Annotated in this window: 43 protein-coding genes, 1 other RNA gene, 4 pseudogenes, 1 riboswitch and 1 other annotated feature (2 of these 50 cut by a window edge); of the genes and pseudogenes, 15 read left to right on the top strand and 33 right to left on the bottom strand. The window is 32.1% G+C overall.

Features of this window, described 5'->3' with window-relative positions:
- A protein-coding gene (locus JJD95_RS00500; protein WP_291639246.1) for an endospore germination permease crosses the window boundary here: on the top strand, positions 1 to 605 show its 3' portion. The gene continues 496 nt to the left of window position 1, outside the view; the window shows 605 of its 1,101 coding nt (coding positions 497–1,101); the start codon falls outside the window, past its left edge; the stop codon is at positions 603 to 605.
- 37 nt (positions 606 to 642) lie between these two features.
- Here the strand turns inward: JJD95_RS00500 and JJD95_RS00495 are convergent, their stop codons facing one another.
- Positions 643 to 1,185: an ECF transporter S component gene (locus JJD95_RS00495; protein ID WP_291639244.1), complete on the bottom strand. Its 543-nt coding sequence runs from the start codon at positions 1,183 to 1,185 to the stop codon at positions 643 to 645.
- Between the two features lie 248 nt (positions 1,186 to 1,433).
- On the opposite strand from JJD95_RS00495, the gene JJD95_RS00490 reads away from it, so the two are divergent.
- Positions 1,434 to 1,589 carry a DUF5670 family protein gene (locus JJD95_RS00490; protein WP_291639242.1) on the top strand — a complete coding sequence of 52 codons (156 nt, stop codon included), beginning with the start codon at positions 1,434 to 1,436 and terminating at the stop codon, positions 1,587 to 1,589.
- Between the two features lie 73 nt (positions 1,590 to 1,662).
- Here the strand turns inward: JJD95_RS00490 and JJD95_RS00485 are convergent, their stop codons facing one another.
- The 3 genes from JJD95_RS00485 to JJD95_RS00475 form a co-directional block, all read right to left on the bottom strand.
- Entirely contained in the window at positions 1,663 to 3,258 is a 1,596-nt protein-coding gene (locus JJD95_RS00485) for a peptide chain release factor 3 (RefSeq protein ID WP_291639240.1), read from the bottom strand.
- Between the two features lie 248 nt (positions 3,259 to 3,506).
- Complete coding sequence (trpS, locus tag JJD95_RS00480; RefSeq protein ID WP_291639239.1) at positions 3,507 to 4,502, bottom strand: tryptophan--tRNA ligase; 996 nt, start codon at positions 4,500 to 4,502, stop codon at positions 3,507 to 3,509.
- A gap of 267 nt (positions 4,503 to 4,769) precedes the next feature.
- Positions 4,770 to 5,008, bottom strand: a binding site (T-box leader).
- A 72-nt stretch (positions 5,009 to 5,080) separates the two neighbouring features.
- Positions 5,081 to 5,455, bottom strand: coding sequence for a desulfoferrodoxin (locus tag JJD95_RS00475; protein ID WP_291639236.1), 375 nt, complete (start codon positions 5,453 to 5,455; stop codon positions 5,081 to 5,083).
- Between the two features lie 278 nt (positions 5,456 to 5,733).
- Here JJD95_RS00475 and JJD95_RS00470 point away from each other — a divergent pair, with 278 nt between their 5' ends.
- Positions 5,734 to 5,946 (top strand): hypothetical protein, encoded by a 213-nt coding sequence (locus tag JJD95_RS00470; RefSeq protein WP_291639234.1) that lies wholly within the window; start codon positions 5,734 to 5,736, stop codon positions 5,944 to 5,946.
- A gap of 91 nt (positions 5,947 to 6,037) precedes the next feature.
- On the opposite strand, the gene JJD95_RS00465 is transcribed toward JJD95_RS00470, so the two are convergent.
- Both JJD95_RS00465 and JJD95_RS00460 read right to left on the bottom strand, forming a co-directional pair.
- Positions 6,038 to 14,668, bottom strand: a complete 8,631-nt coding sequence (locus JJD95_RS00465; RefSeq protein WP_291639232.1) for a glucoamylase family protein — start codon at positions 14,666 to 14,668, stop codon at positions 6,038 to 6,040.
- 149 nt (positions 14,669 to 14,817) lie between these two features.
- Positions 14,818 to 16,119 (bottom strand): M18 family aminopeptidase, encoded by a 1,302-nt coding sequence (locus tag JJD95_RS00460; protein ID WP_291639230.1) that lies wholly within the window; start codon positions 16,117 to 16,119, stop codon positions 14,818 to 14,820.
- A gap of 173 nt (positions 16,120 to 16,292) precedes the next feature.
- Between JJD95_RS00460 and JJD95_RS00455 the strand changes: the two genes are divergently transcribed.
- The 3 genes from JJD95_RS00455 (at position 16,293) to JJD95_RS00445 (ending at position 18,845) form a co-directional block, all read left to right on the top strand.
- The gene (locus tag JJD95_RS00455; protein WP_291639228.1) at positions 16,293 to 17,480 is read left to right on the top strand and encodes a cation diffusion facilitator family transporter; all 1,188 of its coding nucleotides are present in this window, start codon (positions 16,293 to 16,295) and stop codon (positions 17,478 to 17,480) included.
- Between the two features lie 303 nt (positions 17,481 to 17,783).
- Positions 17,784 to 18,290: a YcxB family protein gene (locus JJD95_RS00450; RefSeq protein WP_291639226.1), complete on the top strand. Its 507-nt coding sequence runs from the start codon at positions 17,784 to 17,786 to the stop codon at positions 18,288 to 18,290.
- Between the two features lie 237 nt (positions 18,291 to 18,527).
- Positions 18,528 to 18,845 (top strand): hypothetical protein, encoded by a 318-nt coding sequence (locus tag JJD95_RS00445; RefSeq protein WP_291639224.1) that lies wholly within the window; start codon positions 18,528 to 18,530, stop codon positions 18,843 to 18,845.
- 91 nt (positions 18,846 to 18,936) lie between these two features.
- On the opposite strand, the gene JJD95_RS00440 is transcribed toward JJD95_RS00445, so the two are convergent.
- The 3 genes from JJD95_RS00440 to JJD95_RS00430 form a co-directional block, all read right to left on the bottom strand.
- Positions 18,937 to 19,221, bottom strand: coding sequence for a hypothetical protein (locus JJD95_RS00440; RefSeq protein WP_291639221.1), 285 nt, complete (start codon positions 19,219 to 19,221; stop codon positions 18,937 to 18,939).
- Between the two features lie 317 nt (positions 19,222 to 19,538).
- Positions 19,539 to 20,837: a diaminopimelate decarboxylase gene (lysA, locus tag JJD95_RS00435; RefSeq protein WP_291639219.1), complete on the bottom strand. Its 1,299-nt coding sequence runs from the start codon at positions 20,835 to 20,837 to the stop codon at positions 19,539 to 19,541.
- Positions 20,838 to 20,854: 17 nt separating this feature from the next.
- Complete coding sequence (locus JJD95_RS00430) at positions 20,855 to 22,054, bottom strand: aspartate kinase (RefSeq protein WP_291639217.1); 1,200 nt, start codon at positions 22,052 to 22,054, stop codon at positions 20,855 to 20,857.
- Between the two features lie 187 nt (positions 22,055 to 22,241).
- Positions 22,242 to 22,409: riboswitch (Lysine riboswitch) on the bottom strand.
- Positions 22,410 to 22,593: 184 nt separating this feature from the next.
- Between JJD95_RS00430 and JJD95_RS00425 the strand changes: the two genes are divergently transcribed.
- Positions 22,594 to 23,703, top strand: a complete 1,110-nt coding sequence (locus JJD95_RS00425; RefSeq protein ID WP_367114759.1) for a PRK06851 family protein — start codon at positions 22,594 to 22,596, stop codon at positions 23,701 to 23,703.
- Positions 23,704 to 23,901: 198 nt separating this feature from the next.
- Positions 23,902 to 25,014: a DUF362 domain-containing protein gene (locus JJD95_RS00420; protein WP_291639215.1), complete on the top strand. Its 1,113-nt coding sequence runs from the start codon at positions 23,902 to 23,904 to the stop codon at positions 25,012 to 25,014.
- Positions 25,015 to 25,070: 56 nt separating this feature from the next.
- Here JJD95_RS00420 and truA read toward each other — a convergent pair whose 3' ends face one another.
- The 7 genes from truA to JJD95_RS00385 all read right to left on the bottom strand — a co-directional run bounded on the left by truA (position 25,071) and on the right by JJD95_RS00385 (position 33,298).
- On the bottom strand, positions 25,071 to 25,808 hold the full coding sequence (gene truA / locus JJD95_RS00415; RefSeq protein ID WP_291639213.1) for a tRNA pseudouridine(38-40) synthase TruA: 738 nt from the start codon (positions 25,806 to 25,808) through the stop codon (positions 25,071 to 25,073).
- Positions 25,809 to 26,276: 468 nt separating this feature from the next.
- Positions 26,277 to 27,641, bottom strand: a complete 1,365-nt coding sequence (locus tag JJD95_RS00410; RefSeq protein ID WP_291639211.1) for a VWA-like domain-containing protein — start codon at positions 27,639 to 27,641, stop codon at positions 26,277 to 26,279.
- Between the two features lie 8 nt (positions 27,642 to 27,649).
- A complete protein-coding gene (locus JJD95_RS00405) occupies positions 27,650 to 28,768 on the bottom strand; it encodes an ATP-binding protein (protein WP_291639209.1) in 1,119 nt (372 codons plus the stop codon).
- Between the two features lie 13 nt (positions 28,769 to 28,781).
- Complete coding sequence (locus tag JJD95_RS00400) at positions 28,782 to 29,585, bottom strand: hypothetical protein (RefSeq protein ID WP_291639207.1); 804 nt, start codon at positions 29,583 to 29,585, stop codon at positions 28,782 to 28,784.
- A 98-nt stretch (positions 29,586 to 29,683) separates the two neighbouring features.
- Positions 29,684 to 29,871, bottom strand: a non-coding RNA gene (gene ssrS / locus JJD95_RS00395) — 6S RNA.
- A 210-nt stretch (positions 29,872 to 30,081) separates the two neighbouring features.
- Positions 30,082 to 31,371 carry a serine dehydratase subunit alpha family protein gene (locus JJD95_RS00390; RefSeq protein ID WP_291639205.1) on the bottom strand — a complete coding sequence of 430 codons (1,290 nt, stop codon included), beginning with the start codon at positions 31,369 to 31,371 and terminating at the stop codon, positions 30,082 to 30,084.
- A 139-nt stretch (positions 31,372 to 31,510) separates the two neighbouring features.
- The gene (locus tag JJD95_RS00385; protein WP_291639203.1) at positions 31,511 to 33,298 is read right to left on the bottom strand and encodes a sigma 54-interacting transcriptional regulator; all 1,788 of its coding nucleotides are present in this window, start codon (positions 33,296 to 33,298) and stop codon (positions 31,511 to 31,513) included.
- Positions 33,299 to 33,478: 180 nt separating this feature from the next.
- On the opposite strand from JJD95_RS00385, the gene JJD95_RS00380 reads away from it, so the two are divergent.
- Positions 33,479 to 34,183, top strand: coding sequence for a DUF421 domain-containing protein (locus tag JJD95_RS00380; RefSeq protein WP_291639277.1), 705 nt, complete (start codon positions 33,479 to 33,481; stop codon positions 34,181 to 34,183).
- A gap of 24 nt (positions 34,184 to 34,207) precedes the next feature.
- A complete protein-coding gene (locus JJD95_RS00375; RefSeq protein WP_291639200.1) occupies positions 34,208 to 34,573 on the top strand; it encodes a DUF4363 family protein in 366 nt (121 codons plus the stop codon).
- A gap of 277 nt (positions 34,574 to 34,850) precedes the next feature.
- On the opposite strand, the gene JJD95_RS00370 is transcribed toward JJD95_RS00375, so the two are convergent.
- The 8 genes and pseudogenes from JJD95_RS00370 to JJD95_RS00335 all read right to left on the bottom strand — a co-directional run bounded on the left by JJD95_RS00370 (position 34,851) and on the right by JJD95_RS00335 (position 45,217).
- Positions 34,851 to 37,016 carry a UvrD-helicase domain-containing protein gene (locus JJD95_RS00370; protein ID WP_367114757.1) on the bottom strand — a complete coding sequence of 722 codons (2,166 nt, stop codon included), beginning with the start codon at positions 37,014 to 37,016 and terminating at the stop codon, positions 34,851 to 34,853.
- A 48-nt stretch (positions 37,017 to 37,064) separates the two neighbouring features.
- Positions 37,065 to 38,153: a dipeptide epimerase gene (locus JJD95_RS00365; protein ID WP_291639198.1), complete on the bottom strand. Its 1,089-nt coding sequence runs from the start codon at positions 38,151 to 38,153 to the stop codon at positions 37,065 to 37,067.
- A gap of 172 nt (positions 38,154 to 38,325) precedes the next feature.
- Positions 38,326 to 39,717: pseudogene (gene pepV, locus JJD95_RS00360) on the bottom strand (dipeptidase PepV).
- Positions 39,718 to 39,814: 97 nt separating this feature from the next.
- The gene (locus tag JJD95_RS00355) at positions 39,815 to 40,177 is read right to left on the bottom strand and encodes a PqqD family protein (RefSeq protein WP_291639196.1); all 363 of its coding nucleotides are present in this window, start codon (positions 40,175 to 40,177) and stop codon (positions 39,815 to 39,817) included.
- A gap of 93 nt (positions 40,178 to 40,270) precedes the next feature.
- Complete coding sequence (locus JJD95_RS00350) at positions 40,271 to 42,202, bottom strand: OPT family oligopeptide transporter (RefSeq protein WP_291639195.1); 1,932 nt, start codon at positions 42,200 to 42,202, stop codon at positions 40,271 to 40,273.
- 191 nt (positions 42,203 to 42,393) lie between these two features.
- On the bottom strand, positions 42,394 to 42,927 hold the full coding sequence (gene lepB, locus JJD95_RS00345; protein WP_291639192.1) for a signal peptidase I: 534 nt from the start codon (positions 42,925 to 42,927) through the stop codon (positions 42,394 to 42,396).
- 179 nt (positions 42,928 to 43,106) lie between these two features.
- Positions 43,107 to 44,360, bottom strand: a complete 1,254-nt coding sequence (locus tag JJD95_RS00340) for a hypothetical protein (protein ID WP_291639190.1) — start codon at positions 44,358 to 44,360, stop codon at positions 43,107 to 43,109.
- A 119-nt stretch (positions 44,361 to 44,479) separates the two neighbouring features.
- Positions 44,480 to 45,217, bottom strand: a complete 738-nt coding sequence (locus JJD95_RS00335) for a pseudouridine synthase (protein ID WP_291639188.1) — start codon at positions 45,215 to 45,217, stop codon at positions 44,480 to 44,482.
- Between the two features lie 167 nt (positions 45,218 to 45,384).
- On the opposite strand from JJD95_RS00335, the gene JJD95_RS00330 reads away from it, so the two are divergent.
- From JJD95_RS00330 to JJD95_RS00315, 4 genes and pseudogenes are all read left to right on the top strand, one after another.
- Positions 45,385 to 46,803, top strand: coding sequence for a peptidoglycan binding domain-containing protein (locus JJD95_RS00330; protein WP_291639186.1), 1,419 nt, complete (start codon positions 45,385 to 45,387; stop codon positions 46,801 to 46,803).
- 105 nt (positions 46,804 to 46,908) lie between these two features.
- Positions 46,909 to 47,442, top strand: a pseudogene (locus JJD95_RS00325) (cupin domain-containing protein); the annotation flags it as partial.
- Between the two features lie 63 nt (positions 47,443 to 47,505).
- Positions 47,506 to 47,712: pseudogene (locus JJD95_RS00320) on the top strand (cytochrome b5 domain-containing protein); the annotation flags it as partial.
- A gap of 208 nt (positions 47,713 to 47,920) precedes the next feature.
- Entirely contained in the window at positions 47,921 to 48,280 is a 360-nt protein-coding gene (locus JJD95_RS00315; RefSeq protein ID WP_291639184.1) for a cupin domain-containing protein, read from the top strand.
- A gap of 291 nt (positions 48,281 to 48,571) precedes the next feature.
- Here the strand turns inward: JJD95_RS00315 and JJD95_RS00310 are convergent, their stop codons facing one another.
- From JJD95_RS00310 to JJD95_RS00275, 8 genes and pseudogenes are all read right to left on the bottom strand, one after another.
- On the bottom strand, positions 48,572 to 49,204 hold the full coding sequence (locus JJD95_RS00310) for an HD domain-containing protein (protein ID WP_291639182.1): 633 nt from the start codon (positions 49,202 to 49,204) through the stop codon (positions 48,572 to 48,574).
- Positions 49,205 to 49,213: 9 nt separating this feature from the next.
- A complete protein-coding gene (locus JJD95_RS00305; RefSeq protein WP_291639274.1) occupies positions 49,214 to 49,450 on the bottom strand; it encodes a nitroreductase family protein in 237 nt (78 codons plus the stop codon).
- Between the two features lie 17 nt (positions 49,451 to 49,467).
- A complete protein-coding gene (locus JJD95_RS00300) occupies positions 49,468 to 50,370 on the bottom strand; it encodes a DsbA family protein (RefSeq protein ID WP_291639180.1) in 903 nt (300 codons plus the stop codon).
- Positions 50,371 to 50,423: 53 nt separating this feature from the next.
- A complete protein-coding gene (locus JJD95_RS00295) occupies positions 50,424 to 50,861 on the bottom strand; it encodes a MarR family winged helix-turn-helix transcriptional regulator (protein WP_291639178.1) in 438 nt (145 codons plus the stop codon).
- A 1,020-nt stretch (positions 50,862 to 51,881) separates the two neighbouring features.
- Positions 51,882 to 52,454 (bottom strand): annotated as a pseudogene (locus JJD95_RS00290) (NADPH-dependent FMN reductase).
- The gene (locus tag JJD95_RS00285) at positions 52,454 to 53,305 is read right to left on the bottom strand and encodes a pirin family protein (RefSeq protein WP_291639272.1); all 852 of its coding nucleotides are present in this window, start codon (positions 53,303 to 53,305) and stop codon (positions 52,454 to 52,456) included. The pseudogene JJD95_RS00290 and the gene JJD95_RS00285 overlap by 1 nt, the downstream one beginning before the upstream one ends.
- Before the next feature lie 180 nt (positions 53,306 to 53,485).
- Positions 53,486 to 53,812: a MarR family transcriptional regulator gene (locus JJD95_RS00280; protein WP_291639176.1), complete on the bottom strand. Its 327-nt coding sequence runs from the start codon at positions 53,810 to 53,812 to the stop codon at positions 53,486 to 53,488.
- A 715-nt stretch (positions 53,813 to 54,527) separates the two neighbouring features.
- Entirely contained in the window at positions 54,528 to 55,235 is a 708-nt protein-coding gene (locus JJD95_RS00275; RefSeq protein ID WP_291639174.1) for a helix-turn-helix transcriptional regulator, read from the bottom strand.
- Positions 55,236 to 55,449: 214 nt separating this feature from the next.
- Here JJD95_RS00275 and JJD95_RS00270 point away from each other — a divergent pair, with 214 nt between their 5' ends.
- Positions 55,450 to 56,646 carry a MalY/PatB family protein gene (locus tag JJD95_RS00270; protein ID WP_291639171.1) on the top strand — a complete coding sequence of 399 codons (1,197 nt, stop codon included), beginning with the start codon at positions 55,450 to 55,452 and terminating at the stop codon, positions 56,644 to 56,646.
- A 180-nt stretch (positions 56,647 to 56,826) separates the two neighbouring features.
- On the opposite strand, the gene rlmD is transcribed toward JJD95_RS00270, so the two are convergent.
- Positions 56,827 to 57,671 carry the 3' portion of a 23S rRNA (uracil(1939)-C(5))-methyltransferase RlmD gene (rlmD, locus tag JJD95_RS00265; RefSeq protein WP_291639169.1) on the bottom strand. It continues 583 nt past the right edge of the window, so only the last 845 of its 1,428 coding nucleotides appear in the window; its start codon lies beyond the right edge, outside the window; the stop codon is at positions 56,827 to 56,829.

Here is a 57,671-nt window from a genome sequence, read left to right as displayed (position 1 = left end):
GTTATCTGCTCCCTATAATGGCAAATGGCGTCACTCCCTCTTTTATTTTATCTGTAATAAAAGCGCTGGGATGCTATGGCAGTATAGCCGTTTGCATTCCATTTTTATCTAGAGTAGTTAATAAATCAAAAATTACAAAGCATTGCATAATTGCAATATTAATTGTAATACAAATGGAGATTTTTTCAACTGTTGGTATTATAAGTACCTTCGGCGTGGTTAGAGCCTTAAATATTAACTACCCCAAGCTTATACAAACTCAGTTAGTTAGTTATTTCGATTTTTTAGAGTTTGGCGAGTTTTTTGTAATGCTACAGATGGTAGGTGGTTGGTTTATAAAATATGTATTAACGCTAAATGCTATACTAATTCTATTTAAAAATCTTCGTTTCCTTAATAAATATTGGATTTACTTTATTACATTATTTGTTTTCATAATTTCATATTTCATTTCTGCTAAAGTACTATTATTATATAAGCTTTTAAATCTTTATGTCTATCTGTCTGTTATAAGCTTTATATTAATACCATCGATAATTTTTAGTGTGTTTTATTTAAAAAAACAAAGTAAAGACCGGAATTATCATAAAAATAATTTAAGTTAAAAAAGGCTCAGAATATATTATATTCTAAGCCTTTTCACTATTTTATAAATTCATGTTTTTTATTATTTTTGGCCAAAGCTAGTGATAATGGCAAAGCAAGAGCAATACCTACTATTACTTGACCTATATTTGCAGGTATATCTGCAAAGGCAACTAGTGCATTATTAGAGATTATTTTATATACTAAAAAACCTGACATTAAATACCCAAGGACCATCCATACACCTGCTACTACAAATGCAAATAAATTATTCCAAATATTATCCCCACTGTAGCCTTTTCTGTATGCAATCATAGCTGTTATATATGCCATCCCACCTTTTACAATCAATGTAAAAGGTGCCCAGAAAAAATAGGGAGTTGTCAAATCAAATATAGTCATGCCAAGTGCTGCGGCTATAAATCCCTTTTTCTTTCCTAGTAGTATGGCAGCTAAATATACCATACTATCGCCTATATGAAATACAGCACTTTGTCCCACGGGTAATTTAATTAAATATGTTGCAATATAAATAATCCCTGCCATAATTCCGATTTGTACTATGTCAATTGTTTTAGTTTTTGATACTCTATTTTCCATGTTTGTCCCCCTAGAACTTAATATGTTTTAAATCTTTATCTAATATCATTATATACAATATTATTTTTTTTTCAAATGTATCCATACACTTTTTAAAAAAATAATTCCATTTATATCTTGCATATACATTACTAAAGTAATACATACTATATCTAGTATTTAATCATCAAATATAATTACAAGTCAAAACTAAAACAAACATTTTTCAGTCTCTATCAAATTGTTTTTAAATACCTGGAGGTGATCCTGTGACTTTTTTACGTTGGTTAGGTGGCTTTGTAGTTTTATTTTGGTTAATTGGAATACTCCTAAGCATAGGTGACAATTTAATTAATATTTTACTAATAGTTGCTGCTATTGTATTTATAATTGATGCTATCTCTAGTCGAAATAAAATCATGTAAAAACTTCCAAATAAAAAAAATCTCTTGAAATAATTTCAAGAGATTTTTATTTTATTTTTTAAATTTCAATTTTTTAGTCGTCACTCTTACCCATATCTGATAGAATTAAGCCTTTATTATGATCTAGCGCCCATCTAATACCCCATTCATTTTGGAACAATAGTAGGTCTCTGTCCTTAAAATCTCTAACTATCCTAGTATCACTAGTCAAATTAAGTTTTTCCTTGTCTATGTTACTATTTTCAATCCATCTTATCTGTGTAAATGATAACCTATCCATCTTAATATCCACATTATATTCGTCTTTAAGTCTGAATTCTAATACTTCAAACTGAAGCACTCCTACAACCCCAACTATAATTTGTTCAACTCCAATATGAAGTTCCTTAAATACTTGAATTGCACCTTCTTGAGCTATTTGTGTTACTCCCTTTATAAATTGCTTTCTCTTCATGGTATCAACAGCTCTAACCCTTGCAAAAAATTCTGGTGCAAAAATTGGTATGCCCTCAAACTTAAATTTATTTGAAGAAGGGCATATTGTATCTCCTATGCTAAATATACCTGGATCAAAAACTCCAATAATATCTCCTGCATAAGCCGTATCAACTATCTCTCGATCTTGTGCTAAAAATTGTTGTGGTTGTGCTAATTTTATTTTATTACCACCTTGCATATGATACACATCCATGCCTTTTTCAAATTTTCCAGAACAAATTCTCATAAAAGCCATTCTATCCCTATGAGCTTTATTCATATTAGCCTGTATTTTAAATACAAAGGCAGAAAAATCATCGCTAAAAACATCAATTTTTCCTATGCTTGAATTTCTTGGTAATGGTACCGAGGTCAGTTTTAAAAAATCATTTAAAAAAGGTTCAACCCCGAAATTAGTAACAGCACTTCCAAAAAATACTGGTGTAAGTTCTCCAGCATTAACTTTGGTTAAATCGAAGTCATCTCCTGCTACATCTAAAAGCTCAATATCTTCCATAAGCTTTTCATAAAAATCCTCACCTATAAACTCAATTGCCTTTTCATCATCAATACTAATTCTAGTCTCTTTAGCTTCTACTTGACCATGCTTTCCATCATCAAAAACAATAATTTCCTTTGTCCGTCTATCATAAACACCTTTAAAATCTACCCCGCAACCTATAGGCCAATTTATTGGGTAAGATTTGATTCCAAGCTCATTTTCTATCTCTTCCATAAGTGAAAAGATTTCTTTAGATTCTCTATCCATCTTGTTAACAAATGTGAAAATAGGTATTTCTCTCATACTACATACATTAAACAGTTTTCTTGTTTGTTCCTCTATACCTTTTGCACCATCAATAACCATTACTGCGCTATCTGCTGCCATAAGGGTTCTATAAGTATCTTCACTAAAGTCTTGATGTCCTGGTGTATCAAGTATATTTATACAAAAATCCTTATAATTAAATTGCATAACTGATGACGTAACAGAAATACCTCTTTGTTTTTCTATTTCCATCCAGTCAGAAACTGCATGTTTAGAAGCTTTTCTAGCTTTAACTGAACCTGCAAGCCTTATAGCGCCTCCATATAATAATAATTTTTCTGTAAGTGTAGTTTTACCTGCATCTGGATGGGATATTATAGCAAACGTTCTTCTCTTTTGAATCTCTTTTATGTAATCCAGCAAAGTTATCATTCTCCTTTTTTTAGTATTTTTATTGTACTATGTATATATTCCTAAAATTACTCTCTAAGCTGGAGCAATTTAAAAATTTTTTTCTATATTCTCTACCTATTGATTTTAGCTTTTATGAGCATATATGTCAACTACGCTTGTACTTAACGAAGACAAAACCACGAAAATCTTAACAATTATTAAGATTTTAGTAGCTTTCATTCTTTGTAAATTAATCTTCTATTCCAAAGCTCTTGCCTCTACCTTGGTATGAATCCTATTTTCTTTTGCATTTTCCTTAGTGTCTTACTAGCAACATAGTAAGCCTTTTCAGCACCTTTTTTGTAAATTTCCTCTAAGAAAGCTTTATTAGCTATATATTCCTTGACTTTAATCTGTATAGGTTCAAGTTCTGAAACGATTGCTTCCGCTACATCCCTTTTAAATTGAGCATAACCTAAACCTTCATACTTTGCTTCAATTTCTTCTACAGATATACCAGTTATAGTCATTAGTATTGTCATTAAGTTTTTAACACCTAATTGCTCATCATTATACTTAACTACTCCTATACTATCCGTAACCGCTCTATTAACTTTTTTTCTAATTACTTCTGGTGGATCCATTATTAAAATATATCCATTAACATTTTCTCCTGATTTAGACATTTTATTAGTTGGTTCTTGTAAATCCATTATCTTAGCCCCTAGTTTGGCTATATATGGTTCAGGTATTGCAAATGTATCGCTATATGTTTTATTGAATCTTTCAGCTATATCTCTGGCAATTTCAAGATGTTGAGTTTGATCTTTTCCTACAGGCACTAAATTAGTTTGATACAATAAAATATCAGCTGCCATTAGCACCGGATAAATAAGCAATCCTGCCCCTATACTTTCACTATTTTTAGATTTTTCTTTAAATTGAGTCATTCTGCTTAATTCTCCCATATAAGTAGAACATGTTAAAAGCCAAGCAGCCTCACTATGAGCTGGAACATGTGATTGAATAAACATGGTATTTTTCTCAGGATCGATGCCTGAAGCTAAATAAATAGCTAACACCTCTAATGTTCTTCTTCGCAAATCTTTTGGTTCTTGCTTTACTGTAATAGCATGCAAATCCACCACACAAAAATAGCATTCATATTCTTCTTGTAACCTAACCCAATTTTTTATGGCTCCTAAATAATTCCCCAGGGTTAAATCTCCCGAAGGTTGAATCCCACTAAATATTACCTTTTTATCGCCTTCCAAAATAATCATCTCCTATAATATAAATAATGAATGAAAATCATACATTGATCCGAATGCTAATTCACATCGTTAAGTAATTCTAAAATTCTTATATTTACATCTGCTAAAAAACACAAACTCGCTATCGCTCAAACATGTGTTTTTCTTTACGCATCTATAAATATAAGAATTAAGAATTACTAAAACTTGTTCATATGCCCTCTACTCAATATATGATTTTTTCATTATTTTAAATGTGCTAAATGAAAAAAAGCCCTACGGATAAATCCATAGGGCGTATATACACGGTACCACCTAATACTTAGAAGCTATGCTTCCAGCTTCTACTCAAACAGATACGTTACGATATCCTGCCTTTATAACGTAAGGCTTACGTCAAGGACTACTATACTTCATCCCGAGTCTTAGAGACCCATTCAATTTAAACATAATTATCGTAATTTCAACATCTACGACTCTCTGTAAATCTGTTTTTAAATCTACTTACTTCTCATCAACGACTATACATTATGAACATTTTAAATGTCTTTAAATAATGATATTCCTACCCGCATAAATTGTCAATCAAAATCTCTATTTTATGCTTTCCAAAGACCATGTAAATTACAGTATTCTCGTACGTATAAAACTTCTTCTTCTAATTTAAATTCTGCCACTGGTTTTTCACCTGGTTTTAAGTATTTTCTGTACACCTTATTTTCTGTATGTACTTCAATGAATTCAATATGATGCGCTTCGATCATTGGGTGTTCTACTGCTCCAACCAAAACTCTAATTCCGCCTTCTATTTTTTCAATTACAGGAACGTGTTTTTCAACCGCTGCATCTTGAGTATTTTCTGATTTTAGTGTCATTGGTTTTCCACAACAAACTAAAACCCCTCCAGCATTATGAACCACTTCAACTATATTACCGCATACTTCACATTTGTAAATTTGTCTTAATTGTGTCATTTATTATTCCTCCTTTAAATTTAACTCTATAAATACTGATTATAATTTTTTTAATCTGTAACAGTTATTTATAGATAACAATTATATATATTCTACATTTCTTAATTGTTTCCTCTTTTTTAAATAAAAATTAATTATTTATCTATATATTTTGAGCTAAACTATTACATCCTATTCATCTATAATCTTTTAACTAATATTACCTTCATTTTTTTCTCGATTGTGTGGAACACTATATAATATAAAGTTGTAATATAACTATAAAAGGAGGTATAAACATGTCTAAAAAAGTACTAAATACGTATGCACCTCATGAAAGGGATTTTTATGATATAGAACCCAGAGAAATAAGATCTTATTCAGAAACCAAAGATGATTTTACAACACTACCCGATCCAGTAACTGACCCTATAGTTTCTAATAATATTTCTAATGTTGAGTTTGATTACACCTATAACGGTGGTCAAGAAATTCCAGATATAGAAGATTAATTTTTTTAATTCTAATTTATAATAAAATAATAAAACAAATGACTTTTTTTTAAAAGGTAAGACTTCTACATAGAAGTCTTACCTTTCTTTTTTAAATTATAACCTCTACTTTATGCACTCCATCGATAAATGGTACTAACCCATCATCACATAATTTTCCATCAAGCCAAATACCTTTTTCTCCCTGTCGCTTAACTTCAATCACATATTCAAAATTATCTTTTTTGTAAATAATCTCATACTGTGACCATTCATCTGGAACACAGGGTTCAACGGTAAACCCTTTTCCTTCTTTTAACTTAAAACCTAGGATAGCTCCTATACCCGTTGTATACATCCATCCTGACGTCCCAGTATACCAACTCCATCCGCCTCGTCCTACATGAGGCCTTTTCCCATAAACATCAGCAGCCATTACATACGGCTCAGTTTTATACTCCTCACACTGAAGCAACGTTTTTGTATGATTGATAGGGTTTATCATATTATACAATTTAGCTGCCTTATCCGTCTTTGAAAGTTTTGCAAAGGCAAGAATTACCCACGTTGCAGCATGTGTATATTGGCCACCATTTTCCCTAACTCCAGGTACATAGCCTTTGATATAACCTGGTTCTAAATTAGATTTGCTAAAAGGTGGAGTTAAAAGTAGAATCATGCTCTTATCTTCTTTTATTAAATAACGTTCTAACGACTTCATAGCCGACCCTGCTCTTTCTTTCTTTGCAGCTCCCGCTATAACTGACCAGGATTGAGATAGGGAATCTATCTTGCACTCTTCATTTTTAGATGAACCTAGTGGTGTACCATCATCAAAATATGCTCTCCTATACCAATCGCCGTCCCATGCATTCTCCTCTAGATTTACCCTTATATACTCTTGCATATCACAGTATATCTTAATTCTTTCATCATCTTTTTTATACTTGCAGGCCTCCGTGAAATTTTCTAGTATATTATATAAGAACCATCCTAGCCATACACTTTCACCTTTTCCCTTGTTACCTACGGTGCTCATTCCATCATTCCAATCTCCACTTCCCATTAGAGGAATGTTATGAGTACCAAATTTAAGACTCTTATCTATAGCTTTTATGCAATGTTCATATATGCTCCCTGTAAAATCTGCCTTTCCTGAAATATTATATCTTTCGTCCTCACCTTCGGCTAGTGGCGTATCCATTAAATATCCAGCCTGCTCATCAAGAATAGCAAAATCCCCAGTATTTTTTATATAATCCATAGTGACAAAAGGTAGCCACAATAGGTCATCTGAGAATCTTGTTCTTATCCCACTATCTACCACTGGATGCCACCAATGTTGAACATCACCTTCAACAAATTGTCTTGAAGCACTATACAAAATTTGTTTCTTTGTCATGCTAGGCTCTATTAAACACACTGGCATAACATCTTGAAGCTGATCTCTAAATCCATATGCTCCGCCAGACTGATAAAAGGCTGTTCTTGCCCATAATCTGCATACTATAGTTTGATACATAAGCCACCCATTGAGCATTAAGTCCATACTCTTATCTGGAGTCTTAACCTGGATAGTGTGAAGTAACTTATTCCAATAATTCTTCACCACTTCTAATTCAGAATCTACTTTTTTAACATCTTCAAATTTCATAATAGTAGTAGAAATATTATCTAAATTCTCATCTTCACCTAGCATAGCTACTAGTTCAATCTCCATATTAGGCTCTAAATGAATTTTTGAAGTAACTGCTAGACATGGATCGAGTCCAACTCCAACATTGTTTGAAAGTCTTACTCTTTTTAACGCTGCTGGGCTCTCTACACTTCCTCCTCTACCTAAAAACTCACCCTTATCGCCAGTAAAACTTTGATCTACGCCACCAAATAATTTTAAGAAAGCATTTAATTTTCCAAAATGCTGACTATAAGAATTGGTAGCATATATATATTCCTTTTCCTCATCCAAGTAAGTAACAATATGCTCTGCAGTATGTTGAGGTACAACCCCCATAACAAGTTCTGCATAGTAGGTTATAGAGAGTTCTCTAGCTATATTGCTATTATTTACAAGTTTTATTTTACATAGCTTAAGGTTATGATTCATAGGCACAAACATCGTAACTTCGCCCATAATCCCAAAAGCCTCATGTTTAAAGTCTGAATGTCCAAATCCATGTTCTATTAAGTATTCTCCACCATCTCTTATAGGTTTAGGTGTAATACTCCACACATTCCCAAAAGTATCATCTCTAAGATATATAGCTTCTGAGCATTCATCACTTATCCAGTCATTAGACCAAGTAGTTATTTTATTTTCACGGCTGTTTTTATGCCAAGTATATGCTGATCCAGATTCTGACACATGAAATCCAAAATCACCGTTTGAAATTACATTTATCCATGGTGCTGGGGTATTATTAAAATCTTTAAGCAGAATAGTATAGTTTTCATTTTCTACATTGAAGCCTCCTAAGTCATTAAAGTATTCTAAGTGCTCTATATTAAATATGCGTGGAACAAATGTAAGTGTACTTTCTATCTTTTCTAATATTGGTTGCTTTCTTATTCTTTTACTATTGTTGTGAATTTGGGATACTAACATTCCTTTTGAGGAATCTATAACTATTCGAGATATAGCTATCAAAAGTTCTATATCCTCATCTAAGATAGTAGCCTTATTAAGTATAAATAGTCCACCTGGTTTATTTTCTTTACCTCTTAAGTGACTACTTCCAACCAAATCCACAATATCTGTTTGTAAAGGTTGATCATATGAGACTTTCTGGAGATTTATTATCACCAAATCAATTCTTAACCCTTTAAGGCTAAGGTACTCATGGGCATTCAAAAGTTGGCGAACTAAATCTTTATCTTTACTCTCTCTTGCTATAAGTAGCATTATAGGCAAATCTCCTGAGATACCATATGACCAAAGAGCAAATTGCCCTTTCTTTACATTTTTTATATATCCACTTCTTTCTTTATAAGTAGAATTTAAAAACAAGATCTTAGATGCCATTACTTGATATAAATTTGCTTGGGTAGATTTCAGTCCATAATATTTCATATCCACCTGGGTTTGACTCCAAGCAAGCTCAAATACCCTATTTACATTGTGAAGTTCACTATATTTTTTAGCTAAACTTATTACCTCAGCTTTGCTACTGGCTATTGCTGTAGTGAAAGCTATAACACAGGTTTCTCCAGCTTTTATCTTAACTTTTCTTCTTATACTCACTATAGGATCTAACACCGCTCCTACAGTATTAGATAAAATCGAGTTTTTCTTCATACTTGCCGGATGTATTGTATTTTCACCACGTCCTATGAAATTCACTCTACTAGTCTCATACTGAATAGTTCCTACAGTAGTTCCATCTGTTGCATCGGTTTGCATAAGCCAAGGTTGTTTTTTACCCTTAGCCCTAGGTCTTCTAGTTGCCAATATACAACTAGGATTATCTATATACTCTGTCTTTACAAACAGATTACCAAAAGCTGGGTGAACTATATCTGCATCATAATGAGCTAGCGTTACTTCAAAATAACTGGTTATTTCTAAGATTTTACTGCCGGTGCCATGATTTGTTATTGATAATCGTCTAACTTCTGAATCATCTTCTGTAGACACAGTAATTTCCATTTTAGTTGTGATACTACTGTCACTCCTTGTAAATTCAGCTTTATCCAATGCGAAAGTTACTTCATAACTATCCCCCTCCTTTTTACATGGTTCATAAGTTGCACTAAAGTACTCATTTTCACGCACATCTTTTATATAGATAAACATTCCCGTGTTGTCTTTAGTCACATCTTCCTTCCATCTATAAATCATAGTTCTATTTCTTGAAGCATACCCTGATCCACTATTAGAAATCATTAGTGAATAATTTCCATTAGAAATTAAATGTGTTTCTGGTGACTCTGTTTTTGCTGTTGTATATTTCCTTACTATAATCTTTTGTTTTCCCATATTTTTTTCTGAAACATTAAATTTATGTTCTCTATCATACACTACTCTCTTAGATACTCTTTCCTGAAGTAGTAGCTCCGTAGCTTTAACTTTTGGAATCCTATGAAATCTTTTTTGGAAAACATTATTTTCTAATACATTATCCAAAGCCATTAAGCTCATCCCTTCATGATGAATCATGAAACACTTAATAATTGCCTTTGATTCCTCTTTAGGTATTCTATTTTTAGTATAATCCACAGCTTCATAAAACCCATAAATTCCTTCTAATCCTTCATCCGTAAGCTTTTTAAGATTATCATATGCTCCTACAAAATCAGTTTGCAATGCCATAATTGTTGCATAAGGCGCCACAACCAGTTCATTTGCCAGACCTTGTTTAAGGCCTACTCCCGCTATTCCAAATGCCTTATACTGATAATTTGAATTTACATCAAAATTATAAAATGCCGATTCAGAGATTCCAAAAGGCACCCCTCTCTCAGTGCAATATTTCTTTTGTGCCTCAATCACAGCTTTATAAGTTTCGTCTAGCATTGTGCCTGGATAATTTTTCATTATAAGAAGGGGCATCAAGTATTCGAACATGGTTCCACTCCAAGAAACTAATCCCTTCCCTTTACCCATAAGAGTCATAGATCTTCCGAGCACAAACCAATGTTTTTTAGGAACATCACCCTTTGCTATGGCGATAAAGCTAGCTTGCCTCGACTCAGATGCTAATAAATCATAATAGCTCTTACCTAAACTATCATTTTCAACATCATATCCAATACTAAACAGTTCCCTGTCTTTATCATATAACATTTTAAAATCCGTACCTTCTGCCATAACATTTATTCTTTCTTTTAATTTTTCTACGTCCAAAATAATTACCTTAGATCTTTCTTTTGTATTTTGCAACATAATTTTTAGTTTTGCTATTGATTCATCTTTTTTCGACTTACCACTTAACATATTTAGAACTTTAGTTATTTTATTTGGAATGTTATTTAAAGGTGTTTTTTCAATTATGCTAAGTAAAGAATTACTAAGGTCTAAATCAAGATTTTTTTGACTAATATAATATGACCAAGGAAAAAATTCATTTATTTCCTCTAAAAATCTATTCACATCATCTTTTAGTTTTTTATTCCAATATAATTCTTTTCCTAAATTATTTTTTTCCATTTCCATAATCTTACTTTCTAAATCTATAAGTAATACTTTCCATAAATTAAAATCTATTTTATTAATGTCTATCTTCTCTATAGCTACTTTGTATGATTCTTTTATTCCCAGAGTTGCTTCTATTTCCTCACTAGCCAGCCTCATTGTATCTTGAATACCCTTAACTTGCTGAGGATTAAATATTGGATTTCTCAAATATTCCTCTAGCGTCTCTGTGACTATCCAAAGATAACCAACTAAATTTCCACTATCAACAGTGGAAACATATCTAGGGTACAGCGGTGCCTTGCTTCTAGTATCGTACCAATTATAAAAATGACCTTTGTAGGTAGCCATGTCTTCCATTGAAGTAATATTTTTCTCTGTTCTGCTTACAACATCTATGGTACCTATATATCCTAAATCGTAGGCAACTAAATTTGCAGTTAAACCCATACCCATGTCCGTTGGGGAAGTTCTATATGCTACTCCATTAGGTGGATCTTCTTGGTAATTGTCTGGTCCGAGGAAATTATTCTCCTCATTGATAAAATCCTGAAAATACGCCCAAGTTTTTCTACTTAATTTCCTAAGGAAAATCTTTTCTTCTTCCACCATTTCTAAGCTTTCAATTACTCTATCTTTACTTATAACATAAGCAATTACAGGGCTTAAAAACCAAAGAGTACATGAAGGTATACTAATGAACCCAATACTCACATCTAAATTGAATGCTAAGAATAAAATTAAAAGCGAAACGGCACTAGCTACCCACATTGAAGCTATAAAATTTTTAAGTTTTTTCCCTAGTTTTACTTCAACATCTTCTGCCGTCTGCCATTCCAATAAATTTTTCTTGCTGAAAGTTACCCTATATAAGGTTCTAATTATGGCATCTAGCATAATATATGCTTGATAAGGTATAAAGCAAAAAATTAAAAATACCTGTTCTATAGCCATCTTGCTATTCTGAATTTTACCCACTAAACTTATACCTTTAGCAGGGGAAACTACAGCTTCTGTTACATCAAAAAGTATAGGTGCTAGAATCGCAACAAAAGCTGTAACAAACCACTTATCCGTACCATCAGGCAATACTCCACTTAAAGTAAGTAGGATCAAAATCATAATAGAAGGTGTTATTAAACTTCTCCTTAAATTATCCACTATTTTCCACTTAGATATTTTACTTAAAGGTGAAGATTTTTTAAGCCAAGGAAGTAGCTGCCAATCTCCTCTAGTCCATCTGTGTAATCTCATAGAACTTGAATTGTAATAAGCTGGGTATCCATCTATGAATTCAACATCCGTAACCAATGCAGTTCTAACATATGACCCCTCTAACAAATCGTGACTTAATACAGTGTTTTCAGGTATTTCATCCTTTAACATATAATTAAAAACATCTACATCATAAATTCCTTTTCCAGTAAAAATACCCTCACCAAATAAATCCTGATATACGTCAGAAATCGCAGAAGTATACATATCTATTCCTGTTTCGCCAGAAAAAATCTTTGAAAATAGAGTTTTATTTGCAGCCAGAATAGATACCCCTATTCTTGGTTGCATAAGCCCATAGCCCCTGTCCACGCTCTTTTTACTATGATTTAGCATAGCATTATTTAGTGGATGTGCCATAGCCCCTATTAATTTCTTAGCAGAATCCCTTGGCAGCTTTGTGTCTGCATCTAATGTAATAACATATTTAATCACTCGAAGGCACTCTGCATTACTGCTTATTACATTGTAACTAGTATTTTCTTTTCCCCTCAAAAACTCATTAAATTCCATAAGCTTTCCACGTTTTCTTTCCCACCCAATCCATTTGTTTTCTTTTTTATTGTACTGCCTATATCTATTAAAAAAGAAAAATATCTTTTGCTCATCACTGCAATACTTTTTATTTAATGCTTCTATTGCTAGAAGTCCTTCACTTACTACTTCCTTATCTCTAAGTTCCTCTTTATCCGCACTATCCACAAAATCTCCTAGTAATGCAAAATACATATTGCTTTGTGCATTAGCTAAATAGTAAATTTCTAAATCATGTACCAAACTTCTTACCCTAGACGGATTATTTAATATGGTTGGAATTACTACCACTGTACTATATTTTTCTGGTATTGCTTCTTTATAAGCCATTTTAGGTATAAATGAAGGAGAACCCAAAACATTTACACTCCAGTTAAAAATTGATATTGTTATTTCGCTACATGGCACTAATATAACAATTGTAGCTAAAACATATCTCCATAGTGATATAGACCTATCATTTAATAGGCTAAACACAATAAATAGACATATTATTAGTATTGTAAATACAACAATAGTACCTATATAAAAATTTTCTTTATTCTTCTTTATCCTCTCTTTAATCCCTTCTATGAATGTGTTCTTATATCCTATTTTTTCCTTTAATTCTTTTATTCCTTCATCTATCAAATAAAAACCAACATGCTTATTATAGAAATTCTTTTCTGAGACTTCACATTCATTACAACATTCAATAGCTTTTTTGGCTATATATGACTCAGGAATCTTCGTATGTTTAGATAGTTTTTCTATTATATGTCTATACTTATCTCTTGACTTAAAATCCATTTCTCCATAAGTACAGCTGGGATCTTCCCTTAAAACACTTTCTACAGAACTTAACTTTTCAAAATATTTTTTCCAATTTAAACCTTCAATAATTCTTATGCTATTAATAGAATTTCCTATTGATATTTGAAAACTAGCTTCTATTTGATGTTCTAGGGATATCGTTTTTTCTAAACTTGTTTCCTGTGATTCAAGTTTCTCATCTATATAATGATAAACTTCTTTAGAATCAATACCACTATCCCTTAATAGTTTCAATAACCTTTCTGTAAAATGAGAATTAAACGTAAGCTTTTGACTTTTTAATAATGATATCTCTGTAACAATTTTACCCTCGTTAAAAGCATTAATTAATTTCTCCGCAACCAGTTCTGCTTCTTTTTTGTTATGCTCTGCATTAACAATTTTCTCAGTTATATTACTGATATTTTGGATTAAGGCTATTCTCAGCATTATAGGAATAGCCCAAAGTTCACCAGACGTAAGTGCGGTGCTCTTTTGATAAGCCCTTACAAAATTTGCAATAACACTTTCATCCACCCTACCATCGGTGTGGGATACTATTTCTATAGCAATATGATAAACTCTCGGATAACCCTTCATAACTCCTTTGTATATCACTGGTAGGTCATTATAATATGTTTGTGGCATATTATATTTTATGTTTTTATACTCCTTCTCTATTAAGTATAAATTATCTAAAAGCCATTCTGCAGCAGGCAATACCTCTTTTTTATTTTTTTCTTGTTTATCTATCTTATCATAGCCTTTTAAAATTTTTTCGTAGCTTCTATCCAAATTACTAATAAGCTTTTTCTTACAATTAGTACTCTTGATATCAGAATAATAACGTGCTATTTCAAAGGCATGTTTTTCTAAATCTTCTCGATTCACATTTATGGTTGGAATTTCTTTTAGTAGATTCTCTTCTTTATAATAATTTAAATTCTTTCTTACCACCATGTAAATTAAAATACATATTGCAACTATTGCCCCAACTGTAATATATAGCACTATAATCACCCTTTCAACGTTTTGTTAATAATATCTATGGATTTCAGAACTGACTTTAATTATTATCACCAATTAACCCATTAATTATTAATAAAAATATAAAAAAGAACTCACAATTAAAAATTGTGAGTTCTTTTTTACTCTTTGTGTTAAATTTCGTAGAATTCTTGAAAAGATTTTGTAACATAAGTATGGTCGAGTACTCCACCCAGTTCTCTTATAGAATGCATAGCTAGAGTTGGGCTTCCAATATCCACTGAACGTATATTTAAATGCGTTGAAGATATTGGTCCTATAGTTGAACCTCCACGGGCATCAGAACGATTAACAAATTTTTGTACTGGCACCCCTGCACTCGCGCAAACTAATTCATAAACTGCATCGGAGTTACTATCAGTAGTGTAACTTTGACTTGCACTTATTTTTATAACTGGCCCTTTATTCAAATAAGGTTTATTTGTTGGATCATTTTTTTCTGGACTGTTCGGATGAACTGCATGTGCATTATCTGCAGATATTATAAAAGATTTAGCAATAGCTCTTAAAAAATCTTCACGATTTTTATCTAATGATATTGTAATACGCTCTAATAAGTTCACTAGCATATTTGAATCAGCGCCTTGCTTAGTTGAACTCCCCACTTCTTCGTTGTCAAAACAAACCATTACATTTGTTGCCTCTACTGCTTCTACCCTACATAGTGCTCTTATTCCTGCATGTACCATAGCTAAATCATCTAATCTTGAACTTGAAATAAATTCATTATTAAGACCTATAATTGATCCCTTTTCGTATTCATAAAGGAATAAATCGAAATCTATAATTGCCTTTTGTTCTACAGACAGTTCACTTGCAATTGCACTCATAAGATAATTGTTTTTTTCTAATTCTTCGCTCACCATGGAGAGTAGTGGTAATGTATCCTTTTGTTTATTTAATTCAATTCCCGTATTTATATCTCTATTCATATGTATTGCAACATTTGGAATTATCATTATAGGTTTATTAATATTCACAAGCCTTGTTTCTGGATATAGAATATTCCCACTTCTAAGTGTTACCCTACCAGCTACTGCAAGCGGTCTATCCATCCAAGTATTTAATATAAGACCACCATACACCTCTGTGTTTAATCTTACATATGTATTATCAACTACCATTTCTGGTGCTGGTTTAATTCTAAAGCTAGGTGAATCTGTATGAGCTCCAATAATTTTAAAACCACTTTCTTCAATCGCTCCCTTGCCAACTACAAAAGCAGTTAATGCAGAATCATTTTTAGTTACAAAATACTTTCCGCCTTTTTGAAGATTCCACTTTTCTTCTTCTTTAATTTCAATAAAACCTTCTTCGGATAAATCTTCTTTAACCTTTGCTACAGCATGAAAAGCTGTTGGACTATCATAAATATAATCAATAAGATTTTGTGCAAATTCTAATTCTTTACTCATATATATTCCTCCAATTCATTTCACTTTAAATAAGTGTCTTGCTTATCTTCTTCATTAGTATAACAATTTTTAGATATTATTTCTATAAATTCTAAATTAATGATATAATTAATTGTTAGATACATGTTTAAATTTAGTTGTTTTAATTATACTATATATTTAGAGGTGAAATTATGTTATCAAAATTTTTAATTACAAAATTTATAAAAAATTCCGAAGACACTAATAATAAAAAAGTAAGAGTGGCTTATGGTTACCTAGGTGGTTTAGTTGGAATTATAGTAAACTTAATTCTTTTTATCACAAAAATAACTATAGGTATGCTAGTAAATAGTATAGCCGTTACTGCAGATGCCTTTAACAATTTATCAGATGTAGCCTCTTCAGTTATTACAATTCTAGGTTTTAAGCTAGCTGAAAAACCTGCAGACAAAGAGCATCCTTTTGGTCATGGAAGGCTTGAGTATATTTCTGGACTTATAGTTTCTTTTTTAGTAATACTAGTAGGTTTTGAATTTATTAAAACCTCCTATGGTAGAATAATCCATCCATCAAAAGTAATTTTCAACCTTATACCCTTTATATTAATATTAGTATCCATTGTATTTAAACTTTGGATTAGTGGATTTAATAAGACTATAGGTAAAGCTATAAAATCATCTGCTCTAGAAGCTTCCTCCTTTGATGCACTAAGTGATGTAGTTAGTTCAAGCTGTGTTGCACTATCACTTCTTCTATCTATTTGGATTGACTTTCCCATAGATGGGTACATAGGGGTGTTAGTATCCCTTTTCATAATATACGCTGGATATTCACTTATAAAAGACACAATGAATCCCTTGCTTGGCGAGGCTCCTGATGTGGAGCTAGTTAACGGACTTCAATCAAAATTATTGTTCTATGACTATATTACAGGTGCACATGATTTAGTTATACATAACTATGGACCTGGTAGATGCATGGCCTCCATCCATGCAGAAGTTCCCTGTGATATTTCTATAGTTAAAATCCATGAAATCATCGACAAAGCTGAAAAGGAAATTTCCAAAGAGTTTGAATTATATCTAGTTGTTCATATGGATCCGTTGAATGTAGATGATAAAGAGGTTAATGCTTCTCGATTGAAGCTTTTAAAGGTATTAGAATCTTTTCCTATAATAAAATCCATTCATGATTTTAGAATTGTAGGCGAGGACGATTATAAAAATTTAATATTTGATGCTGTAATTGACTTTAATAAGACTTTTACAGAAAGTGATGAAGTAAAGTTGAAACAAGATATAAATATTGAAATTAAGAAATTACACCCTAATTACAATGCGTTAATGACTCTAGATAGGGATTATCTCGGAGTTCAGTAAAACAACCTAGTTTAACGAAGTTAAGCTAGGTTTTTTCTATATAACGACAGATTAAAGAGTTGCTATTAAATTTACACTAAATCAAAGTAATGGTATAATATACTTATATTTTTTTATTCACTAGGGAGGTTATGGTCCCCAACCACAGTTATAATACACGACACCAACGTCGGGGGTACTAACGTTATGTGAAATTGTTTGCAAAGACTACATTGTCGATATTGCGCTTGAAAAGCCTAGGTTACGGTTTTTATTTACAAAAAATGTTTTACAATAATATATTTTCAATTATAGGGGGATTTTATGAAATTAGAATATGAAATAACTAAGCAAGACTACATCGATTTTAATATTTACCATATGAATCATTCAATAACAATGAAACGTTCCTTATTTATTCAAAGATTTTTCATCCCAATTATATTTTTAATTTTGCCTATATTTCTAGTAAAAATTACCGACATATCTTTATGGTATTGGTTTGGAGTTTTTATAATCTCATCTGTATTATGGATTATTTATTATCCTAAATTTTTTAAAAAATCTGTAGAAAGAAACATTTCAAAGATGCTTGAGGAAGGTAAAACTACTGGTATTCTTGGGAATCACATCTTTTCATATACAGAAGAAGGTGTCGTTGATAAAACTGAATTCAGTGAAACAAGCTATAATTTAATTGAAAAGGTCGTTGAATCTGAAGCACATATATTTATATACGTTAGTGCTATAATGGCTTATATTATTCCAATAAGAATCTTCCGCAGTATTGATGAGAAGGAAAACTTTTTAAATATATTGAATAAACGTTAGAACTAAGATTGAAATAGTGAATTATCGGGGTAGACTTCCATACTTCACTATCCATGCTAGTCATGTTTTACTGGGAAGAGAACTTCACATAACAAAAAACTCCCGTTCGTTTTAGCCTGAGAAGATGGCTAAAACACATTCCTTCACCAAGCCAGGTCTGGCTAAGGTTCAGGAACGTCTTGGATACGAAACGTTAGATGAAATCCTATCTAGGCTTAAGTTGTTATTATAATTTTTTTGTGGGGAAGGGGTATTCGAGCGCTAACGGCAATTCTATTTGATTGGCATGGTGTTTTAGTATTCAACAAAAGATGGATGGAATCTATTACAAATCAAATTTATGAAAAGGTAATAAGCAATAGTGCTACAGAAAGTGAAATAATTCACCTAGTTAATTCATGTGAAAAACTTTCAGTTGAAACTGATGAAGTTATTTTTATGGATGATAATTTTGGGTTTCCAGAAGAAACTATTAATTTAAATATGCAATTTATACATTGTGATACACTCGATAATGGATATCATAAATTCTATGAATACTTGAAATCTTATTAGGGTTATACACAATTGAAAAAATAGGAAAAGATTTTTTATCAAAAAAAAGACCTGCAACCTTTATAAAAAAGTTAACAGGCTAAAAATTTTTCTATTTTACAAGTTTTAGTTGAGCTATATTTTCCATATTTCTAGCAGTAACAACTTCTACAGCAGAAAGATCTTTTCTCATATTCTCTACACTACCAGAAAGGTTAGCAATATCATTAAATAATTTATCATGCTCAGCTTTATTAATATCCGCTTTATGTTCTAATGCTCTTAGAATTGAGATACTTTCCTCTTGTTGAGATTTTATGCTTTTTAAATCGTTTTTTATTGGAGTCAATTTTTCATCTAATAAATCGCTTAATGATTTTATTAATTCTTTGTCCAAAGTATTTCACCCTCTTATAGTTTATATGATAATTATATATGAATTTGATTAAAATTTAAAGTGTTTTATAATATCATTATAGGTAATATATTCCAATAGCATTCATCAATATCATGAATTGACTTCAACTAACAAAAAACTCCCGTTCGTTTTGGCATAAGAAGACTGCCAGGACGGCAGTCTAGCTAACCTGAGGCAGGAAGCCGAATGTTAGCGTCAGAGAATTTTATATTTGCAAAAGGTTAGAATTTCTTAATGTAATTTCCTGTTTTAAGCTCGTTTGCAAGGCACGCAGGAAAAATTTCATACGATATTATTTATAGTCCTACTTCATTACTAATCATATCTTTATAAGTTTGTCTTTTACATATAAGTCTATGGTGACCTTCACTTACTAGAACTACAGCAGCCTTAGGTATTTTATTATAATTATTACTCATTGAATATCCATAAGCACCCGTTGAAAGTACCGCCATAATATCTCCACTATTAACCTTTGGAAGTTTCACGCCTTCTATTAATATATCTCCACTTTCACAGCATTTTCCTGCTATAGTAACTACTTCCATGGAAGGTTCATTTATTTTACTTACGAGTACGCATTGATATTCTGCATTATATAAGGCTGGTCTTATATTATCTGTCATTCCACCATCCACTGCCACATACTTCCTAACTCCAGGTATATCCTTTATAGAGCCTACCGTATACAAGGTAATTCCAGCATTAGCTACAATTGATCTCCCCGGTTCTATTACAAGAATAGGTTGATTTATTCCATACTCTTTGCACTTAATTTCAGCTTCCTCAATTATGACTCTGCAGTATTCCTCTATTTCCTTAGGCTCATCACCTTGATTATAATAAACACCAAACCCTCCGCCTAAATCCAATTCTTCTATATCGTAACTAAACTTATCTTTTATATCTTTAATTAGTGACATCATTATTCCCACTGCATCTCTATAAGGTTCTAACTCGAAAATTTGAGATCCTATATGACAGTGTAGTCCTGCAAGTTTTATATTTGAAAGATTAAAAACATTGGTTATAACCCCTTCTAACTCATTATTCAATATAGTAAATCCAAACTTAGAATCAATTTGTCCTGTCTTTATATAATCATGAGTATGAGCTTCTATTCCTGGAGTAATTCTAAGGATAACCCGTTGTATAATGCCCTTTTTCTTTGCAGCTTCATTTACTAGTTCAATTTCCTTAAAATTATCTACCACAAAAGTTCCTACTCCAAGTTTTACTGCCATATAAATTTCATCAATAGTTTTATTATTACCATGGAAATATACCTTTTCCAGTGGAAAATCAGCCTTATAAGCGGTATATAACTCTCCTCCTGAAACTACATCTAAAAATAAACCTTCTTCTTTTACAATTTCACACATGGCTATAGTTAGAAATGCTTTTCCCGCATATGCTATCTTATTTTGCTCTTGGGAAGCCTTAAAAGCACTATGGAATCTTCTGCAATTACCTCTGATAAGCTGTTCATCCATTACATAAAGAGGGGTACCATATTCCTTGGCTAAAGCGACCGCACTAACCCCTGCAATATTCAATTTATTATTATCATCTTTTATATTACCAAAAAAATTCATAAAATCCCCCCTCTTAATTATAAATTAAATTCCTTTGCAATAAACTGTATAGCCTTTAATTTGTCCTCTGTTTTAATAGCACAAGTAATTCTTATTTCTGAAGTAGTAATCATTTTAATTTCTATATTATTTTCATTAAAAACCCTGAACATTCTAGCAGCTACTCCTGATGTAGTCTTCATTCCAAGTCCCACCATAGAAAATTTAGTTATGTCCTCGTCAACTATAACATTATTATCTACAATCAAACCATCTATAATTTTTAAACTTTCCTTTAAGCTTTCTTTGGGAATTGTAAAGGATACATTCACTTTACCATCCATAGAAGAGGTTTGACTTATCATATCGATATTAATTCTTTTATATCCTATATTTTCAAAAATAGTGGCTAATATATTTACATCTTTAGGTATATTTTGTAGAGTTACCGCCACATCCTCATCACTTGTCGCCATCCCTGTTACTGGTTTCCTTTCCATATTCACGTTTTTTTCCTCCCTAATTAGTGTTCCTATAATATTACTATTACTACGGCCTACATATATAGTTATTCCATATTTTTGAGCAAGCTCTATAGATCTTGAATGCATTACCTGAGCTCCCAAACTTGCGAGTTCTAACATCTCTTCATACTCTATTTCATCTAATTTCTTAGCCGCACTGTATGCTCTAGGGTCCACACTATATATTCCATCAACATCCGTATATATTTCACAGCTACCTTCTAGCTTCACTGCCAATGCTACGGCAGTGGTATCCGAACCACCTCTGCCTAGTGTGGTGACATCACCATCTCCATTTATCCCTTGAAACCCAGCAACTATTATAACCTTGCCTTCTTTCAAGCTTTTTTTAATCTTCTTATCCTGAATGTCTTTAATTAATGCTTTACCATATTGTCCACTAGTTTGAATCCCAATTTGATGTGCAGTGTAACTTATGGCATCATAGCCAAGACTCTTAATTGCCATAGCTAAAAGTGCACTTGAAATTATTTCTCCTGTTGATAATAATGCATCCAATTCCCTCTTATCTGGTTCTTCTGTAATATTTTTTGATAGTAATAATAAATCATCTGTAGTGTCGCCCATAGCAGATACCACTATAACTAAATCTGTATTTTGATTTTTTCTATTCACTATACCTTGCGCAATACTTTTGATTTTTTCCGTAGTTCCTAAAGAAGAACCACCATATTTTTGAACAACTACTGCCATAACATATCCACTCCGATCAATATCTAGTGCGCCTAACTTATACACTGATTAATTTTACTTATTAAATAAACTGCTAATAATTCTAGAATTACTTCTACAAATATTTCCACATTGTTTCCAAAAAAAATAAATACAGCAAAGGAACACCCTTGCTGTATAAAAATACATGTTTTTATACAAACTTCGTGTACCTTGTAGCTCTCCACTAAAAATCAGTGACAAGTATACACATATTATATGCATACCCAGAAAATATCTTTACATATATTTTCTTCGGCCGAATCTCCTTTTCTTATTCATCTTAGCCTGTCAGCTCCAAATAAGTACTCTTAGATACAGCACCTCTACCCTAGGTAGTTTATCTTTTAAATTAATTTTTATTTTATCACAGTATGATTATAAACACAAGTACCTATTATATCCTTTGCTATAATATAATGTTTTTACTAATAATAATTCACTTGCTAGAATAATTTTAATTTAATACTATCCAATTGAACTATGTATGAATATTATATATTGATATAATTATATGGAGTGTGATATTTATTAAAGGTACTATAAAAAATATTTTCCCTGGTGGTAATACTTCAAGAGGCTTCCATTCCTTCTATAGCTATATAATAAGTCAGGATGAAGCACGAAGAATAATATGCATAAAGGGCGGACCCGGTACTGGCAAGTCATCCTTAATGAAAAAAATCGGTGTATACTTTAATGAAAAAGGCTACAACATAGAATACCATCACTGCTCTTCTGATAATAACTCACTAGATGGTCTAGTTATTAAAGGGCTTAACTTTGCAATACTTGATGGGACCTCTCCACATGTAGTTGACCCTAAAAACCCAGGTGCAGTAGATGAAATTCTAAACCTGGGAGATTGTTGGAATGAGGAAGGTTTTAAGATATATAGGCAAAAAATAATCCACATAAATAAAACAGTAGGCAAAACTTTTAAAAGAGCCTATCGGTTTTTCGGTGCTGCCAAATTAGTTTATGATGATTGGTATACCTATAACCATGAAGCCTTAGACATTAATAAATTAAACCTATTAAAAGAAAGTCTAAAACAATCATTATTTACTACCTCACCATCTAATATAGGTTTTGATAGGCATTTATTTGCTACAGCTTTTACCCCTAATGGTATTATCACATACATTGAAAACCTATCCTCAGACTATAAAAACATTTACGTATTAAAAGGTGGTCCAGGTACTGGTAAGACAAATGTATTACAATTCTTATCTGATGAAGCCTTAAAGAGAGGATTCTATGTAGAAATTTTTCATACGCCCCTAATTCCTGAAAAAATTGAGCATGTATTAATTCCTGATTTAAATGTTGCCATTTTAACTTCTAACGAAATAAATAAATTAGATTTACCCGGTACAATAATTGACATGAAGAACTATTTAAACCCTAACACTATTCAAACGAACAAAGTTGAAACTCAGTATGATGAAACTGAATTTTACACTCTATTAAACAAAGGTTTAGCGACAATAAAAGAAGCTAAAGGTCTACATGATGAACTTGAAACTTTTTTTATACCAAATATGGATTTTTCTAAATTAGATAATGTGTACGCAAAAATCATTAAAAAGATTGACGGATACGAAAAAGATTATTTAAATAACAGATAAATTTTTAAGAGCTGTGTTTATTCACAGCTCTTTATGCATACATTATGTTTAAATAGCTATACATTTTATTAACAGACTACATATACACGTATTTTCTTTTATGCTAATTTTGCATTATAAACTAGGAAAAATTTATGCCAATATGTTATAATATTAGAACTAGTTAATAAACAGATAAAAATTATTGGAGGTAAGCTAATGAAAAAATCAAAAGTATATTTTACAAACTTAAGAACAAAGCCAGGTCACAGTCTACTCGATAAGCTTCAAAAACTTGTAGTAGAGGCTGGTATTAAAAACATAGATTTTACTGATCAATTTGTAGCTATAAAAATCCATTTTGGCGAACCAGGAAATCTTTCCTACATAAGACCAAATTATGCTGCTACAATTGTGAAGCTTATAAAAGAGCTTGGTGGCAAACCTTTCCTCACCGATGCAAACACTTTATACTCTGGAAGAAGACATAATGCTGTAGACCATATCGAAGCAGCTATGGAAAATGGTTTTAACCCAATTTCTGTAGGTTGTAATTTAATTATAGCCGATGGTTTAAAGGGTGGAGATTACAGGGAAATTCCAATAAATCAAAAACATTGTAAAACTGCTAAAATAGGTTCAGCAATTGCTGATTCTGATATAGTTATTTCTATGACTCACTTTAAAGGTCATGAAATGACTGGCTTTGGTGGTACCTTAAAGAATTTAGGTATGGGCTCAGGTTCAGTAGGAGGCAAGCTCGAAATGCATTCTGCTTCAAAGCCATTTATGAAACATAATAAATGTGTAAGCTGTGGAGTCTGCATAAAAAATTGCCTACATGAAGCAATTACCTTTGATGAAAATAAAAAAGCAACTATAGATTACGATAAATGTGTAGGCTGTGGTCAATGTGTTGCCGTATGCCGTTTTGGATCAGCAACAATAAAGTGGAATGAATCTGCTGATAGTGCCAATGAAAAGATTGCAGAATATACCTATGCCGTTATCAAAGATAAGCCTAATTTTCATATTAGTTTTATTATGAACGTTTCCCCTAATTGTGATTGTTCACCAGAAAATGACGTGGCAATCATTCCAGATATAGGTATGGCTGCTTCCTTTGACCCAGTAGCCTTAGATAAAGCTTGTGTTGATATGGTTAACAGTGCAACTGCATTAAATTCAACTGAACTTTCAGATAGACATTATCATGAAGGACAAGATAAATTTTCTCATATACATCCAGATACAAATTGGAAAGTAGGACTAGACCATGCAAAAGCTATTGGCATTGGTACTGATGAATATGAATTAGTAATAGTTAACTAAAAAAAATGCTATAAAACTAACAAAAAGAAGAAAGTGATACTGATATCACTTTCTTCTTAATATTCAACGTTCCTTAAAGCTATCCCTTTTGTTTTAGCCATCAAAGTATATTTAGACTCTGTTTTTTCAGTTAGAAGTGTTTCTATATCCTCTACCATAAGCTTTCCTTCACCTATATCTAAAAGGCTTGCTATAACAATTCTTACCATATTCCATAAAAAATCATTTGCATTAATTTCTATTTCAATCACACCATTCTTTTCTACTATATTTATATAATTAATAGTTTCCGTAGTGGATTTAGTATTATCTGTTACAGTAGCAAATCCTTGAAAGTCATGACATCCAACTAAAGCCTCTGCTGCAATTCTCATTTCATCGATATTAAGTTTGTCCTCACTGTGATAAACATATTTTCTATTGAATGGATTTCTTAGTTCATTGTTATTTATTTTGTACACATAAGTTTTTGATTTTATGTTATATGCTGCATGAAATTTCTCACTTGCTTCTTCCATAGATTTTGCCACTATATCCCGTGGTAAAAATTCATGTAAGAAGTCTAGCATAGCTTCTATACTTAAATCACAATTAGTATGAAAGTTTGCCATGTAATTTTCAGCATGAACTCCTACATCAGTTCTTTCACAACCTGAGACCTGAACTGTTTCTCCTACCATTTTAGACAAAACACTTTCTATTTTGCCTTCCACAGTTAGCTCGTTATCCGCTTGCTTTTGGTACCCTTTATATCTACTTCCATCATATTCTAATATCATCTTTATATTTCTCATATATATATCCGCCTCTTACTCATTTGATTATTCATAGTGTAATTATACCCAATGAACACTTTAATTATATCTTTCCTAGTTAAATATAGCTATTATATTTAACTATTAATTTAAAAATCATAAAATGTTTTTTTTAATATATAAGTGCCTACATTCAACACCTAAAAAGATGATACTTTATAATCAATCATAAAGTATCATCTTTAATAAACTATCGAATTTCTAGTTCGTTTTTTTCTTATACTGTTATTAAGTATGAATTTCTACGAAGTGACTTGCAATAAGAAACGATAACACTATTAAATTTGATTTAGTAATTCTTGTTTTGCGAATGTAAAATTCTCGTGAGCCTGACAGGATGCATAACAATTAATAATTGTTATGTCCCCCAGAGGACAGGCTAGCGAACCCGAAGCAGGATGCTGAGTGTGAGCAACAAGTTCTTTCTCTTTTCTCATACTTCCTTCCCTAGATTATTGGTTCATGATTATTCCCAGAAAATCCATCCACCATTACATCCAATCTTTCCTCTGTTTCATCTTCTACTTCTACTGGTTTTAATTTTTTTAAAGTCCCAACAGGCTCAATTAATGAAAGTTTATCGCCACGGCCTGATATAACCCACAATACTTTATAACCTTTTGGCATTACGCCTAAGGTTTCTTCACCCTTTCCATCTGTAAAATATATTAGTATATTTGTATCAGTGTTATTTACATACTGAACCACCGGTGTAAACTTTGTCCCACCACCGGTAATGCTACGCTCCCTTATAGTATTCGCAGATTTCACTTTATATGATTGCCTTATTTCTGTATCACATTCAATAAGTGTTATTTCATGCTTATAAGTTTTTACAATATTAAAAACTTCCTTTATTGCTCCATAAAATTCCTCATCACTTATGCTACCGCTTATATCTATAGCAATGGTAATTTTAGCTATATGACCCCTAAGTTCACCTCTTAAATCTAATCTATTAGGTTGACGTCTACTCCTACGTGTAATAGTCTTTTTTCTGTCACCTTCTAATGTTCCCATTAATTTTTTCAAATACATATTCCAAGGAATTTCACCTTTCTTACTCTTTAATTCATTAAGAATACCCTGCAAAGAAAGAGGAACAGAACCCTTTTCTGAGGTTGCCACTAATTCCTTAGTAAAATCTTTAAGAGTAGCATCATCTATCTCCGTAGACTCTTCCCACAAATCATGAGTACTTGAAACATCATATTCTTTTTCTATATTAAGAACTTTAGATTCATCCACTTCACTTTCATCTTTTTCCGAGAGTAGATTTAGTGCTGCTTGAATTACATCCGCATAATACTCCATAGTCATATAAGGCTCTAACTTTAAGCTATACTTATGGTTTATTCCAGCCAAAGTTATAGCATAAGGTGGAAGATAATCTAAATGCTGATTCACAACTATATCCATTGCCATATTAATAGCCAAGTTACTATATTTTGTTTTAAGACTCTTTGCACGATTTAAATGAAATGATAATATGTGATAAATCTCATGTTTTATAGTGCTTTTCATCTGATCCAAAGTAAGATTTAAAAATATATAGGGATTAAAGTAGATCACATACCTAGATAGCTTAAAGTTAACAGCTGTAGGCGATGTTATATCATACTTTATTTCCTTAGACATCTGAAGCAAAAAATAGCCATAAAAATTTTCATTATCCTCTATGAGCATAAAATTCACTTGTTCTAGGAGTTTAAATAAATCTTCTGTAAAATTCTTTGGCATATCTTCAATTGTTTTCACATTAGAGATTTCATCATAAAGCGTATTTTTGAGAATTTCAAATTTTTTTCCCACGATTCCACCTAGCCTTTAATTTCATTGTAAGACTTAAAATACATTTCAACAAAAGCCTCATTTTCTATACATAATTTATAAACTTTCTTATGGATTTCTTTAATATCCTGCATAATACCTACCCCTAAGTCCACAGGATAGATCTCTAGAAATTCTACAAACCTTTTTATATCAAAACTTAAAAGCTCTTTATTTTCCATTGCACTCAAAATATTCTTTGCAATCAAATATAATCTAGTATGACTTTCTGTTTTAATCTTTTCTCTTACATCTTGTGACAACTCTTCAAAAGCGAATACCTCTTCATAAGAAATAAGTGGTTTATTATTCTCCTGTGAAAATGCCAAAAACTCATGAGCTATTCTACTGCCTAAATTACCTTTTAATATGTTTAAAAATACTCTTTTAGGAATTGTATCTTTATTTTTCTTATAAATCTTATAACTCTTAGAAACCCGTTCAAAGCTCCTAGGAGTTGCTTTTAATTGCTCTTCCTTTTCTGTACTATGTAAATATTCTGGGAAAGTAGATATAAACTCTACAACTTTTCCCTCTAGATTATTCTGGGTAGCCCAGGTCAGCCATGATTTCGAATCACTTTCCATATATAGCCAAACAAATCTATTTTCTTGTGCTGCATCCATATCAACTACTTGATAATCAACATCTTCTCCATACTTACTAGATGGGTTCATGGCAGCTGCAATTTTCACTTTATTATCCAGCTTGTAGCCATTAATATTTCTATTTAATATAAGATTCATAAGTTCCTGCTGCACCGTATGCTCACAACGGTTTATTTCATCAATAAATAAGAGCACCTCTTTGCCCTCATGTATTAAACTATCTATTTCCTGTAATTTTGTGTGAATGGCATAAACAGTGCTTTTCTTAGTAGTAACCTGTCCTGTAACATTTTTAAAACTATAGTCCTCAACTGTCGGAAGTCCGCCTATTTCTCCTTCTTTCAAAAGATTTCCATCTATTATAACTAGGCTCCAGCCTTTCTTTTCAGCAAGTTCTTTAGCTAATGCAGTTTTTCCTATACCGCTTTCCCCTACAATTAGAGGTACTTCATTCGTTTCTATAACAAGCTCAACGCTTTGCAAGGTGTCTTTAAAATTCATTTCCTATCTCCTCTTACATCATTTTAAGTTTTTCATCAACTGCTATTTTTTTGCATACCTTACTACCATATTTATAAATAAAAATAATTTTGTCCGATGATATATTTCCATATTTCTCATTTATGCTTTCACAGTTTATAAAGTCTCTCACATATTTCTCTGAAACATCTTCTCTAGATAACACCTCTCTAAAAGTGGCCTCCACCAGCTCTATAGGTAGTTCATTGTTAAAATATTTCATTACCAAAACATTGTGTTTTAATAACAATATTTTTTTATTTTCATCTATGTTTAAAATGAATTTTATAGCAGATTCATTTTCAGAAATGGCCAATATCTCTGCCTTTAAACTTGCATTTTCTATATATCTTAAACAAGCATAATCTCTTTTTATAGCCAAAAGTTGTATTTCTTCAATTGGGTTATCTATATATTTTATAGAGTCATAATCTTTTTCTATAGCTAATTTTTGAAGTTCAATACTTGGACTTTTAGAATATTTTATTGCATATCCTTTTTGCTGAATACCTATTTTTATGAGTTCCTCACAAGGACTTTTAATAAGCCCTAAAATATTCCATGTCTTTGAAACAACATATTTTTTCATATCATAAGTTGGATTTTCTATAAATTCAATTGACCACGGATTGCTTTTTATTGCCAAATCCTTCATTTCTTTTGCAGGGTTCTTAATATATCGTAACATTGCCCCATCTTTCTTTATAGCTAAAAGCTTTAATTCATCACTAGGATTTTCAATATTTTTTATAATAATTGGATTAACCTCTATCATTTGAATAGCCTTGTCTTCTGTCATAAAAATCCACCTCTATATTAATCATTTGAAATAATTATACCACAAAAAAAAAGAGATATTTCTATCTCTTTTTATAAACGAATCAAAAATTTTTAATTCATAATCCAAGGTACCGTTGCCCCAATTTTTACACCTATCTTTATGATAGGTGGGTGTTCTCAGAGATGCTTAGCAGTCCTTGCCAATTCAAAATTGGACTTATAAGCCTATTCCACACCTCGATCTTGAACTCCCGTATAAATATTGTAGGTTGAAAATAAGAGCTTCACGAATATCTCAGAAATAAATAAATTTGAAATTTTTGAAAGTGTTTCATATCTATTTGTTAATTTTATTATAGCAGATTTAAAATAAAATTCAATAGCAATTTATGGTTTTTCAAAAATTTTTTTTTAGGATTATGTGGACTAGCCTATTGATAATCAGCTTTTTTAAGTATACCTTAAGCGATAACACCATATGCTTTTAAATTTCCATATGCTATATCATCCTTATATTATATTTGCATTTTCTTCATAGTTTTCAATATAACAGTATCTGTAATACTCATACCATCAACAGATAAAATCCCTAAATTTTTAATTGTATCTTCTGCAGTTTCTGCAACAATTCCATTTCTTGCTGGTACAATACAATTATGCATAGCTAAAACCGCAGATTGTATAGCAACTGATGCTGAAGTGGAAAGCTTTAGTGAACAACCTTCTTTTGCACCATCACATATCATACCACTAGTATTTGCAATAGTATTCTTTATAACTCCATCTATTTGATCATAATTTGCACCCATAAGCCATGCTATAGCTACACCTGAACCAGTTCCAGCTGCAACGCCACAAGCACACAGTGCAGATAATCTCCCTATATAATGTTTTATATAACTATTTACAATATGACTTATGGCAACCGCCTTAGCTAATTTTTCATCTTCTACATTAAATTTATTTTTATATGCAACAATAGGTAAAATCGCTGTAAGTCCATTGTTTCCGCTCCCATTACTACTCATAACAGATAAATTCATCCCCGACATTCTAGCATCACTAGCCGCTGCTGTTAACATCATTGAAGCAGTCATTAAGTCCTCTGACAAAATTCCTTGCTTTATGCTTTTTTTAATACCATACCCAACTCCCATTCCCAATTTTTCATTGAGTCCAGCCATAGCTACAATTTCATTCATAACTATTCCCTCTAACATAAAAGAAATATCTTCATGTGGAATTTTTTCGATTTCTTTTACAATTTCTCTTATTTTCATATTATACAAATTATTTTTTTCCTTGTAGGTACTAGAGTTCTCTTTTTTTAAATCCACAAGAACTTCTCCTAATCTTTCTATATAAACAAATCTATTATGTTTTCCACTAATAATTACACTACAATTACCTTTATCTGTTTTGAGATTTACTTCTACGTAAATCTTCTCATCAGTATCTTTTATATCAAGTGACAATTTTTCACTCTGTACAAGCTCTTTTGCAAGTTTCACCTGTGTTTCATCAATGCCACCAAGTACTCTTAAATCATTTTCACTTTTTCCACCTATAAAACCCAAAGCGGCTGCAATATAAAGACCTACTTCCACAGTATTTGGTATACCCACTGACAATCCATTTTTATATATGTTAGGACTAACAAAAATTTCAGCACTTACTATATAATTGAAATTTATTAACTCTTTAACCCTTGCACATGCAAGTGCAACAGCTACTGGTTCAGTACATCCCATGGCAGGAACGACTTCTTCTCTAAGTGTTTGAACTATAAGATTTCTTAATTCCATAAAACCACTCCTCTACGAATTGCTATAGATTATATTAAAGCAATATCCATGCCAACAAAATCACACTAAAAACAACACTTTTAATGCAGCTTTTTCTTAATATGAGAAAAAACAAAATAGAACAGTATCATAATGAGAATTAATTCTCATTATGATACTGTTCTATTCCATATTCTTTTAGTTTTCTATATAAAGTTGCTCTACTTAATTCTAGAGCCTCAGCAGCCTTTGTAATTGCTTGTTTGCTATGCCCAAAGTGTTCTAATGCCTTTTTTATTTCTTTTTTCTCTAATTCTTTAATAGGTACAATACCTACTATTTCATCACCGACTGCTATATTTTCTGAAACCTTCAATCTTTTTGGCAAATCCATACAGCTTATAACTGTACTGCTGCACATATTTACTGCATATTCTATAGTATTTTCAAGCTCACGCACATTGCCTGGCCATTGATAATTCATTAAAACTTCTATTACATCATCTTCTATTTTGCCTATATGTTTTTCCAGCTTAGAATTACATTTATCCAAAAGATAATCTACAAGAATTACTATATCCTCTTTTCTCTCTCTTAAAGGCGGTATATTAAGAGGGATTACATTTAACCTATAAAACAAATCTTGCCTAAACTCACCTTCTAATACTTTTTTTTCTAAATCTTTATTTGTAGCTGCAATAATCCTTACATCAATAGGAATGGATTCTTTTCCACCAATCTTCTCAATAATGTGTTCCTGTAATACCCTTAACAGTTTAGCTTGAAGATGAATAGGCATGTCTCCAATTTCATCTAAAAATATTGTACCCTTATTTGCCAGTTCAAATTTCCCCGCCGTACCCCCTCTTCTTGCTCCTGTAAACGCACCATCTTCATATCCAAAAAACTCACTCTCTAGCAAGTGCTCTGGAATAGCTGCGCAATTTATTGGAATAAATGGCCCCTTAGCTCTATTACTATAAAAATGTACAGCCCGTGCAAATAATTCTTTCCCAGTTCCACTTTCTCCTTGTATAAGTACTGTGGAAGTAGATTTAGACGCTTTTTCCGCTTCTACTTTAACCTGTTCTAAGCAATAACTATTACCTATAATACTGTCAAACGAAGTAACGATAGTCCCTGTAGTAATTTTATTTACTGTTTTTAATAAATCAGAGATATCACTAAATGTACATACTATACCAAAGCTTTTATCCAAAATACTAATAGTCTTTGCATCAAAAACCCCTCTAAAACTATGGTTAGTTCCCTTATAAGTAAATTCCCTATTCTTTAAATTCTTATGATTATCAATAAGCGTGTTAAAATCTAAGCTTCCAATAAGATTTTTAATATTTGCACTTAAAATTTCGTTACCCTGAAGATTAAATAACTCTACTGCTTTAGTATTATAATGGAGAATTTCCCCCTTATAATCCGTCGCTATAATTCCTCTATCTACGGAATCGATAACTATCTCAAGTTCTCTTGCCAAAAGCTTTATATGCTCTGTATTTTCCTCTTCTGTTAGCTTTGCTGATATTAAATCCGCCATTCTATTCAAGAAATTCATTAAATTTGTTTCATTATTTATAATAGCATTTCGCTGTTCCTCATCAAAAGCAATAAGCCCAATAACTCCAATAGTTTCATTACCTACATTAATTGGGCAACAAACCTCTGCAAGCTCCTCGCAGTTTTCAATATTTTCACACTCCGTGCAGATAAAATGTTTTCTAGGATTTTTTATAATAAAACTTTTCCCCTGTGTCAAAGCAAATCCAAAAGCAGATTTTTCATTCACTTTTTCAGTAAGGGAATTCCTATATCTTCCGGTCCCTGCTATTCTAATATAATTATGGTCTACCACCGTCACATCTACACTTATAACGCTAGCTATTGCCTCAGAAATCTTCTGAACATTTGAAACTATTTTTATTAAATCCATACTTATCATCCTTTTTTTTGGTGCCACCCACATGGCAAGTGGCAAGTTTCTTTACTAGATAATTTTAACTATAATTTAATTGTAATTTAACTTTGGACTTTTAACAACTAATTATTAGAATTTTAAAAATTAATACAAATAATATATTTGGAGATAATATTATTGAAAGAAGGTGCTACCATGGATGAAGCTTTAATAGTACTAGTTAGGGGGATAATCGGATTTTTTACTTTACTTATATTTACTCGTATTCTCGGAAAGCAACAGGTTAGTCAGCTAACTTTTTTCGATTATGTAGTTGGTATAACTATAGGTTCTACAGCCTCCACTCTAACTACCGACTTAACTAGTAGCGCATGGTCTCATTGGGTAGGATTGCTTACTTGGACTGTCTTATGTTTTGTTTTACAATTATTAACTCTTAAATCAAAAACTGCTGAAAAACTTCTTGATGGTGAACCCACAATTATCATATCAAACGGAAAAATACTAGAAAAATCCATGAAAAAATTTCGTTACACTATTGGTGACCTTCTATCCCAGTTAAGAGATAAAGGTGTTTTTGACTTAGATGAGATTGCATATGCAGTGCTCGAAAAAGACGGTAAATTGTCCATTTTAAAAAAGACAGAATATGATTCTGTTACTCCAAAGGATTTAAAACTTGAAACTCCTACTGATAGTATTGATATTGAAGTGATTTATGACGGCTCTATTTTACAAGATAACTTAGCTAGCATTAATAGAAATAAAATGTGGCTAATGACAAAATTAAAAAAACAAGGGGTTAAGGATGCGGCTGAAGTGTTTTTAGCCACCTATAATGCCACCAGCGGCTTATTTATAGATCTTTATGAAGACGGGTTAGATGATGAAAACAACTAAAATATAAAGGGGTAGTTTGAATTTATGAAAAAATTTATATCATATTCTATACCAATAATTACTTTAACACTCTTTGTATTAATAATGCTAAGCGGCAGTTATTTAAAAAAGCCTCGTAACTCTTCAGAAGATGTAATTGCTTATACTCAAATTTCTATAGAACACGTAAAGGATGAAAAATGGGATATGCTTAATCAAGATATTACTAGTATTGATTCAGCTTGGAAAAAAATCATACCACGCATTCAATTTAGCGTAGAAAGAGATGAAATATATAATATAAGTTTAAACATAGCCAGACTTCGCGCTTCCATAGCCAGTGAGGATAAGGTTAGTACGATGGTAGCATTATATGAAATTATTGAAGATTGGGACGAACTAAGCCGATAGTTCATCCCAATCTTCACTTTCAATTAAACTCTTTTTTTCTTAGAGCACGCTAACAAAAGTATATATTGCGCAGAATGCATTTGAGCAAGCTTTAGTAATTCACAATTTATTTTAGTGGAAGAGACGTTAAGAAAATTACATATTTGAGCGTTAGCGAGTTTGTAATTTTTAGTATCTTTCAGTAAAATAAATTTTAGAATTACTTAGCGATGCGAAAGCATTCAAGCAATATATACTTTTCGTTAAAGCATACTCCAAGAAAAATTTTTAGTCCAATTTAGAATGAACTTTTCACCACCACATGAAGCTCATGTAGCGCCCTAGTTGCCATAACGTATCTAAGTTTATCCTCTTGTTTATATTCGCCCATACCACCTGGTTCATCTAACACCATGATAACAGCGTCAAACTCAAGACCCTTGGCAAAATATGATGGAATTACAACAAGTCCACTATGATACACTGCATTTTCACTGTTTATAATCTTAATACCGGCAATATCCCGAGTTATATCAAATATTTTTTCTGTCTCTTTTATATCTTTACAGATAATCGCGATATTCTCATAAACTCTACTTTTAAACTGTTCAGTCTTTTGAATAATAAAACTTTTAAGTTCATCCACATTAGAAATTGAATTTTCCGTAACCATTTCACCATTTCTTACTATAGGAACAATAGGTTCTGAATTTAAATATTTATTAGCATACTCCATAATTTCTACAGTAGACCTATAGCTAGTATTTAATCTAAACTCTTCAACATTTAATTCTGGGAGTATATTTTTTATATCAAGCATAGGAATATTCCCATCATATGGAATCATTCTTTGGTTACTATCCCCAACTATAGTTAATGAAGCGCACCTTGTTAATTCCTTTATTACTAAGAATTGTAGTTGATTATAATCCTGTGCTTCATCTATTACTACATGTTTTATTTCCTCAGAAATTTTTATTCCCTCTAGCCTGATTTTAACATACAAAATACCGGCTAAATCATTTTCAGTTAACCTTTTATACCCATTTATTTTGTTGTATAATTCCACACAGTTTCCATTTTGTATCCAAGTTAGATTTCTTTTTAAATCTATTATCGCTTTAACAACTTCTCGAATATTAATTCTTCTATTAAAGTCTAAGTTATTTACTTTGAAATCCTGTTCTTCCTCAGATAAAGACTGCACAGCTTTTTCATATTCCTTTTGTATAGCTCTAACTTTTTCATCTCTAGCATCTCTAATTTTCGAGTAAATAATCCTTTTAATTTTCTTACTTCTTCTAAATAGTGGCATAGTTTTATAATGATAGTGGAACATTTCAGCTATGTCCTCTTTGGATAATATATTTTGGTCCATAAAAATCAAATCTTCTATTTTAAAGTAATCAATATCTAATTTTTCTATTGCATCATCAAGTAAATATTTATATTCTTTAGAATTTTTGTACATAATATCTTGTACAAATTCACGTTCGCCACCAAGCACTTTTTCCATGTATTCTTTTAGGCTCATCACTTCATCAATCTCTAAAATATCGAAGGCAAAGTCTCTAAAAGTTGTTTGCTTAACTCCTGATTCTCCAAGACTTGGGAGCACTGTAGATATATATTCCATAAATACATTATTAGGACCTAGTATCAAAACCTTATCTTGAAGTACCTTTCTATAATTATAAAGCAAATAAGCAACCCTATGAAGAGCAATTGTGGTTTTACCACTGCCTGCCACCCCATCCACTACAATAGTCTTAATTCTTGGTTGTCTTATTAAATCATCTTGTTCCTTTTGTATTGTCATTATTATATCTTTTAGCTTTTCAGAAGCGTTACTACTAAGCACCATTTGGAGTATTTCGTCTTTTATATCTAAAGCTGAGTCAAACATACCCATAAGCTTTGCCTTTTTTATAATATATTGCCTTTTAGCTAAAATGTTTACTAGTATCTTTTCCTTAGGAGCATCATAAGAAGCTTCACCTAAAGATCCGGTATAATATAGTGATGCAACCGGTGCCCTCCAATCTACTATTAGTGGTTCAAATGTATTTTGTGGAGTAACTCCAAATCTTCCAATATACATTTTCTCAATACCAAAATCTTCTTCGGAAAAATCAATTCTTCCAAAATAAGGAGAACTCTTAAGCGCGGTTAATTCTTTAAGTCTTCTATCTATTGTTTTAAAGGCTTCTTCCATAACGTATCTTTCATGATCAAAGTACTCTATTACCATATCTTCATCGTCTCTATAGTCTTCAATTACCTTTTCCCTATAGTCTAAAATATATTGTAATATTTCCTTTCTCTTTTGGATATAATTAAGAATTTCTTCACTAATAATTTCAGAAGCACTCTTTAATTTTTCCTCTTCTATATTAAATTCCAACTGTTTTTTAAGTTCCAATTCTATGAGACTAGCATTCATATCATATTCATTAGTATCCAAACCTATCACCCCGTTTAAATCATTATATTTTTTATAAATTTTCAATGTTTATATAATTTCTTTCCATCCAATAATATCACAAATTCCAAGACCTGGCGCATCATTAACAGTTATCTTATTTCCGATAACAGAGGCTCCACCAATTACTGAATCTTTTTTAAAATATAACATAGTATCTAAATCCGCTTTAACCATATTAGACCTAGACGCTGCAAAACTAGCTGCTGCGGTTATGCCTATTCTACTTTCTAACATACATCCCATCATGCATCTTATACCCATGTTTTCTGCCATATTATATATCTTTATTGCATTATTTATTCCGCCACACTTCATAAGCTTTATGCTTATAAGGTCCGCTGCTCTTTTTTCAATTATCTTAAAGGCATCTGATGGACCAAAAACTGATTCATCTGCAAGAATTTTTGTTTCCACATTGTCTGTAACATATTTTAGTCCATCTATATCCCAAGAATTAACTGGCTGTTCAACAAACTCAATATCAAGATCCATATCTTCAAACTTCCTAATAATGCTTACAGCTTCCTTTGGTCTCCAGCCTTGATTAGCATCTACTCTTATTTTTATTCCCTTCCTAACTGCTTTTCTTACTGCTTTAACTCTGGCTATATCATGCTCTATATCATTTCCAACTTTCACCTTTAAATAAGTATAATTATCCATTATAGCTTCTAATGATTTACTTACCATTTGTTCAACTGTACCATTTGCTATTGTGATATCTGTAGTTAATGTAGTTTTATATCCCCCCAAAAATTTATAAAGTGGAATTCCATATTTTTTACAAAGCAAATCATATATAGCCATATCAATGCCTGCCTTAGCACTATTATTTGCAAAAATAGAATTATGGATTACCTTCATAATTTCTTCTAGGTTATCAATATCTAACCCTAAAATATCATGTTTAATATAATTTATTGCTCCCATAATTGAATACTCTGTTTCACCTGTTATTAAAGGTGTTGGAGTTGCACTTCCGTACCCTATTTCCCCTGTATCTGTAATTATTTTTATAACTATTTCATCGGAAAAATCAAGAATTTTCTTTCCTATTCTATATGGTCTTAACAGCGGAGTATTGATCTTTCCTATCTTAATATCTTGTATTTTCACAATTATCCCTCACTAATACTTTTATATTTTTAATAGAATTCAACCTTTTTATAAATTATTATATAAATTATTTATAGTTCAATATTTTATTATACCTCTATAAACATATTAATGCTATAGATTTTTATAAATTTTAGACCTATATCTTATAAAAAAGATATAGGCCTAATTTTCACTTTGCCAGTTCATACAATGCGTGAGCATATATTTTAGCATTTTTAATTAAATTATCTATTGTAATATATTCATTTCTTTTATGAATAGTATCTGGCTCTCCTGGAAACATCGGTCAAAAAGCTACAGTGTTAGGCATTTCTTTAGCATAAGTGCCTCCACCGATAGATACTAATTTAGCTTCTTCTCCAGTTTGATCAGTGTAAACTTTTTGAAGGGCTTTAATAATTGGGCTATCTGGTGAAAAGAATAATGGTTCTTGATGTTCAAACTTTTCTACCTTTATTCCAGTTCCTTCTATCCTACTATTAAATGGATTCATCATATCTTCTAATTTGTTTGTTACAGGATATCTTAAATTTAATATTAATGTAGCTGAATTTTCATCCATATTTACTACTCCAACATTAAATGATAATTTACCTGAATTGTCATCTTCCAGACAAACACCAAAAGACTCTCCATGTATTTCCATACCTATGTTTTCATTTAAAAATTCTACAAATGATGACACATCATTTAATCCAAGGTCAATAGTTCCAAGGAAAGCAAATAGCTGCATTATGGCGTTCGTCCCAAGCTCTGGTAAACTTCCATGAGCTGCTTCACCCTCAGATTTAATTATTACCATATCTTCTTTAACTTCAGAAGAAAGTTTATAATCCGTATCTTTTGCAAAAGATTCCATTGATTTAATAATACTTTGCGGATCAACAGTTACAATTCCAGCTTCACAATATTCAGGTACTATGTTAGCTACTGTGCCACCCTTAATATACTTTATATAGTTTTCACTTTTATTCTTATTATTAAAATCTTTAACTATATTAAAAATAGTTATACCTTTTTCTCCATTTATTATTGGATAATCTGCATCTGGTGTAAAACCAGCAACTGGCGCTTTTTCTCTTTCTAAATAATATTCAAGTTCCTTGCTTCCTGTTTCTTCATTAGTTCCAAATAAAACTCTAATTCTTTTAGAAATAGGAAGTTTAGCATCTTTAAGCGCTTTTAATCCATAAAGTGTCGCCATTATTGGTCCTTTATCATCTGTAGTTCCACGTCCATACATTTTACCATCGTGAATTTCTGCAGCATAAGGTGGGTGAATCCAACCATCCCCTTCAGGAACAACGTCTAAATGGCCTAATGCTACAACATAATCTTCTCCTTGTCCATACTCTGCATATCCAACATAACCATCTAAGTTAACTGTATGAAATCCTATTTTTTTTGCAGTGTTTAAAGCACATTCTAGTGATTTAGCTACACCTTCTCCAAAAGGCATACCAGGTTTTGGTTCACTCTCTACACTCTTGATTCTTATTATCTCCTGTGTAGACACAATGATATCCTGTTGCATAGCGTCAATTAAATTATTTAATTCCATAACATTTTACCTCCATTAACAGTCCACTTTTGTAGATTAAGCTACTAATGTAGCTTAATCCCACTAAAGCGATTTATTTATAGTATAACATATCATTCTATATTTTTTTATTTTCAAAAGTAATCCATCCGCTTCTAGATAAATATCTTACAAACATAATTAATTTATCAATAGATTCCTGCTCAGTTTCATTAAATTTTTCCACCATGGTTTGGGCTATATCATAAACAGTATTATTTCCATCACAAAGTATCCATACCATAGAACCTCGTGCGTCAAGCACTATATCATTAACTTTTGGTTTTCTTATGAGCCACCTCAAACATCTTTCTATTGGCTTGTTATGGTGAAAAAACAATTTTACTTTTTCATCATTTACATCCCATAGTTCAATTTTTCTAAGTGGTCTATAAAGTAAAAAATTTTCTTTTGACTTATCTTTGTCTTTATTATTAAACATATATTTCACCTACAAAACAGTTAAGAGCCATAACGGCCCTTAACTTATATTTTATTTTTATTATGTCTTAATTTAAATAATATATACTCTATATTATTTAACAGGAGTTTCATCTACTTTTATAGCAAACATGTAAATCCATAATCCTAATCCAAAGAATATAAGTGTAGAGAACGTTGCATTTCCTGCTAAACTTGGAATTAACTTAGCTCCAAATCCTATGTCAAGGCCTACTGTTGCAACTCCTGCAACAACTATACCCATCAGTGCGTCTCCTGCAACAATCCCTGATGCAAGTAGTATGCCTCTTTCAACTTGCGTCTTTTGTCGTGCTTCGTCTTTCTTAAATTTCTTTTCAACTGCTAATCTAATAATACCACCAGCTAGAATAGCTGAGCTTAAATGTATTGGCAAATACAATCCAAGTGCAACTGGAAGTATTGGGAGTCCTGCAAGTTCACAGAATACTGCAATTGCAATTCCAACATATACAAGGGCCCATGGAAGATCACCAGTAAGTACTCCTTTTATAACCATTGACATTAATGTAGCTTGCGGTGCAGCAACTTCTTTGCTACCTATACCGTAAGTGCTATGAAGCATTAATACTACTGCACCAACAACTGCAGCCGATGCAACTATTCCTAAAAACATACCTATTTGTACGTTTTTGGGAGTGCCTCCAATAACATAAGTTGTTTTTAAGCTTTGTGCAGTACCACCAGCAACAGCAATAGCAACACAAACTATACCACCTATAATAACGGCTACAACCATTCCTTTATCAGAAACATTACCTGTAAGCTTTAATACTGATGTCACAAATAGCAATGTGGCTATAGTCATTCCTGAAACCGGATTATTTGATGCTCCAATTATACCAACCATTCTAGCTGATACAACTGAGAAGAAGAATGAAAATACAACTACCATTATTGAACCAATTATACCAACATTAATTATTGGTAATAACCATGACAATAAAAATACTAATACTGCTACGCCTATAACCCAAGTTAGTGGCACGTCAACCTCTGTTCTTTTTTGAACTTTTGAACCAGCTGCTCCAATACCAGACATAGCTGACTTAAATGATTTTATAATAGTTGGAGCCGATTTCCCTAGACTTATAAATCCACCTGCTGCAACGGCACCAGCACCTATATATCTTATATAACTACTCCAAATTTCCCATGCTCCCATTTCACTAATAATCTTAACTGATGGAAATAATGGTGATTGAAGTCCATGCCCAACATACATTATTAATGGCATAAGTCCAAGCCATGCTACTACAGCACCACCAAACATATAAAGTGAGACTCTAAGTCCAACTATATAACCAACCCCCATGAGAGATGCTAATGTACTAAACCCAAATATTGTTCCTTGCATTGGCTTAATCGTCCATTCAGCTTCTTCAAGCCAGAATTTAAATCCCCCAGAAAATATCTTGTAAAGAGCTCCTGCTACAAGACCTGTTAATACTGTTTTAAATCCTGCTCCACCTTCACTGCCAGTTACAAGAACTTCAGCAGCCGCCATACTTTCTGGATAAATAAGTTCACCATGCTCTTCAACTATTAAGAATCTTCTAAGTGGTGAAACAAAGAATACTCCTAAAAGTCCTCCAAGAAGTGTTACAACAACTATAGTAGAAAGTTTTAAATCCATTCCCCAAAGAAGAATCGCTGGAAGTATAAATATAACTCCACCTGCAATGGATTCACCCATTGCAGCAATTGAAGCTACCATATTGGCCTCTAATATATTATTCCTTTTAAATAAACCTTTAAGTAATCCTGTAGCTAAAATTGCTCCTGGAATACCAGCTGAAACCGTTAAACCTACTTTGAGGCCTAAATATGTGTTTGCAGCCGCAAATATCATTGCAAAAATCATACCTATTATTAAAGATATTGCAGTTGTTTCTGGCATTGCTTGACTTGTTGGTACAAAGGGTAAATAATCGTCACCTTTAATACCGCCGTAAGCAGTACTGGAAAGTTTTTTGTTTTTCTCCATTATGTATCCTCCATTTCTCAAATATTCTATTAATATATATAGTTTGTTTAACCAATCTAAAAAAATACTAATTAATTTTTCCCAATTTTGAATTCAGCCATTATAAAGGTTTTGTCACTTTTAATAAATCATTTTCAAAAAAATGAAAATAGCAGAAGTATAAAATTGCATTTTATACTTCTGCTATTTTTTTATTTTAATTTTCCAAATCTACTAAAAGGACTAATTACGATTCTTGCTTTTCCCATTATATCACTCTCATCTATAAACGGTTGTTCCCAATATCTCGCATCTTTAGAATTTGCTCTATTGTCTCCAAGAAAAAAATAGCTGTTCTCTGGTACTTTAAATTTTATTCCTGCTTTCCCACCTGGATATAAAACATAACTCTCATCTGTTTTTGTTCCATTTATATATACTGATCCATCTTCCTTAATATCCACTTCATCATTGGGTAGCCCAATAAGCCTCTTTATTAAATCTTCCCCTGATTCATCATCGCCTAATTCATCAGAATGAAAGACTACTATATCACCGTGTTCAAGGTTACTTTTATTATGAACCCTTGTCACTAAAATTTTATCATTTAAATTTATGGTTGGGAGCATTGATCCCGTTGGCACCGTTACATTAAAGAAAATTAGCTTATTTATAATAAATGCTATTATAATAGCTGCAATTATAGGCAAAATCCAATCTTGAAATATCTTTTTTATAGTAATCATCGTTATCCCCTCTCAAATCTAATACATTAATATTTTATCACAATATTTATAATATATCAGTATTTATATTTATTCTATATGGATAATCAGGAAATTAATGATAACTTTTAATTTAACAAAAACCTCCATTGGGGTAGACACAAAAAAATCTAGCATTTATCATCATGCTAGATCCTCTACTATTCTTGTTTTCGTTGCGAAAAATGTTCCATAATTTTTGCCCAAATACGCTTTGTTTCAACAAATTCACTATAATGTTTCTCCACATTTTTATTATATTTATCTAGTTCAGCTAAGACATTCATAAACTCTGGCTTTCCGAAATAAGCACAGATTTTAGGTAGTGTAACACTGAGCTGTTCTCGCATATCTTTAATCTTTTCCGCGTATTGCTCTGGCTGAGTTATATATAGTAGTAATGGCTTATAACGAACCCATCCTATACATGCATTATAAAAGCGAGTGGTAATCTTATCTGAATCAGCTTTTATAAACTTCAATTTGATTGGAAGAACACCTTCTAAAAGATGATTATATGTTGAAAATCCATCATGAAATGTATAACATGGCACTCGCATAATCTTTCGATCACTTAGACAAGTACTTAAAAAAGTATCCTCTCCTCTAGCACCTGGCGGATTGTAAAACGGAAAAATACGTAGTGGTTTCGTAAGGTTAATACATAAATTAGCCCCTGAAATAAATTTAGAACGGTTTATTTCCTCCACCTCTATAGCACCTTCTCTGGTCAATACGTTTGTATCCGCATAAGTTACCCCGCCATTCTTCATAACATCTTTCAATTTGTCCCAGTTAACGATATCGTTACTAATAGCTTCAATAAAAGATCGGAAATCGCTTTCTGTCATAGTATCGTTAAACTCCATATATGGAATAGGGGATATGTAACCGCAGTGATTTCCGTGGGTCATATCCGCTTCGGTAATATATTTAAGGTGTTGTGCTATAACATGCTGACCTCCCCAAATTGCAGTATTCCTGGTATTAGTCACTGCCATCGGGTATTCGTCGTCATCAAGAAAAACTAGATAATCCATATCTTTTTTTATAGCGTTATACAGTACAGCATTACGCTGCGCCGCATAACCCTTACCAAAAATCATATGAATTTCATCAATATTCAGCACATTTTCCCTGATTAAATAGTCAATTTCTTCCTTTGTTTCCTCACTTCCTATAAACAAGCTACTATCAATATTCTTCACTAAATCTGGGTGTACATTAGTGTAATCCGTTATTTTTGTTTTACGATAAAAAAGATCATATGCAACAAAAAGATTTAAACTAATCCTTTTATTTGCTACAAGCCCAGATTCCTTCCAGTTTTTTATGTTAGTTCTCAGCACTTTTTGAAAACTCTTTCTACCTGTGGCAAACCCTATCGCTACTTTAATATCATTATTATCCTGCATTTGATCACTCCTTATTCAGATAAAATTCATGTAAAATTATTGCTATATTATCATTATAGCATAATTAATACACAAAACCCTAAAAATAGGGACTACTATTGATTTAGAAATACTTTACGCTATTCTCCCAATACCTTCCCAATTTCAACCTCTGTAAGGGCTCGATACTGACCTTTTTTAAGCGATTCATTTAACATTAGCCCTCCAATGGAAACCCTTTTTAAATACACCACATAACAACCTACTGCCTTTAACATACGTTTAACTTGGTGCTTACGTCCCTCTGAAATAGTAAGATATCCAGAAACAACAGGCTGGTTATAATGATTTGAATCTAGCATTCCACATTTTTGTACTTCTATTTTTGCAGGCTTCGTTTGTGTTTCACCTTTCCCCATGCATATTCCTTGCTCTAACTTCATCCTATCTTCCTCATCTAAAGAACCCAAAGCCCAAAACAAATAAGTTTTGCAAACATGCTTTTGGGGGTACATTAATTGATGTTCAAATTCACCATCGTTGGTAAGGAGCAACAATCCTTCTGTATCTTTATCTAATCTTCCAACATGAAATACTCCATTCATGTTCACATCATCAAAAAAATCAAATACTGTTTTATTAACAGTATCCACTCTTGCAGTAATGTAGCCCGCAGGTTTATTAAACATATAATATACTTTTCCAGTATATTCGACTACTTTTGAAAGATACTCAATAACATCAGAACTTTCATTAATTTCTATGGCATGTTCTGTTATCACTTCTCCATTTACCGTAACCATACCTTCCTTAATATAGTTCCTAACATTTTTCCTCATTCCAACTGATGATTCAGCTAAAAATTTATCTAATCTCATATTTCACAACTTCTCCTGTTTTTTCAAATTATTAGTGTAGCAAAGTTTACTTAATATAATTATAACATCCTAATTAGAATTTATAAAAATATTTATTTAGTCTGCTTTACATTCCCTATATATTGTAATATGATTAACATGCAATATTATATTAAAAGAGGTGTCTTATGGAAACACAACCAGTAAAACGCAATAGGTCTAGGATGAAAACGCTACCAATAAAAGGTAATAAAATTATAAGGAATATTATAATTTCTATTACTATTTTTCTTGTTCTATATTTTAGTATGTCAATATATTTTAACACTCATTTTTATTTTGGTTCTAAAATAAATAACATTAATGCTTTTGGTAAAACCGTAGATCAATTAGATAAATCACTAGCATTAAAATGTGAATCATACACACTAGAACTTATAGAACGAAACGGTGTGACTGAGCAAATTAAGTCTGCTGACATTGGACTTAAATATAATGCAAAGGAAAAAATTCAAGATTTAAAAGACAAACAGCAATCTTTTAGGTGGATTTTTTCGCTCTTTAACACAAAAACTTCAAAAATAGATGGCACTCTAACCTATGATGAAAAACTATTGAAAGAACGTTTTGATAAGCTGTCTTGTTTTGATAGCAAGAAAATAATTGAACCTAAAAATCCCAGCTTTAAATATTCAAATAAGGTCTATGTGATTGTAAATGAAGTTATTGGAACTAAAGTAAATAACAAACCTTTTTATGTAAATGTAGTAAATGCAATTCTGGATGGAGAGGCAACAATAAATTTGGATAAGGAAAATTATTATATAAATCCAAAATATACTTCAAGTTCCAAAGAGGTTATAGACACTAAAATTTTGCTTAATAAATATATAGCTTCAAAAGTTACTTATACCTTTACTGGAGGCAAAGAAGTTTTAGATGGTTCTATAATTCATGATTGGATTAAAGTTGACGAAACCCTTGCAATTTCATTTGATGAAACTAAAATGAAAAATTATCTAGCTAAAGTGGACGATAATTATGACACATATGGCAAGCAAAGAGAATTTGCTACATCATACGGAACAACGATAAAAACTAGTGGCGGCGATTACGGATGGTTAGTTGATCGCAAAGGAGAAGTTGCAGATTTAATTATGACTATAAAAGCTGGACAAACCCTAGCAAAAGAACCCCATTATCTCCAAACCGCAATAACTCATGAAATTAATGATATTGGGGATACATATGTGGAAATTAATTTGACTAAGCAGCATATGTGGTTTTATAAGAAGGGCAAGCTTATAACAGACGGAGATGTTGTTACTGGTAATGTAAGCAGAAAATTTCAAACACCGGTGGGTGTTTATAGCATACTATATAAAGAAAGAAATGCTACATTAAATGGAGAGGGTTACAGTACGCCTGTGGCTGTATTTATGCCATTTATTGGTGGCATTGGAATACATGATGCAATTTGGAAAAAAACCTTTGGTGGGAATATATATTTAACAAGGGGTTCCCATGGTTGTATAAATTCACCACCTGCTTTAGCACAAAAAATATTTGATAATATTGATGCTGGCACTCCTGTTGTTTGTTATTAACATTGATTAAATTACCTGGCGGATATGGTATTCCTGTGAACAGAATCACATTTTCTAAACATATATCATATGATAATTTTATAATAATATAAAAGGAATAACTATATGTATAATTTTTATGAACCATATCCTTATTACATTAACACACCAATGTATACCTATAGTGATGAAACAGGATTAAGTACAAGATCTGATTCTTTACAATCTGCAAATGATGATTGTTTAACTCGATTAGAAGACTATGGCCCAGAACCGTTTGTTATTAATATTGATGAGGCTACTAAGCAAAACAGTACTTATCGTACCGCTTTATGGACCGGAAATTATTTGCAACTTACCTTAATGAACATCAATGTTGGGGAAGACATAGGACTCGAGGTTCATCCAAATCTTGATCAATTCATACGTGTTGAAGAAGGTCAAGGACTTGTTAAAATGGGTGATACTAAATATAACTTGGATTTTCAAAGAAACGTCTATGATGGTTTTGCGTTCATCATACCTGCTGGCAAATGGCATAATCTAATCAATACAGGTGATACCCCACTTAAATTATACTCTATTTATGCACCACCTCAGCATCCACCTGGTACAGTTCATGTAACTAAAGCAGATGCAGAAGCTGATGAGGAGCACCATGGCAATTACTATCAAAAGGGACAAAGAGCTCTTAGGCAAACCAAGGAATTTACCGAAAGTGAACTTGCTCAGTATGATGGTACTATGGGAAAACCTGCTTATGTATCAGTTAATGGAATTGTATATGATGTAAGCGACAATTCAAAATGGAGCGGGGGTATGCACTTTGGCTTAACTGCTGGTAAAGATTTAACCTCACAGTTTGAAAGTTGCCATGGAGTATCAAGCATACTAGCTAAGCTTCCTAAGGTTGGTGTGCTAAAAGCGTAAGTAAAAAAATTCTATAAAATAAAATGGGGTAACTTAAATACTAAGCTATCTCATTTTGTTTTTATACTCTAGTATTTTCCTTTTCCAATTGTAAATTTAATAAGTATTAACGCAATAATTGTTATTGACAGTAACAAAACTAATAGGTTACTATTAAGCTAGTATAAAAATGATATAGTATACTAAATAATTTTTTTAGGGGGATTATATGATAGTATCAAATGAAAAATATGTGAAAGTTTCTCAGATCAGTGCTCCAGGTTATGCAAACATTGTTGGAAAAGTATTAGTTTCTTCTGAAACAGGATGGGACGATTATGTTATGAGAGTTTTTCAAGTAAGTGAAAACGGTTACTCCGGAAGACATTCACATGATTATCCACATATTGTTTATACTCTTGAAGGTACAGGAACATTGTTTTTAGACGGAAAGGATTATCCTATTGAAAGTGGATCATTTACTTTTATACCTCCCAATAAGGAACATCAACTTTCTAACAAAGGAAAAGATGATTTGAAATTTATTTGCATTGTTCCTAAAAGAGGGCATCTAGGATTTGATGACTAATAGAAATAATTTAATTAATAATAAACTATTTAGAAGCGTAAGATAAAAAGAGCAAGGCACTTTACGGAATTATAACGTAGAATGCCTTGCTTAATTTTGCGCTTAGATTATAATGAGATTTTTATAACCCCTCCTACCCTAAAATACGTTGTTTTCACTAGTGTGAGGGAAAATAAACGCACAAAAAAAAGGGGCATAATGCCCAAAGCCTTTGCTACCAGCCTATTTCCTCTCTATCCTCGCAACGCACTCCACGTGGCACGAGAGGATAACTGTATTTTGAGCTTTCGTTCAAATAATCTTTAGCCATAAATTTACTCTACTAAAATGATTAATCAATACTAATTTTATCTGCAACTGTATATCGTTGTGTCTTATATTAAGATAGGACAATAGAAAATAGGGTTGATTAACTAACTTAAGTAAATGTTCTAAAATTATAGGGTCTACAAGATGTTTGATTGAATTTAGATGGTCTATAAGCCTGTGGTGCATTTCAAAAGTAATCTCTTCTGATAGGTTTTTTTTATATTCCTGAATCTTTAAATCTAGAAGGTTTGCAAGTAAAATGATTTTAGCCATTAAATGTATTTTATCATTTGTTAAGCCATTTATTCCTGTCCCATTTGAATACTCATGGTGGTATTTAATCGCATCAATAGAATTTTGGCTCAAATTTAATCTTTTTGCTGTTCTTGCACCAATTTCTGAATGACTTTTTATATTATAATGTTCATCAGCCCCTATATCATGTAGCAAAGCAACATAATAAAGTTCACTTAACCTTTCATTGCTTAAATTTAAACTCTTTCCGATCAAAACTGATGTATACGCTACATGTTTTGAATGAGAAAAATAACTGCCCTCTGCAATATCAAGTGCATAGGATAAACCTTCTATTAATGATTTTTTAGATACATTCATAACTCACCTCTAATAATATTTCACAAAATCTCTCGCTGGTTTTCTAAATCCTCTAATTTTTGCGCTATCACTTTCAGCTTTACCCATTGTTATCATTAGGACAGGCATCTCATTTTCTGGAATGTCTAGAGCAAGCGATAATTCATCCGATTTAAAGTAATTCATTGGACATGTATCCCAACCTAAATCTTTTGCAAGGAGCATAAACATCATTGATGATAGAGAGGCATTTAATAAAACAAAAATATTCTTAATTTACTTAACTATACTGCGCATATTCCAGTGATGATATCACATGATGTTGGATTGTTCATGGCTTCGATAAAGCTACCATTCCCTGCTGCTACTTTTCTACAAAGATTTTTTTCAATTAATTGTTCTAATAACTCATTAACTTCTACTTCGTTTAGATCAAAACTTAATTGAATTTCAACTGGTGCTACACGACCATACTTCCTAATAAACATTAGGAGATTTTCTTCTGTCTTTTCAGGAACTGTATCAATAATTTCATGATTGGTCACTGATTGGATTATAGATTTAAATGCTTCAAATCCTTGAAAGCTTTTTATAAGCATTTCTTTTTCGCCATATCGAATTAAAAAAGCTGGAAATCCAGAAACACCATATTTGCGCGTAGTTTGTAAATCTTTTTTGAATTCAGTTTCTGCAGAGCCATCTTCAATTCTACTTATAAATTGTGCAATATCCAAACCTACTTCTGAAGCTAGTTCGATGAGAATTTCTTGCTTATTTGTCTGTTTCGCTTCTGACGCAGATGCTTCTCTCATACGTCTGAGGAATTTGTCTGCTAGTTGTTGATTCTCAAATTGAGCTGCTTTAAAAGCGATATTTTGGGGATAAGTTGATGGATGGTCCTCTGAAAACAACTTAAACCCTTCTACTTTTACTGGCATCCCATGTCTTGATGATGCTCCAAACCAGTGCTTTGCAATTTCTTGATTAGAACGTTCTGCGTCACCACCAATGTGGTTATAACTATCATAAAAATCACGAATGTCTTTGACCAAGCCACCCATAACATATTTGATTTTCACCTGGTTGCCAAATCTTGTTTCGATTTTTCGTAAAATGGGTTCACTCCCCCAACACCAAGTGCATACTGGGTCTGTAAATTCAATTATTTCTAGTTTTTTCTTTTCCATAATTCGCTCCTTAAATTCATTACTAATTAGTAGTATATATGTAAAAATAAGGCCTATTTGATTTTTTTCAATAGGCTAATCAATACATTTTTCTCACCTCCCGTTAAGTTGCCGAAGCTTTTTTCAAGATCGTCTAAATGTTTTGGAAAAATACTTTGTATACTTGTCTTACCACTTTCAGTAATTTCAATGATGTAAGACCTCTTATCTTCAGGATTAGGATATCGTTTAATCAGTCCTTCTTTTTCCAAATTGTTGATAACTACAGTCATATTACCTGCTGTAGATAAGATTGATTCAATAATTTGACCAACACTTAATGGCCCTTTGTGATACAACACTTCTAGTACTGCAAATTGAGCAGTTGTATGACCTCCTTCTCTAAAAATTTGTCCTGACCGTTTATGTACTGTTTGTGTTGTTCTGCTAAGTGTAATCAACACTCTTAAGTTCAAAGAATTCAAATCATCATAATTTGTTTTGTTTTTCATAAGCACAGTTTACTACTAGTTAGTAGTATTGTCAAGATGTTCTCTTAAAGTCTCGTATACCACATACCACAAAATGGGTCCGATTAGCTATTTCCTTTATATTCACTTCTTTCAAGAAGTTTATCCATGACTGCATATTAATTTGATTCATTAAACTTATATGCGTTTACAAATGTTCGAATACGTGGCGTGGCACGTCAATTAAATAATATGTCACCACGTTGAATGCTTCCTTGTACATTAACATCTATATCTTCTTAATCAGTTATTATAACTAGCATAATTTTATTTCCTTTTTACACTTGTTCTAAAATCAATTCTTTCTATTATTGCAATAATCCCTTTCATATTATTGGCTTGAACTCTGTCCATAACCTTAATATCTATTATATCAATGTTTGTATATGCATTAAATCAATTTGTCAGTGCATCTACAGTTAAACGCTACATATCAACTAAATAGTTGATCCCCATCGAATATGGGCTCAGCTTCCCTTCCACATGTGAGTTTGTCTAATGATCTAGGTATAAACGATATCTATCTTCCCTTCTAAATATGCCCTAAAATAATCCCTCCCTATATCTTTAATATTCGACATAAGAAGGGATTTTCATGTAATATTTAATAATTGTTAGACAAACTCATGAGTCGAATATTTTTGAGACAGAAATTATTATTAATATAAAGCAAAAAGATCATCCAATCTATTACTTAGCCTAAGCGACCTTTTGATATGAAACTTTAATCTCTGGGGTATTTCCTTTGAGCGATAGACGAGATTGATTCAACTTACTAGATTGCAGGTCGCAGCTTGCTGCATTTTGCGATATTGATTACCCTAATATTAATATCGATTTTCTCACGACCTTTTAACTTAAGATTAAGAATATCTAATCTAGTTGATTTTAGAGAGCAATTTGAAGATACTTATCTAGTAGCAAATAATCTTTTTTACTTTGAAACGCAAAAATAGATAAAAGGACTAAACAAATTATATTTATTGCCATTGTAGTGATTTGTTAACTATTTAAGTTTACCATAACTCGCGCCAACTCGTTACCAAGTTTTAGCACTGATTTTTGGTGCCTTTCTTCAATAAGGAAACCATCTGCACTGAATGCTTTACTTGCACTTGGAACTGATTTTTGATCAGGCAAAACAATCACCCCCATGTTTGATAACAACATTCTTAGAAATACAAGGCCACGACTTCCTCCTAAAGCACCCGGCGATGCGGACATAATAACTGCCACTTTGCCTTTATATGCTGAGTAAGTTGCCTCGTCTTCTGATTCTGCTCTAGATGCCCAATCAAGTACATTTTTCAACAAAGGAGAAAATGAGCTGTTATACTCCGGTGATGCAATCATAATTCCATCATGCTCTAAGAGTAGCTTTTTAAACCTTTGAGCATTCTGAGGCATTCCTTCATCAGCTTATAAATCACCATTATAAAGAGGCATAGGATAATCAGCTAAATCTACTACTGTGACAATAGCCCCTGCTTCTATAGCTCCTTTTGCAGCTATTTTAATTAATTTTTTGTTAAACGATTCTTTCCTACTACTACCTGCAAATGCTAGTATTTTCATTATATATCCTTCTTATTTGGGTATTCAACGGTTCCATCAACATATTTTGCAAAACGTACCTGGTTAACATCATGATATATTTCTGAAGATGAAAATGGCCATCCACCAAATTTTGTTTCTTTGTAGTCTTTAAAAGCCTGTGCGATTTCCTCATCTGTTGTCATAACAAAAGGTCCATGACTAACAATTGATTCAAGGATTGGTTCAGCTTCGAGAATAAGTACTTTAGCAGGTGTTGAACCTTCATTTATAATAACTGTCTCTGTTTCAGCAGTTAAGAAAGCATAACCCTTATCTGTAAAAAGTTCCTTCTCAACACTTAGAGCTTCACCATCGTAGAAATATAGTGACCTATTCATTGTAGCATATGCTTCTGGAATGATATAAGATGCACTAGGTTCAAGTTCAAGCACCTGAATAGAAAGGTGATTCTTCTGATTACTTGCCCATGAATTTTCTGGAGGTGATGGAGCTACTTTACCTTTTAGCTCTCCAGCAAAAAGTGTGATTTTCACTTGTAAGCCAGCATGATCAGTAACCGTTATGACTGGTATTTCTTCACACCAAAGCATTTTATAATTCGGCTCCACCATACGATGTTCACTATCTAAGCTCAGCCAAATCTGAAAAAGTTCTAATCTATTCTCACGATCCGTTGATAGCAGTGGAAACATTTCCGAATGTTGTAAGCCTTTACCTGCAGTCATCCATTGAACATCACCATTGCTGTATCTGCCTTTTGAACCTAAACCATCAACATGATCAACGGTTCCTTCTAACACAACGGTTACCGTCTCAAAACCACGATGAGGATGTGCTGGGAAACCAGGTACATCTTTACCATAGTACATATGCCAGTTGGCCTGTGTATCAAAGTCACCATTCCTATTGTATTGTCTTTTAATCGAAGGTCTTAAATTGCCATCTCCTGGAGGGAAATGGTCAATATGGTGCATGGTTGCCACAAATGGATTTTGTGTTTTTAGTGAAAATTCTATTTTACCTTTTTCAATAATCATATCTATTCTCCTTTATGATCTTTGACGAATTTCGCGAAAAATTTCTATCAAATCTACCTTTTCTTCATCTGTTAAAACTTCAAACTTCTCTGTAAGCAGTTGATCATGGGTAGGCAGCACTTCCATGATTTTATCTCTTCCCTTTTGAGTTAATCCAATCCTACTACATCGTCGGTCAGACTCTACAGCGGTCTTCGTAACGAACCCCTTTTTTATCAAATTATTTATGACATAAGGCACATTTCCAGGCGTACTTAAAATGAGTCTTTGAATTTCGCCAACAAGCAGTTCTCCTTTTGAATTTAATACTTCCAATACAGCAAATTGTGTCTGCGTCAAATCATAATCATTACATAAGAGACCGACTTCACGTTGAAGAAAATTGGCAATACGGCTAAACCCTATCATTAAGCTGGCATCTGTTTTACTCAGTTTCGACATAATACGTTCCTCCATACAATACATCTACATAGATTTATTGTACATCTATGTAGATGTATTGTCAAAATTAATTATTGACCTCACAACTACTTCCATGTATGTGGTTTATGATTAAAGTTCACACAAATACCCAAACAAATTCCAATTATATACACAAAAAAGGACGTTGATCATCTACACTAAAGATAACCAACGCCTTTTCTAGCAATATTCCAATCCCTGTTGCTGTCTTATTACTCTTTTTTTATCAGTCTCAAAACCGATTCCACATGTGTCGACAATTTAAACATATCCACTGGCAGAACTTCATTTTCTTTATATCCGCCAGCTTTAAGTCTCTTTATGTCTCTTGCAACTGTTGATGATTTACATTATAAATATATTGTTTTCTTTGGATTCATAACTAGTTTCATTAGCATTATACTCAATAAAGTAACAAGTTAAGTGCCAGGGAAAGCTCCGAAAAGTACAACTTCTCATTGGATGCTGCAAGATTGATAATTCTCCTTGCATTTCAAATTCGTCCAACAAGTATGAGGTCTCCCTTGTTTTCCATTACATTTTTCCCTTATATTCACATTCTAAAAATCATAAAATTCATAGTTTGGTTTTATTATATCACTGTAAACATATTAAATATCTTTATCAGCCTAATATCTTCTTTTGAAATCCTTAGTTGCTTTATTAAATCATCATCCTCTTTAAGAGGATTTTTAGACAGTAGCATTTTAACGGAAATCGGCATGAACGGCCGAAAGGACACTCCAGAGCCAAGTCCCCATTTCACATCAGACTCTAGGAAAGATGCTAGAATATTTATAGTAAATGTTTCCACTTGAGTCGCCTGATTAGTCAAACTGATACGTGTGAGCGAATCGAAATGCTCAGTGTAGCCAACATATGTGTTCTCACAGTTTTGATATTCACTATAGTCTTTCACATTCATATAAAGCATCGTATGAAGTCTGCTTGTATCCTCGTTTTTGACTATATCTATCACACTTTTAATTAGCTGATTATTTCGTCCATCAAAAATATATGTATAATACCTATTTGCATTTTTAAAATTACCCGTAGGTTCATTTTCATAGAGAGTCTCAATGTTATTTTTAGCTATGAATAACAACTGCATGACCTGAATATTAAGCACATCTGCAATATTATATAAAGTAATAATATCAATTGATATTTCACCCTTTTCATATTTTGAGACAGTCGCCTTACTTTTGTTTATGGCAAGCCCAAGCTGCGACAGGGTTAGTCCTTTTCCCTTTCTAAAATTATGGATTTTATAACCAACTTCTACATTTATAGGATTCATAGATTTCCTCCTTGTATCGTTATATGATACTTTTCCATGAAACTAGTTTGAATTTAAATTTTGTAGTTATATTCTATCAAATTAATACGATAAATTCCACTTATCAGATACTTTTATATAAAATAGTATCGCCTTGATAAATTTTATCACTTTGATTATTTGTATATATAATGCCATAATGAAATTAACACTTACATAAAAGGGAGGCTTTTTAATGAAATATAATTTTGATGAAGTCATAGAACGTAGGGGCACAAACGCCATGAACACAGACGGTTTTCGCGACTATATTTTTAAAGCTCCAAAAACTATGGAGTTTCCATACGCAGATGATGAATTTATACGCATGTGGGTAGCTGATATGGAATTTGCAACGCCAAAGGTTGTTATCGATGCTGTGAAAGAAAGACTAGATAAACGTATTTTGGGATATTCAATGGTTTTTGATCCACAGTACTATGAAATTTTTTCAAAGTGGACTGAAAATTTCTACGATTGGACTTTTGAAAAAAAACATTTGAAAACTTCACACGGCGTTATACCTGCTCTTTTTGAATTGATTGAGTATATCTGCAAGGCCGATGAAAAAATTCTGATAATAACACCTTCATATGCATATTTCAAACATGCAGCTGATTTCAATAACATAGAAATAGTTACGTCTGACCTTATAAACTCACAAGGTGAATTTACTATGGATTTCGAAGACCTAAAGTCAAAAGCAAAAGATCCTAAGACTACACTTTGTATATTCTGCAATCCACATAATCCTACAGGACGTGTTTGGACTGAGAAAGAGCTAAAAACTTTCGGAGATATCGCCATAGAAAATGATCTATTTGTAATATCAGATGAAATCCATTGTGATCTTCTACGAGCTGACAAACAGCATATACCACTTGCCAAGCTCTTCCCTGAAAATAATAAAATTATAACTTGTATGGCTCCAAGTAAAACGTTCAACCTAGCTGGCATGATGTTCGCAAATATAATAATTCCAAATGATGAAATACGAGAAATTTGGAACGTTCGTCATTTTGGAATGGAAAACCCACTAAGCATAGCAGCCGCACAAGCAGCCTATGAGCACGGACACGAATGGCTGGGCGAACTTAATCTATATCTCGATGAGAATTTTAAATTTACTAAAAATTACCTTGACGAACACTTGAAAGAAACTAAATTTAAGATTTCTGAAGCAACATATTTAGCCTGGGTAAACATAGGGCCATACTTACCTGATGAAAAGGAATTACCACTCTACTTTGCAAACAACGCTGGCGTTCTACTAGAAGGCGGCGATATGTTTGTAGATAATTCTGAAGGCTTCATTCGTCTTAACTTAGCCTGCCCCCGCGCTACACTTGCAGAGGGATTAAAGCGTATCAAAGATGCAGTACTAAATAAATAATTCAATTTACAGAATTTAATACTTTTCTGTAAATGAAAAAAATGCTTCGCTTTAACATCTTCTACTTTTAGAATTAATCTATTTCTACACTTTATTATATAAAACGCACCTAAAATACCCATCACAAACCACCAAAAAACTCACCAATTAATATCAAAAATTGGTGAGTTTCCTCTAAATTCATATTAAATTTTCAATATGCCACTTGCCACGTGGGTGGCACCGCTCTATCCTCGCCACGCACTCCACATGTGCCGTCTGTGGAAACATATCAACTGGTTGAATCTCTAAAGTCTTATATCCCAGTTCATCTAAAATTCCCAAATCCCTGGCTAAAGTCCCTGGATCACAAGAAACGTAGACTATAGTTTTAGGTCCCATACTACTTATGGCTTCTAAAAGAATTTTATCGCATCCTTTTCTAGGTGGATCAACAACCACCACATCAGCTTGTACTCCCTCACTAATAAGCTTTGGAATAATCTTTTCTGCCTCGCCTACTATAAATTCTGTATTATGTATATTGTTTTCACTTGCATTTATTTTAGCATTTTCAATAGCTTCTGGTACTATTTCTACGCCTAATACCTTTTTAGCCTTCTTAGATAAAAATAGTGATATAGTACCTGTACCACAATAAGCGTCAAGCACCACTTCTCCACCACTTAAATTTGCATACTCTAGAACTTTGCTGTAGAGTATTTCAGTTTGAATTGAATTAACTTGGAAAAACGATAGTGGAGATACCTGAAATTTAAATTCTCCAATATAATCAGTTATAGTATCTTTTCCCCATAATGTAACGCAGCGTGACCCTAATATTACATTTGTTTTTTCACTGTTTATATTTTGTACTATACTGACAAGCCCTTGAATCTTTTTAGTCATTATAGCTATAAATTCTGCGCTTTGTGGAAAGTTCTTACCACTTGTAACCACTACCACCATTATTTCTCCTGTTTTAAAACCTTTTCTAATCATAATATGGCGAATTGACCCCGTATGATTTTCCTCATTATAACTTT

It is taken from the genome of Clostridium sp., assembly GCF_016650035.1.
In the GTDB taxonomy this organism is placed as follows: domain Bacteria; phylum Bacillota; class Clostridia; order Clostridiales; family Clostridiaceae; genus Clostridium_AD.
The sequence above is the reverse complement of the archived record's forward strand: the minus strand, read 5'-3'. Positions and strand labels throughout refer to the sequence as shown.

Bases quoted from the DNA above. Each gene is read 5' to 3' on its own strand.
- JJD95_RS00495 (WP_291639244.1), bottom strand. From the start codon at position 1,185: ATGGAAAATAGAGTATCAAAAACTAAAACAATTGACATAGTACAAATC.
- JJD95_RS00475 (WP_291639236.1), bottom strand. From the start codon at position 5,455: ATGACACAATTAAGACAAATTTACAAATGTGAAGTATGCGGTAATATA.
- JJD95_RS00470 (WP_291639234.1), top strand. From the start codon at position 5,734: ATGTCTAAAAAAGTACTAAATACGTATGCACCTCATGAAAGGGATTTT.
- JJD95_RS00460 (WP_291639230.1), bottom strand. From the start codon at position 16,119: ATGAGTAAAGAATTAGAATTTGCACAAAATCTTATTGATTATATTTAT.
- JJD95_RS00455 (WP_291639228.1), top strand. From the start codon at position 16,293: ATGTTATCAAAATTTTTAATTACAAAATTTATAAAAAATTCCGAAGAC.
- JJD95_RS00450 (WP_291639226.1), top strand. From the start codon at position 17,784: ATGAAATTAGAATATGAAATAACTAAGCAAGACTACATCGATTTTAAT.
- lysA (WP_291639219.1), bottom strand. From the start codon at position 20,837: ATGAATTTTTTTGGTAATATAAAAGATGATAATAATAAATTGAATATT.
- JJD95_RS00430 (WP_291639217.1), bottom strand. From the start codon at position 22,054: ATGGCAGTAGTTGTTCAAAAATATGGTGGTTCTTCTTTAGGAACTACG.
- JJD95_RS00420 (WP_291639215.1), top strand. From the start codon at position 23,902: ATGAAAAAATCAAAAGTATATTTTACAAACTTAAGAACAAAGCCAGGT.
- truA (WP_291639213.1), bottom strand. From the start codon at position 25,808: ATGAGAAATATAAAGATGATATTAGAATATGATGGAAGTAGATATAAA.
- JJD95_RS00405 (WP_291639209.1), bottom strand. From the start codon at position 28,768: ATGAATTTTAAAGACACCTTGCAAAGCGTTGAGCTTGTTATAGAAACG.
- JJD95_RS00400 (WP_291639207.1), bottom strand. From the start codon at position 29,585: ATGACAGAAGACAAGGCTATTCAAATGATAGAGGTTAATCCAATTATT.
- JJD95_RS00390 (WP_291639205.1), bottom strand. From the start codon at position 31,371: ATGGAATTAAGAAATCTTATAGTTCAAACACTTAGAGAAGAAGTCGTT.
- JJD95_RS00385 (WP_291639203.1), bottom strand. From the start codon at position 33,298: ATGGATTTAATAAAAATAGTTTCAAATGTTCAGAAGATTTCTGAGGCA.
- JJD95_RS00380 (WP_291639277.1), top strand. From the start codon at position 33,479: ATGGATGAAGCTTTAATAGTACTAGTTAGGGGGATAATCGGATTTTTT.
- JJD95_RS00375 (WP_291639200.1), top strand. From the start codon at position 34,208: ATGAAAAAATTTATATCATATTCTATACCAATAATTACTTTAACACTC.
- JJD95_RS00355 (WP_291639196.1), bottom strand. From the start codon at position 40,177: ATGTTTAATAATAAAGACAAAGATAAGTCAAAAGAAAATTTTTTACTT.
- JJD95_RS00350 (WP_291639195.1), bottom strand. From the start codon at position 42,202: ATGGAGAAAAACAAAAAACTTTCCAGTACTGCTTACGGCGGTATTAAA.
- lepB (WP_291639192.1), bottom strand. From the start codon at position 42,927: ATGATTACTATAAAAAAGATATTTCAAGATTGGATTTTGCCTATAATT.
- JJD95_RS00340 (WP_291639190.1), bottom strand. From the start codon at position 44,360: ATGCAGGATAATAATGATATTAAAGTAGCGATAGGGTTTGCCACAGGT.
- JJD95_RS00335 (WP_291639188.1), bottom strand. From the start codon at position 45,217: ATGAGATTAGATAAATTTTTAGCTGAATCATCAGTTGGAATGAGGAAA.
- JJD95_RS00330 (WP_291639186.1), top strand. From the start codon at position 45,385: ATGGAAACACAACCAGTAAAACGCAATAGGTCTAGGATGAAAACGCTA.
- JJD95_RS00315 (WP_291639184.1), top strand. From the start codon at position 47,921: ATGATAGTATCAAATGAAAAATATGTGAAAGTTTCTCAGATCAGTGCT.
- JJD95_RS00310 (WP_291639182.1), bottom strand. From the start codon at position 49,204: ATGAATGTATCTAAAAAATCATTAATAGAAGGTTTATCCTATGCACTT.
- JJD95_RS00300 (WP_291639180.1), bottom strand. From the start codon at position 50,370: ATGGAAAAGAAAAAACTAGAAATAATTGAATTTACAGACCCAGTATGC.
- JJD95_RS00295 (WP_291639178.1), bottom strand. From the start codon at position 50,861: ATGAAAAACAAAACAAATTATGATGATTTGAATTCTTTGAACTTAAGA.
- JJD95_RS00285 (WP_291639272.1), bottom strand. From the start codon at position 53,305: ATGTACTATGGTAAAGATGTACCTGGTTTCCCAGCACATCCTCATCGT.
- JJD95_RS00275 (WP_291639174.1), bottom strand. From the start codon at position 55,235: ATGAATCCTATAAATGTAGAAGTTGGTTATAAAATCCATAATTTTAGA.
- JJD95_RS00270 (WP_291639171.1), top strand. From the start codon at position 55,450: ATGAAATATAATTTTGATGAAGTCATAGAACGTAGGGGCACAAACGCC.